Annotated in this window: 49 protein-coding genes (2 of these 49 only partly in view); 20 read left to right on the top strand and 29 right to left on the bottom strand. The window is 60.9% G+C overall.

All coding sequences use genetic code 11. The features are described 5' to 3' along the window. The 4 genes in view from RE418_RS08875 to RE418_RS08860 are tightly spaced (at most 36 nt apart) and all read right to left on the bottom strand, a layout consistent with a single transcriptional unit that may run on beyond the window. Window positions 1-82: the 5' end (the start) of a DUF4311 domain-containing protein gene (locus RE418_RS08875; protein WP_004937006.1), read on the bottom strand. 695 nt of this gene lie to the left of the window's left edge; only the first 82 of its 777 coding nucleotides appear in the window; its start codon is at window positions 80-82; the stop codon falls past the left edge of the window. Between the two features lie 30 nt (window positions 83-112). Further along, a complete protein-coding gene (locus RE418_RS08870) occupies window positions 113-409 on the bottom strand; it encodes a DUF4312 family protein (RefSeq protein WP_004937003.1) in 297 nt (98 codons plus the stop codon). Then, entirely contained in the window at window positions 409-774 is a 366-nt protein-coding gene (locus RE418_RS08865; RefSeq protein ID WP_004937000.1) for a glycine-rich SFCGS family protein, read from the bottom strand. Before RE418_RS08865 ends, RE418_RS08870 begins: the two co-directional genes overlap by 1 nt. Before the next feature lie 36 nt (window positions 775-810). After that, window positions 811-1,137: a glycine dehydrogenase gene (locus RE418_RS08860; RefSeq protein ID WP_086013604.1), complete on the bottom strand. Its 327-nt coding sequence runs from the start codon at window positions 1,135-1,137 to the stop codon at window positions 811-813. Window positions 1,138-1,581: 444 nt separating this feature from the next. Here RE418_RS08860 and rnk point away from each other — a divergent pair, with 444 nt between their 5' ends. Beyond that, window positions 1,582-1,992, top strand: a complete 411-nt coding sequence (gene rnk, locus RE418_RS08855; RefSeq protein ID WP_004936993.1) for a nucleoside diphosphate kinase regulator — start codon at window positions 1,582-1,584, stop codon at window positions 1,990-1,992. Between the two features lie 37 nt (window positions 1,993-2,029). Here rnk and RE418_RS08850 read toward each other — a convergent pair whose 3' ends face one another. From RE418_RS08850 to RE418_RS08840, 3 genes are read right to left on the bottom strand one after another with little or no spacing between them, the layout of a single operon-like run. Further along, window positions 2,030-2,818 (bottom strand): sulfite exporter TauE/SafE family protein, encoded by a 789-nt coding sequence (locus tag RE418_RS08850; protein WP_025304385.1) that lies wholly within the window; start codon window positions 2,816-2,818, stop codon window positions 2,030-2,032. Next, window positions 2,811-3,692: a formyltransferase family protein gene (locus tag RE418_RS08845; protein WP_060448025.1), complete on the bottom strand. Its 882-nt coding sequence runs from the start codon at window positions 3,690-3,692 to the stop codon at window positions 2,811-2,813. Before RE418_RS08845 ends, RE418_RS08850 begins: the two co-directional genes overlap by 8 nt. Then, entirely contained in the window at window positions 3,689-5,143 is a 1,455-nt protein-coding gene (locus tag RE418_RS08840) for an FAD/NAD(P)-binding protein (protein WP_025304387.1), read from the bottom strand. The genes RE418_RS08845 and RE418_RS08840 overlap by 4 nt, the downstream gene beginning before the upstream one ends. A gap of 283 nt (window positions 5,144-5,426) precedes the next feature. On the opposite strand from RE418_RS08840, the gene RE418_RS08835 reads away from it, so the two are divergent. Beyond that, entirely contained in the window at window positions 5,427-6,209 is a 783-nt protein-coding gene (locus RE418_RS08835) for a helix-turn-helix domain-containing protein (protein WP_164099813.1), read from the top strand. Window positions 6,210-6,213: 4 nt separating this feature from the next. Here RE418_RS08835 and cybC read toward each other — a convergent pair whose 3' ends face one another. Both cybC and pmbA read right to left on the bottom strand, forming a co-directional pair. Further along, the gene (gene cybC / locus RE418_RS08830) at window positions 6,214-6,600 is read right to left on the bottom strand and encodes a cytochrome b562 (RefSeq protein WP_016930224.1); all 387 of its coding nucleotides are present in this window, start codon (window positions 6,598-6,600) and stop codon (window positions 6,214-6,216) included. 138 nt (window positions 6,601-6,738) lie between these two features. Then, a complete protein-coding gene (pmbA, locus tag RE418_RS08825) occupies window positions 6,739-8,079 on the bottom strand; it encodes a metalloprotease PmbA (RefSeq protein WP_025304390.1) in 1,341 nt (446 codons plus the stop codon). A 179-nt stretch (window positions 8,080-8,258) separates the two neighbouring features. On the opposite strand from pmbA, the gene yjgA reads away from it, so the two are divergent. After that, window positions 8,259-8,807 (top strand): ribosome biogenesis factor YjgA, encoded by a 549-nt coding sequence (gene yjgA, locus RE418_RS08820; RefSeq protein ID WP_004936968.1) that lies wholly within the window; start codon window positions 8,259-8,261, stop codon window positions 8,805-8,807. A 30-nt stretch (window positions 8,808-8,837) separates the two neighbouring features. On the opposite strand, the gene RE418_RS08815 is transcribed toward yjgA, so the two are convergent. The 5 genes from RE418_RS08815 to aaeX form a co-directional block, all read right to left on the bottom strand. Continuing rightward, entirely contained in the window at window positions 8,838-9,137 is a 300-nt protein-coding gene (locus RE418_RS08815) for a barstar family protein (protein ID WP_004936963.1), read from the bottom strand. Between the two features lie 5 nt (window positions 9,138-9,142). Continuing rightward, window positions 9,143-9,610, bottom strand: coding sequence for a ribonuclease (locus RE418_RS08810; protein WP_025304391.1), 468 nt, complete (start codon window positions 9,608-9,610; stop codon window positions 9,143-9,145). Between the two features lie 280 nt (window positions 9,611-9,890). After that, the gene (gene aaeB / locus RE418_RS08805; protein ID WP_025304392.1) at window positions 9,891-11,858 is read right to left on the bottom strand and encodes a p-hydroxybenzoic acid efflux pump subunit AaeB; all 1,968 of its coding nucleotides are present in this window, start codon (window positions 11,856-11,858) and stop codon (window positions 9,891-9,893) included. Further along, a complete protein-coding gene (gene aaeA / locus RE418_RS08800) occupies window positions 11,858-12,793 on the bottom strand; it encodes a p-hydroxybenzoic acid efflux pump subunit AaeA (RefSeq protein ID WP_033644462.1) in 936 nt (311 codons plus the stop codon). Before aaeA ends, aaeB begins: the two co-directional genes overlap by 1 nt. A gap of 7 nt (window positions 12,794-12,800) precedes the next feature. Next, window positions 12,801-13,004 carry a p-hydroxybenzoic acid efflux pump operon protein AaeX gene (gene aaeX, locus RE418_RS08795; RefSeq protein ID WP_004936952.1) on the bottom strand — a complete coding sequence of 68 codons (204 nt, stop codon included), beginning with the start codon at window positions 13,002-13,004 and terminating at the stop codon, window positions 12,801-12,803. A gap of 313 nt (window positions 13,005-13,317) precedes the next feature. On the opposite strand from aaeX, the gene aaeR reads away from it, so the two are divergent. Then, window positions 13,318-14,229, top strand: coding sequence for an HTH-type transcriptional activator AaeR (gene aaeR, locus RE418_RS08790; protein WP_025304394.1), 912 nt, complete (start codon window positions 13,318-13,320; stop codon window positions 14,227-14,229). Here the strand turns inward: aaeR and RE418_RS08785 are convergent. Together RE418_RS08785 and RE418_RS08780 are read right to left on the bottom strand one after the other, a co-directional pair. Then, complete coding sequence (locus tag RE418_RS08785; protein WP_089181377.1) at window positions 14,220-14,564, bottom strand: hypothetical protein; 345 nt, start codon at window positions 14,562-14,564, stop codon at window positions 14,220-14,222. The genes aaeR and RE418_RS08785 overlap by 10 nt on opposite strands. Next, window positions 14,561-14,836, bottom strand: coding sequence for a zinc ribbon domain-containing protein (locus tag RE418_RS08780; RefSeq protein WP_025304396.1), 276 nt, complete (start codon window positions 14,834-14,836; stop codon window positions 14,561-14,563). Before RE418_RS08780 ends, RE418_RS08785 begins: the two co-directional genes overlap by 4 nt. A 207-nt stretch (window positions 14,837-15,043) precedes the next feature. On the opposite strand from RE418_RS08780, the gene RE418_RS08775 reads away from it, so the two are divergent. Further along, a complete protein-coding gene (locus RE418_RS08775) occupies window positions 15,044-15,985 on the top strand; it encodes a nucleoside hydrolase (protein ID WP_025304397.1) in 942 nt (313 codons plus the stop codon). Window positions 15,986-16,679: 694 nt separating this feature from the next. Continuing rightward, window positions 16,680-18,362, top strand: a complete 1,683-nt coding sequence (locus RE418_RS08770; RefSeq protein ID WP_089181378.1) for a PglL family O-oligosaccharyltransferase — start codon at window positions 16,680-16,682, stop codon at window positions 18,360-18,362. A 60-nt stretch (window positions 18,363-18,422) separates the two neighbouring features. Here RE418_RS08770 and RE418_RS08765 read toward each other — a convergent pair whose 3' ends face one another. From RE418_RS08765 to csrD, 10 genes are all read right to left on the bottom strand, one after another. Then, entirely contained in the window at window positions 18,423-19,187 is a 765-nt protein-coding gene (locus RE418_RS08765) for a CDP-diacylglycerol diphosphatase (protein ID WP_089181703.1), read from the bottom strand. 105 nt (window positions 19,188-19,292) lie between these two features. Next, on the bottom strand, window positions 19,293-20,738 hold the full coding sequence (gene tldD, locus RE418_RS08760; protein WP_025304416.1) for a metalloprotease TldD: 1,446 nt from the start codon (window positions 20,736-20,738) through the stop codon (window positions 19,293-19,295). 25 nt (window positions 20,739-20,763) lie between these two features. Continuing rightward, window positions 20,764-21,606 carry a deaminated glutathione amidase gene (nit1, locus tag RE418_RS08755; protein ID WP_038629939.1) on the bottom strand — a complete coding sequence of 281 codons (843 nt, stop codon included), beginning with the start codon at window positions 21,604-21,606 and terminating at the stop codon, window positions 20,764-20,766. Continuing rightward, window positions 21,603-25,406: an AsmA2 domain-containing protein YhdP gene (gene yhdP / locus RE418_RS08750; RefSeq protein WP_049204335.1), complete on the bottom strand. Its 3,804-nt coding sequence runs from the start codon at window positions 25,404-25,406 to the stop codon at window positions 21,603-21,605. The genes nit1 and yhdP overlap by 4 nt, the downstream gene beginning before the upstream one ends. Window positions 25,407-25,494: 88 nt before the next feature. Beyond that, a complete protein-coding gene (gene rng / locus RE418_RS08745; protein WP_025304418.1) occupies window positions 25,495-26,964 on the bottom strand; it encodes a ribonuclease G in 1,470 nt (489 codons plus the stop codon). A gap of 38 nt (window positions 26,965-27,002) precedes the next feature. Then, window positions 27,003-27,587, bottom strand: a complete 585-nt coding sequence (locus RE418_RS08740) for a nucleoside triphosphate pyrophosphatase (RefSeq protein ID WP_004936921.1) — start codon at window positions 27,585-27,587, stop codon at window positions 27,003-27,005. Window positions 27,588-27,597: 10 nt separating this feature from the next. Continuing rightward, window positions 27,598-28,086: a rod shape-determining protein MreD gene (mreD, locus tag RE418_RS08735; protein ID WP_004936918.1), complete on the bottom strand. Its 489-nt coding sequence runs from the start codon at window positions 28,084-28,086 to the stop codon at window positions 27,598-27,600. Further along, window positions 28,083-29,099 carry a rod shape-determining protein MreC gene (gene mreC / locus RE418_RS08730; protein ID WP_025304420.1) on the bottom strand — a complete coding sequence of 339 codons (1,017 nt, stop codon included), beginning with the start codon at window positions 29,097-29,099 and terminating at the stop codon, window positions 28,083-28,085. Before mreC ends, mreD begins: the two co-directional genes overlap by 4 nt. Window positions 29,100-29,193: 94 nt before the next feature. Next, window positions 29,194-30,237 (bottom strand): rod shape-determining protein MreB, encoded by a 1,044-nt coding sequence (mreB, locus tag RE418_RS08725; protein ID WP_003855260.1) that lies wholly within the window; start codon window positions 30,235-30,237, stop codon window positions 29,194-29,196. A 413-nt stretch (window positions 30,238-30,650) separates the two neighbouring features. Further along, window positions 30,651-32,585, bottom strand: coding sequence for an RNase E specificity factor CsrD (csrD, locus tag RE418_RS08720; protein WP_025304421.1), 1,935 nt, complete (start codon window positions 32,583-32,585; stop codon window positions 30,651-30,653). A 204-nt stretch (window positions 32,586-32,789) separates the two neighbouring features. On the opposite strand from csrD, the gene RE418_RS08715 reads away from it, so the two are divergent. The 11 genes from RE418_RS08715 (at window position 32,790) to fis (ending at window position 42,526) form a co-directional block, all read left to right on the top strand. Then, entirely contained in the window at window positions 32,790-33,767 is a 978-nt protein-coding gene (locus RE418_RS08715) for an MDR family oxidoreductase (protein WP_021505125.1), read from the top strand. 156 nt (window positions 33,768-33,923) lie between these two features. Continuing rightward, complete coding sequence (gene msrP, locus RE418_RS08710) at window positions 33,924-34,925, top strand: protein-methionine-sulfoxide reductase catalytic subunit MsrP (protein ID WP_025304423.1); 1,002 nt, start codon at window positions 33,924-33,926, stop codon at window positions 34,923-34,925. Beyond that, on the top strand, window positions 34,926-35,525 hold the full coding sequence (gene msrQ, locus RE418_RS08705; RefSeq protein WP_016930241.1) for a protein-methionine-sulfoxide reductase heme-binding subunit MsrQ: 600 nt from the start codon (window positions 34,926-34,928) through the stop codon (window positions 35,523-35,525). It abuts the gene before it with no gap. A 287-nt stretch (window positions 35,526-35,812) separates the two neighbouring features. Next, window positions 35,813-36,265, top strand: a complete 453-nt coding sequence (aroQ, locus tag RE418_RS08700) for a type II 3-dehydroquinate dehydratase (RefSeq protein WP_004936891.1) — start codon at window positions 35,813-35,815, stop codon at window positions 36,263-36,265. A gap of 32 nt (window positions 36,266-36,297) precedes the next feature. Then, the gene (accB, locus tag RE418_RS08695; protein ID WP_060445050.1) at window positions 36,298-36,765 is read left to right on the top strand and encodes an acetyl-CoA carboxylase biotin carboxyl carrier protein; all 468 of its coding nucleotides are present in this window, start codon (window positions 36,298-36,300) and stop codon (window positions 36,763-36,765) included. Window positions 36,766-36,777: 12 nt separating this feature from the next. Further along, complete coding sequence (gene accC, locus RE418_RS08690; RefSeq protein ID WP_019453177.1) at window positions 36,778-38,127, top strand: acetyl-CoA carboxylase biotin carboxylase subunit; 1,350 nt, start codon at window positions 36,778-36,780, stop codon at window positions 38,125-38,127. A 152-nt stretch (window positions 38,128-38,279) separates the two neighbouring features. Continuing rightward, window positions 38,280-38,522 carry a YhdT family protein gene (locus tag RE418_RS08685; protein ID WP_043141891.1) on the top strand — a complete coding sequence of 81 codons (243 nt, stop codon included), beginning with the start codon at window positions 38,280-38,282 and terminating at the stop codon, window positions 38,520-38,522. Then, on the top strand, window positions 38,512-39,957 hold the full coding sequence (panF, locus tag RE418_RS08680; RefSeq protein ID WP_089181379.1) for a sodium/pantothenate symporter: 1,446 nt from the start codon (window positions 38,512-38,514) through the stop codon (window positions 39,955-39,957). Before RE418_RS08685 ends, panF begins: the two co-directional genes overlap by 11 nt. Before the next feature lie 11 nt (window positions 39,958-39,968). Continuing rightward, entirely contained in the window at window positions 39,969-40,850 is an 882-nt protein-coding gene (prmA, locus tag RE418_RS08675) for a 50S ribosomal protein L11 methyltransferase (protein WP_016930246.1), read from the top strand. A 393-nt stretch (window positions 40,851-41,243) separates the two neighbouring features. Then, complete coding sequence (gene dusB, locus RE418_RS08670; RefSeq protein WP_025304426.1) at window positions 41,244-42,248, top strand: tRNA dihydrouridine synthase DusB; 1,005 nt, start codon at window positions 41,244-41,246, stop codon at window positions 42,246-42,248. Next, the gene (gene fis / locus RE418_RS08665; protein ID WP_000462905.1) at window positions 42,230-42,526 is read left to right on the top strand and encodes a DNA-binding transcriptional regulator Fis; all 297 of its coding nucleotides are present in this window, start codon (window positions 42,230-42,232) and stop codon (window positions 42,524-42,526) included. The genes dusB and fis overlap by 19 nt, the downstream gene beginning before the upstream one ends. A gap of 74 nt (window positions 42,527-42,600) precedes the next feature. Here fis and RE418_RS08660 read toward each other — a convergent pair whose 3' ends face one another. After that, window positions 42,601-42,831 (bottom strand): hypothetical protein, encoded by a 231-nt coding sequence (locus RE418_RS08660; protein ID WP_399676071.1) that lies wholly within the window; start codon window positions 42,829-42,831, stop codon window positions 42,601-42,603. A gap of 146 nt (window positions 42,832-42,977) precedes the next feature. Further along, the gene (locus tag RE418_RS08655) at window positions 42,978-43,319 is read right to left on the bottom strand and encodes a hypothetical protein (RefSeq protein ID WP_016930249.1); all 342 of its coding nucleotides are present in this window, start codon (window positions 43,317-43,319) and stop codon (window positions 42,978-42,980) included. Between the two features lie 248 nt (window positions 43,320-43,567). Here RE418_RS08655 and lpxO point away from each other — a divergent pair, with 248 nt between their 5' ends. The 3 genes from lpxO to RE418_RS08640 all read left to right on the top strand — a co-directional run bounded on the left by lpxO (window position 43,568) and on the right by RE418_RS08640 (window position 46,509). Further along, window positions 43,568-44,473, top strand: a complete 906-nt coding sequence (gene lpxO / locus RE418_RS08650) for a lipid A hydroxylase LpxO (protein ID WP_025304427.1) — start codon at window positions 43,568-43,570, stop codon at window positions 44,471-44,473. Window positions 44,474-44,776: 303 nt separating this feature from the next. Beyond that, a complete protein-coding gene (gene lpxP / locus RE418_RS08645; RefSeq protein ID WP_016930250.1) occupies window positions 44,777-45,697 on the top strand; it encodes a kdo(2)-lipid IV(A) palmitoleoyltransferase in 921 nt (306 codons plus the stop codon). A 113-nt stretch (window positions 45,698-45,810) separates the two neighbouring features. Then, entirely contained in the window at window positions 45,811-46,509 is a 699-nt protein-coding gene (locus tag RE418_RS08640) for a CTP synthase (protein WP_169540440.1), read from the top strand. 43 nt (window positions 46,510-46,552) lie between these two features. Here the strand turns inward: RE418_RS08640 and RE418_RS08635 are convergent, their stop codons facing one another. Continuing rightward, a protein-coding gene (locus tag RE418_RS08635) for an amino acid adenylation domain-containing protein (protein ID WP_399676068.1) crosses the window boundary here: on the bottom strand, window positions 46,553-57,671 show its 3' portion. Its footprint extends 6,662 nt past the window's final position; only the last 11,119 of its 17,781 coding nucleotides appear in the window; the start codon falls outside the window, past its right edge — the gene reads right to left on this strand; the stop codon is at window positions 46,553-46,555.

Here is a 57,671-nt window from a genome sequence, read left to right as displayed (position 1 = left end):
ACATGCGTGCGGCGCCGGCCCCTACGCCGACCCCCACCAGCCCACCGATAATAATCGATTTAAATAAGATGATTAAAAACATCAGTATACCCTTTCATTTATGCTAACGTTTTTATTTCGTGACGAAGACAACCTTCTCGGTATTGATAATGGTTACGTTCACGGTTATTTCCAGAGAAACGGCATAGCTCTTTCTTTCACGCGGCAAAAAGAAGAAAAGAAATTTCTCTTTAGTTATTTTCTCTTCCGCTTTCACTACGCTGACGTCCTGCGGCTCGATGCGCAGCAGAATATTGTTGGTGGACTTTAATACCGCGCCCTGCACATTAGCCAAGGCGGAAGCAAAAGCTTTCGCTTTGCTGTCGCCTTTACCCTCCACCTTTACCGATGTGGTATATTGCTCTTTCATTATGGGTTGCCATGTTTTTTGACGTAGGCTTCCACCAGTTTCTGGCCCAGCTCTTCTTTATCCATAAAGCCGAAACCCAGCACGTTGCAGCCTTCGTTAATTGCCGTCACGCCCTCTTCCACCGAACGCATGCCGTATTTGGCCTTGTAGCCGTATTTGGTTTGCGCGGTAATCGCGCCTGCGCCGCCGCTGCCGCAAAAAGAGATGCCCAGCTGCGCGTTTTCCGCTTTCATGACGTCGCCCAGCTTCATATCCGCCGCCACGCCGGGGATGACCACCGCTTTTCCGCCTGCGTTTTCAACGCCCTGGCCGACTTTTTGCCCTTTGCCCAAACGATCGCCGATCACTACGGTAATTTGACCCATGGTATATTCTCCTGATTGAAATCGATGCGTTAACCGCTATGCGTTATTATCTTTCGCCACTTCGAAGTGCACGGACAGCAAATAGGCTTCTTCGATAGGCAATGTGCCAAACTGATTCACCACGCGTTCCGCCATTTGCATGGACTCGGCGGAAATTTCGTCGAAAAGCGATTTATCCACCTCCGGCAACGGCTCACCGGTTATTGAACGCAGCACCATGGCGCGAATATGCGATTCCAGCATCTGTTGCTGCACCGCATTGGTATAAATATTCTCAGCATTCAGCATCGCGGTAATATCCGCCAGCACCCGAGCGGTGATCTCACCGGCTTCGCTGACATCGGATTGTTCAATTTCTTTTATCGAAGCAGATCCATCATTCACTTTTCAGTACCCCTAGATCCCACATTAATCAGTAAACCGTAAAGCGCATCACCTGAATAACCCGCTTTCTGTGATGTCTTTACCCTACCCCCGACAAGATTTTCTGTGTAGACCGGTTTTTTCCAGTTCGAAGTGGAAATTGAATGACGCGCGGGGATCCATTTCGCAAAACGGCGCTGCGGCGAAAAAGTGAATGAGATAACAATTACATAACCCGGCTAACGGTTTTTTTTGCCTCGATTGACGATAAAAGCCTTCGTGATCGGGATCTCTTTCTTTTCTCGCCCCAACCGCCTACTATCAATGGGACAAATCGACATTACCCACACCCCCGCTCCTCTGGCGCGGGGGTGTTGCTTTGTGTTGTTTTTCCGAATTTATGGGCGCACAGACTGGCGCCCTTTGATTTGACTGGAGAGTGGAATGACCAAACCCATCATTACTATTAATGAGCTGGATGCGGAACGCCTGGATGCGCTATTGGAACAACCGGCCTTTGCCAATACCGACGTCGCCGCCGCGCTGAACGACGAATTGGATCGCGCGGAAATCCTGCCGCCGGAGAAAATGCCGGCCAACGTGGTGACCATGAACAGCCGCGTGCGTTTTCGCGATCTGCACACCGATGAAGAGCACGTGCGCACGCTGGTTTACCCGGCATCGCTGAAAGACAGCCACGATCAGCTGTCGGTGATGGCGCCGCTGGGCGCAGCGCTGCTTGGCATGCACGTCGGCAAGCAGATCTCCTGGCAATTGCCGAACGGTGAAGAAGCGCGGATTGAAGTGCTGGAGTTGTTGTACCAGCCGGAAGCGGCGGGCGAATACCACCGTTAAGCGGTTTTCAGGGCGGCATCCGGCCGCCCTTTCTGTCTCAGAGGCAGATAGCGATCAGCACGGCGATCAGCAGCAGCACGTAGATTTTGGCATGCAGCGCATCGCTCACCTTCGGCAAACAGCGCCTGGCAAACACGATCCCCGCAATCCCCGCCACCACCAGCAGCCCCAGAATGTTCAGATTGACGTAGCCCAGATACTGCGGCCCGCTCATCTCGTGCCACCCCAACACGATATACATCAGCGCCCCGATCACCGCCACCGGGATCGACAGCGGGTTGGCGGCGCTGACGCAATATTTCATGTCGTAGCCGTGGCGGCGCAGCAGCGGCACCGTCATGACGCTGCCGCCCACCCCCAGCAGCGTGGCGATACCGCCTATCAGCGGGCCGCCGCCCCACAACGTGGCGGGGGACAGGTCGGCGCGCGCCGGTTTGACCAGAAAACCTCGGCGGAACAGACAGTCGGCGATGGTCACCGCCATATAGACCACAAACAGCCCGCGGATCACGCCGTCCGCCAGCAGTGAGGAGGCGAACGCGCCCAGCGCAGCGCCGATGCCGATGAAAAAGATCAGCGGCACGATGGTTTCGCGCAGCAGGTTGCCGCTGCGCCAGTTGGTCAGCGTCGCGTAACTCGCGTTGAGGATCATCACCGCCGTCGAGGTTGCCACCGCGATATGCATCGCCTGGCCGGGCTGCTCGCCCGACACAGAGATCAAGTGATAGACGAAAGGCACCACTACAAAGCCGCCGCCGAAGCCGAACAGAATGGTGGTGATGCCGGTCAGAAAACCGGCCCCCAGTACAATCAACGTTTCAATCATGGCCGTGCGCCCGCACGAAGTCGTCGAACCCGGCGCAGAACTGCCCCGCCAGCGGGTGGAAGCGATCGCCGACGAACAGCCCCAGATACTGCTCACGCACGGCGTCATGGTCCACCAGCTCAATGCCCGCCTGTTCCGCCTGCGCCAGCGTCTGCGCATCCGGGAAACCCCAGTAGCGCGAATCGCCCTGCTTTTCCGCCGTTATCGCTTCGCTGTGCTCCGCCCGCATCAGCTGGCGCGCCAAAAAGGTGCCGCTTTGTACGCCCAGCAACATCATGTTTTCCAGGAACGACAGATCGTGGCGCAGCTCGGCGGGCAGACGGGCGATCACCGGGCCGGCGTCCCAGTGCTCATCCATTTCATGCAGCGTTACCGCACAGTCCCTGTCACCGTTCATCATCGCGCGGAACAGCGTCATCACCCCGCGATAGCGTGGCAAATCTCCCGGATGCAGGTTCCACAGCAGCTTGCCGTGTCGGCTGAAGGCGCGCACATAGTCGGCGGAAAATTTCTGATAACAGCGTAAAGAGATCACCCCGTCCATATGGCCCAGGCTGCTGATAAACGCGGCGTCATTGATGTCGAGAACGCGATGCGCTTTGACCCCGGCGGCGGCCAGGAACAGAGCCGGCGGCTGATAGGCGCCCTCACAGGCGGCGGCGTTGCGGCCAACGAACGGGAACACGAAATCATTCAGCACCTCGCGCTCATACAGCCCCAGGCGGCGAACCGCCGGCTCCTGCGTGCGCCCGGCGCTTTTCGCCAGGGGAAAATACACCGTAAAAGTACACTCGTCCCTCAGGGCGGCGATCAAATCCTGACACACCAGCCAGGAGAAAATGTCGTTGCCGACAAAGAGCGCTACGTTTTTCATACTTCAGCCTTCTTTGCATTGAAAATAGGGTTGTTGAACACGATCTTGCTGATATCCCGCGTGATGGATTCCATCGCCGAGGTGTAAAACAGATCGCCCTTGGCGGGCGCGCCAAGCGAGTAGAGATGCTGCTCACGGCCGCGTCGGTCGGCGATTTTCAGCGTGTGCGGGTTGCACTTCACGCCGCCGAACAGGTTCTCTTGCACCAGCCCGTCTTGCAGCAGCTGATGGCTCAGGCGGTTGGGCGGCAGTTGATAAGAAGGCGTGGTGCAGTTGAACAGATACTGCGCATGCACCCGCGTCTCATGGCAACGAAGGATAAACCCGTCCGCCCCCTTACTGATATCCACCAGGCCGCCGCAGGCACGCAAACGTTGGCTCTCCAGCGCCGCCACGATCTTGCTGGCGTTCTTTAGCGGCATGGCATGTCGATTGCGCATCCAGGAGGAGTTGTAAAAGCGCATGAAGACCTGCCGGTTGTTGGCATCCATCTTGACCCAGGCGGCGCACACCGCCGGGTGGATCGCCGCCAGATAGCTGCAGATATGCTCCCGGGCAAAACGCGCGCGATCGAGACTGTCTGCCAGATCGCGATAGCAATCGCGCCTTTCCCCCAGCGCCGAGAGCACCGTCAGCCGCTCCGGCCCCGGATAGTGGCGCGCCAGCGCGGCATTGATCGCATGTACCAGCTGATGCGCGTCAATAAAATCGCGGCCGGCGACAAAGCGCCGCAGCGCCTCAACAAACGCTTCCGGCGGCGGACGCATCAGCGCCGGCTGCACGCTGGGGAACAGGCCCGAACGCGACAGGGCACAGATGTCGGTCGCCCCCAGGCGCTCCATCAGCTCAACGATGGCGTCAATCGCCGTCAGGCTGCAGCCGATCACGCCAATGCTCGAATAAGGGTTGATCGGCGGCAGATCCTGGTGGGCCTGATAAGCGATCACGCCATCCACCGGATAGAGACATTCCGGCGGGTTGTGCCCCGAACACAGCACCAGCGCATTCATCTGTTCGGCGCTGCCACAGGTGGTGGTCAGCCGGTAGCCGGCTTCGAGCGGCGCGATGGCATTTACTTCGGCGGTCACGAAATTCAGCGCGACGTTACTGTCCGCCGCCATATAAATCGTCATGTCGCGAATAAAATCGAGATATTCCCGATACAGCCAGCGCGGCGGATAACGATCCTGGCAAAACTGCGGGAAATGCATGGCGATCCAATCAACGAAGTGCGTGTCGTCGAAAATATCCGCCGACATATTTTCCGGCGTCATATTTAATATATGGCTGTCAAAATCGCTGCTGTATGCCATTCCGCCCTTGAAGCCCTGCTTGTCGAACACCGTCAGGGAAAGCGGCCTTTTGCAATGATTAACCGACTTATTTTTTATAAAGTTATACGCAAAAGCGATCCCGGCGGCTCCGCCGCCAACCACACCGAACTTATACATGAAATATCACCTTATAGTCATTGAACTGCGCTAAGAACTATTGCTTCAGGTGTTGGAATAAAATGACGCTTTATTCCTTATTAACTTCTTGTATTGCGAGAACGAAAACCTTCGTCCCACCCCGGTGTGAAATCTTGCACGGGCTTTATGGCCGATAAAATAACGGCACCGCGAACAAGCATTATTTTTCTGCCCCGATAGTAGGGCGGCGGCCGCTGGCTTGCTTTATATGAAAGGCCAACTATCATTGCGTTTCGGCCAATCTGCCCGCCAAAGGAAACACATGCGCAACGTCCGCATTGATGACATCGACCAGGTAACGCGCGCGGTGATCGCCATCGGCACCGATTATCCGCCGGGACACCTGCTGCCGATGCACAGCCACCGGCGCGCGCAGTTGCTGTACGGCGCCACCGGCGTCATGCACGTTTTCACGCAGCAAGGCAATTGGGTCGTCCCGCCGCAGCACGCGGTATGGCTGCCGCCGCAGATGCCGCACGCGGTGAGGATGGTCGGCGTCACCACCCGCAGCCTGTACCTCGAACCCGGCGCGTTGCCCGCCGAACGGCCGCAGGTATGCCAGGTGGTCAGCGTCACTCCGCTGATGCGCCAGCTGTTGATGGCGGCGGTGGATATGCCACTGGAGTATGAACAAGAGGGGCGCGACGGAGCGCTGGCAACACTGCTGCTGCATGAGCTGGCCAGGCTGCAGCCCTTGCCGTTGCACATCCCGCTACCCGCCGATCCTCGGTTAGGCGAGCTGTGCCGCGCCTTTTTGCAGCACCCCGACGCCCACGACTCCGCGCAGCGGTGGGCGCCTCGTCTGTACATGAGCATTCGCACCTTCAGCCGCTTCTTTCGCGCGCAGACCGGCCTGCCGTTTTCGCAATGGCGCCAGCGCGCCTGCGTGGTACTGGCGTTGGCGCTGCTGGCCGAAGGGCGCAGCGTAACGCAGGTGGCGATGGAAATGGGATATGACAGCAGCGCGGCGTTTTCAACCATGTTTCGCCGCGTGCTCGGGCAGGCGCCCTCCTCCTATTTGACGGAAGACGGGCGCGACGGTTGACGGATTAGCGGAATTTCTTGTGGTTGGCGTCGCGGGTTTGCTTGAAGCCCTGCGCCAGCTGCTTCGCTTCGGCGACTTTGCCCTGATTGGCCAGGGCCAGCGCCTGATCGATCTGGCCGATCAGGGTATCCAACCCGCTGCGGAAATCTTTCATCTCCGGGCTGTCGGCGGCTTTGTCTTCCAGCTTCGGCGGAGTGCCCTGTTTGGCATCCTGCGCGGCGGCGCGCATGTTTTGCAGGCTCTGTGTGAGGGTAGCGGCGGAATCGGTATTCAGCACCGTTTTATAGTTTTCCGCCAGGGTGTCCATATCGTCGCCCAGATCGGCGGCGACCGCCAGCGAACTGGCTGCCAGCAGCGTCAACGCCGCCAGCGCTTTCAGGGTATTCTGCATGTTTGCTCACCTTCCAGTTATTGTTTTAATTAACCCACCGTTACCATAGGCAAGGCCGGGCAAAACCGAAACCGGAGATTTGTAAGCAAGGTTGAGACGGGATAACGCGCGACCGGCGGGCGCCGGCCGCGCAGAGGATCACTGACCGGCGATCTTCATTTCCGGCAGCAGCACCGAACCGCACTGGATATTGCTGCGGGTTTCGATATCGCTGCCGACGCTGACGATGTTGCGCAGCATGTCTTTCAGGTTGCCGGCAATGGTGATCTCGCTAACCGGGTACTGGATCTCGCCATTTTCCACCCAGAAACCGGCGGCGCCGCGCGAGTAATCGCCGGTGACGCCGCTGACGCCCTGGCCCATCAACTCGGTGACCACCAGGCCGGTGCCAAGCTGTTTCAACATGCCGGCGAAGTCCGCGCCCTGCCCGGCAATGCGCCAGTTATGGATGCCGCCGGCATGGCCGGTGCTGTGCAGGCCCAGCTTGCGCGCCGAGTAGCTGGTCATCAACCAGGTCTGCAGCACGCCGTCCTTGATGATATCGCGCCGCTGGGTGCGCACGCCCTCGCTGTCGAACGGCGTTGACGCCAGCCCTTTCAGCAGGTGCGGATGCTCCTCGACGGTCAACCATTCCGGCAGGATCTGTTTGCCGAGCGAGTCCAGCAGGAAAGTGGATTTACGGTAGACGCTGCTGCCACTGATGGCGCCCACCAGATGGCCGAAAAGCCCGGTGGCCACTTCGGAGGCGAACAGCACCGGCGCCTTCATGGTCGACAGCTTACGCGGCGCGAGACGCGCCAGCGTGCGGCGAGCGCACTCCTGCCCCACCCACTCGGGGCTGTGCAGATCGCCCATCGCACGGCCGATGGTGTAAGCGTAATCCCGCTCCATATCGCCGTCCTGCTCCGCAATGACGCAGCTGGACAGCGAGTGGCGGCTGGAACAGTAGCTTTGCAGCATGCCGTGGCTGTTGCCGAACACCTTGATGCCGTAGTGGCTGTTGAAGCTGCCGCCTTCGGTATTGGTAATGCGTTTGTCCGCCGCCAGCGAAGCCTGCTCGGCGCGCGCCGCCAGCTCGATGCCGCGCTCGGCGTCCAGCTCGGTCGGGTGGAACAGATCGAGATCCGGCGCCTCGAACGCCAGCAGATCTTTCTCCGCCGGGCCGGCGCAGGGATCTTCAGAGGTGTAGCGCGCGATGTCCAGCGCCGCCTGTACGGTGCGGGCGATGGCGTCCGGACTGAGATCGGTGGAAGAGGCGCTGCCTTTGCGTTGGCGGTGATACACGGTGATGCCCAGCGCGCCATCGCTGTTGAACTCGACGTTTTCCACCTCGCCGAAGCGGGTGCTGACGCTGATGCCGGTCGATTTGGTGACCGCCACTTCCGCCGCGTCGGAACCGGCGCGGGCCAGCTCCAGCGCCTGAGAAACGGCCTGTTCCAGCGCCTTGCGCTGTTCTGCAACTTGAGTGACTACTTTCATCAATCTGCCATAATTAATCAGAAAATCGTTGAGAAAAGTGCCGGAGCGGCGTAGTTGTGCACGCGGAGCGGCGCGCAAAAATCCTGAGATCTCTGCCGTTGAGTCTAACAGGAACCGCGTTGAATTTCGCATAAAGCCGGCAACCTGTTAGGATTAGCCTCTTTTTAACGGAGCCTACCATGAACAAACAGCCTGAAGACTGGCTCGACGATGTCCCGGAGAATGAAAACGAGGACGATGACGAGATTATCTGGGTCAGTAAAAGTGAAATTAAACGTGATGCCGAAGCGCTGAAAGACCTGGGGGCCGAAATGGTCGATCTGGGCAAAAACGCGCTGGATCGCATTCCGTTGGATGAAGATTTGCGCGCCGCCATCGAACTGGCGCAGAAGATCAAGAAAGAGGGCCGTCGCCGTCAGCTGCAGCTGATCGGCAAGATGCTGCGCGCCCGCGATATCGAGCCGATTCAGACCGCGCTCGACAAGCTGAAAAACCGCCACAACCAGCAGGTTTCGCTGTTCCATAAGCTGGAAGCGCTGCGCGACCGCCTGGTGGAAGAAGGCGATGACGTCATTCCGTCGATCCTGGATCTGTATCCAGCAGCCGATCGTCAACAGCTGCGTTCACTGGTGCGCAACGCGCAGAAAGAGAAGGCCGCCAACAAGCCGCCTAAGGCTTACCGCCAGATCTTCCAATACCTGCGCGAGCTGGCCGAAGCGGCTGACTAAGCGCCGCCGCCATCCCGGGATGAACCCGTTTCATCCCCGGTGATGCGCCGGTTCGCCGCTGCTTTCGCGGATATTAAAGCGCAGGCTGCCTTCCAGCTCTTCTTCCGCTTCTTCAAACAGCAGAATGATTGCGCCGAAACGACGCTTGCTGCGGGCATTGAGGTGGGTGAACTCGATTTCCACCGGCAGACCGATATCGCCGGTCACCACGTCCCACAGCGCGTCGAGGTTGGCGCCAAACCCCTCGTCCAGCGCAAACTTGTGCGCGAAATCGCGGTAGAAGGTTGGCACGTCCTGGATCTGCTCAAAATCAAACTCTACTTTTGCCATCAAACTCACTCCACACGAATGAAGTTTTTGTAATGGTCGCGCGTGACGAAGATCAGACCGTCGCTCGAATACAACAGGCGATCGGCGCCGCGCCGGCCACACTGGTAATTGATGTCCGCTTCGCGCCAGACCCGGCCGCCGGCGCTCGGCAGTTGCCCTTCACGGTTAGAGAATCGATCGCCGCCAATCGCCTTGCCCGGCAATACTGCACAGAGGTTGCCTGAACGCGGATCCCAGCCCTGCTCGCGCGCCTGCTTCTTGGTGACGTAATAGTCCGGCAGCCGCTGATGCTGCTGCAGGTAGCTCACCACCGTTTGCTGCTGCGTGAGCCGGTCGATGCTCTGCTGCTGGCCCGCCGGTGCCGGCACCCTCGCCGGATTGCCGTCGATCGCACGGTGCTCGTTGCCGCGCAGCGCGCTGAAGACGGCGATGACCACGGCGATGACAATCGCCAACAGAATCCGCTTGTTCATGACATTCCCTGAAATTATGCCGCCGAAGGCGCCGCAGCTCCCCCAGGCTAGTTAGGTATATAGTCGACCTGGATGAAACTAAGATGACCGGCACGTCACGTTTTCGCGGCGGTAAGCGTTTCATCCATTCATGACAATGATGCCACTTTCCAGCCGTTCTGGCACTCGGAGTCTCTCTGAAAACGGGCCGCCTCTTATGAGACGGCCCGCCAGATCGGGCACTGCTTTCAGTATAGTCAGGGAAGGCGCCGCACAACGCGGCGCAACAGGAGGGAACGCATCAATCGATCAAGGCGTGACGATAGCGATGCAGCATATCGGCCAGGCGTTTCACGGGCCCGGTGACGCTGAGCGGCGCCTGATTGTCCACCAGCTTCTGCTGGTACTCATTCATCTCACCCAGCAAGCGATCGTAGTAATAGGCGCGCTTGACGTCGTTCTTGGCGGAGACCACCCGATCGGCGGTGCTGCGGATCTGGCGGTGGAAGGCCGACAGCTCTTCGCTGGCCGGAATTTCCGCTCGCTGCATGCGCTGGTGGGCGATGATCAGGTTCAGCGCCAGACGATACTTGGCGATGTCGTTCGGGAACATCATCAGCAGCTGATTAAGCTGCTGATACAGCGCAGGCAGGTGGTTTTGCCGACGGCGCGCCGCCTTGGTGGTCAGCGCCGACACCGCGCTGCTGACGAACTGGTTGAGCAACGTGCGGCCGGTGCGTTCGCGCGAATTATCGCGGATCAGCAGCAGCACCATCAGCCCAACGCAGCTGCCGAGGAACTGGCCCAGCGCCCCATCGAGAAACTGGGTCACGTTGAACTCCATCGGGTTGCTCAGCACCAGAATGTTGATGGTCCCCGCCAGCAGCCCCAGCGAACCGAGCCGCCGCTTCTGAACCTCGATGCCGATGAAAAACGCCAGCAGGCCGAGGCTGAGACACAGCAGCAAAATGCTCTGCTGGGTCGCCGGCAGGATCACCATGAAGAACAGGGAACCGACCGGGATCGCCGCCAGCATGCCCAGCACGAAATCCATCGCCACCATGCGCGGCGCCGGGGTGCGCATCGCCAGCGAGGTGATCACCGCGATGATCACCATAAAACCGCTGCCGGACGTCCAGCCGGTCCACAGCCACAGCAGGCTGCCGAAGGCCGTCGCCACAAAGGTACGCAAGCCGTTGATCATCGCGTGATGCCCTTCCGCCGAGGTCGGTTTGACCACGGTTTCGTTGCTCAGCACCCCTTCTTCCACCGCGCTGATGCTGCAGTTGGCGTGCACGCCTTTCGACAGCAACAGGTAGCGCGTCGCCGCGCCGACCCAGCCGGTGATGGTCGGCAGCGTTTCCTCGGAACGATGCGTGGTCAGCACCTGGCGCAACAGCTTCATGCGCTTGTGGATCTCCTGCGGGGTTTCCGCCGGGACCATCAGTTGCTCCCGCAGGCTGTCTTTCAGTGCCTCCGGGTGATTCAACAAGATCAGATAGGTTTCGCAGGCCTGGGTGATCAGCGTCAGCGACAGTGTATGCAGCGCCTTCACCCGTCGATTGACCTTCTGCCAGCGCGAGGACTCCATCATCAGGTTGTTGCGCATGCCGTCCAGGGCCGTGGTGCTCTTGACCAGATTGCTCCAGGCGCGATCGATGTCTTCTTTGTCGGCGTTGCTGATGCACATCTGCATCAGGCGGTATTGAGCCACCAGCAGCTGATCCACCGCCCGATCGATGTCCTGTTTGATCGAACGCGGCGAGAACAGCAGATCCGCCAACACGGCGCTGACGATCCCCAGCACGATCTCGCTGCAACGCTCGATGGCGAACTGCGGCGCTTCCAGCAGATGAGACTCGCTGGTAGCGACCGTCACGATGATGATCAGCGCGGTATATCCGGCCAGCCCCCAGGCATAGGAGTTCTCCACCTTGATGAGTGAAGAAAGCCAGGTGCAGAAACCGGCCCAGATGCAGCACAGCAGCAGCATCACCACCGGCGCGCGGGCGGTGGTGATGATAATGATCAGGCCGACGAAGCAGCCGATAAAGGTGCCGATGATACGCAGCCAGCCGCGGTGGCGGATGGCGCCGGAGAAGGGTTCACCGCCGGCGGCAAAGGCCGGGCCGGCGGCGACGATGGCGGCGGTCATCGCCGACCAGCGCGGGGTTTCCAGATTGAGATGGAAGCCGACGAACAGCGCAAACACAATCGCGAAGCTGAGTTTGAAGGCGAATCTCAGCCGGATAAAGGTTGGGCTGCTCATTAGCCGAACTCACGCAGCCGGTGCATCAGGCGCACAAAAGGTGAGCCGCTGTCGGCATTGCGATCGTTTTTGCCAACGATCACCACGGTGGCAGTGGTGCCGGCCGGGTACGGATGCTGTTGATCCTTGGCGTCCAGCAGGATTTTCACCGGCACGCGCTGCGCCAGGCGTACCCACTCCAGGTTGCTGTCGATCGAGGCCAACCCTTTGTTGTTCACCGTGCTGCTGCTGTTGTTCACCGCCGCCGCCACGCTGTCGACGGTGCCGTGCATGATGCGGTTACTGCCGAGCGGAGTGATCTCCGCGCGATCGCCCTTATTCAGGCCGTTCAGCTTGGTCTCTTCCAGGTACGCCAGGATGTAGAAGGAATCTTTCTTCACCAGCGCCACCGCCACCGACCCACGGGTGATGTATTCACCGGCGTGTACGTTGAGGTTGGTGATCCAGCCATCGGCCGGGGCGCGCACCGTGGTGCGCTCCAGATCCAGCTGCGCCAGCTCGCGCGCCGCAATGGCCTTCGCCAGCTGGTGCTGCACGGTCTGCAGCGAGTTGTTCGACTGGTCAATCTCTTCCTGCGACATCGCCTGCACGCCCAACTTCACGCGGCGGCCGGCCTCACGCCGTTTCTCCGCCGCCAACGTCTGATAGTAGGCGACGTCGGCGCCGGCTTCCGCCAAGGCCTGCTCATAACGCGGCCGATCGACCACGAACAGCACCTGACCTTTTTTCACCAGCTGGTTGTCCACCACCGGCACGTCGGTCAGCAGGCCGCTGACGTCCGGCGCGATCGCCACCACGTCGGCGGTGAACTTGGCATCACGCGTCCACGGCGACTCGGTGTAGAACACCCAGGCCTTGAATACCGCGGCAATGCCCAGCAGCACAAGAATCAAAGTGATCGCGATTCGGGTTATTTTTATCGAAAAATTTTTCACAGCGACCTCAAACAAAAAGACACGAAATCAGATAAAACAAGCAGCAATACAGCGCGGTATTAAACAGCGCCGGATGCCAGACAAAATCGTAAATCCCCGTCGGCTGCAGCAGGCGGCGCAAGAGAAAAAACAGCGCCAGCGACACCAGCAGCTCGAAAAACACCGGCGGAAACGACAGTCCGAAGATGACCATAACCGGAAGCAAACTCATCACTTTTTCCTTATTGTTCACTGCGCCGGGGAAGACACATCTCGCCATTCACATTCTCTTTACATTTTAGCGTGCGCGCGCCACAAATCTTGACCAGACAGCTTGTCCAGGTCACGAACCTGAAAAAAGGTTAAACTTTGGGGCAGACGTCCACGACAGGGATTGCGAGGGTGCCGGAGGAGCGGCAAGATTACGTCGCCGATCGCTCTCGCACGTTGGTAAGGTCTATTCACCCGACCACGTTATATTAGCCTGCTTACTATCAAGGCATCAACAATCTGTGATCTAAATCACTTTTAAGCCAGAGTGAATAATGGAAAGATTAAAACGGATGTCGGTATTCGCCAAAGTGGTTGAGTTCGGGTCGTTTACCGCGGCCGCGCGCCAACTCGGCATGAGCGTTTCATCGATCAGCCAAACCGTCTCGAAACTGGAAAATGAGCTGCAGGTCAAGCTGTTGAACCGCAGCACGCGCAGCATCGGCCTGACTGAGGCCGGCAAAATCTACTATCAGGGCTGCCGACGCATGCTGCAGGAAGTCAGCGAAGTGCATGAGCAGCTGTACGCGTTTAACAATACGCCCGCCGGTACGCTGCGCATCGGCAGCTCATCCACCATGGCGCAAAACGTGCTGGCGAACATGACCGCCGAGATGATGAAAGAGTACCCGGGTCTGACGGTCAACCTGGTGACCGGCATTCCGGCGCCGGATCTGATCACCGACGGGCTGGATCTGGTGATCCGCACCGGGGCGCTGCAGGACTCCAGCCTGTTCTCCCGCCGCCTGGGGCAGATGCCGATGGTGGTGTGCGCCGCCAAAAGCTACCTGAGCCAACACGGCACGCCGCAGAAGCCGAGCGACATGGTCAACTTCTCCTGGCTGGAGTACAGCGTGCGGCCCGACAGCGAATTCGAACTGATGTCGCCGGAAGGCATCACCACGCGCATTTCCCCGCAGGGGCGCTTCGTCACCAACGACTCTTCCACCATGATCCGTTGGCTGAAAAACGGCGCCGGCATCGCCTACGCTCCGCTGATGTGGGTGATCGAAGAGATCAAACGCGGCGAAATTGAGATCCTGTTCAAAAGCTACCATTCGGATCCGCGGCCGATCTACGCGCTCTATACCGAGAAGGACAAACTGCCGCTGAAGGTGCAGGTGTGCATCAATTATTTAACCGACTATTTCGAACGCGTAGCGGCAGTCTATCAGGGCTATCGCTGAGCCGTGCTCAAATAACGGTGCGCCAGCGCACCCAGCAGCGTCAGCGCCAACATACCGAGGCCCCACAACAGCCAGACGGCGTAGCCCGCCCAGGTCAGCAGCAGAGGAAAATAGCTCGCCAGCCCGCTGGCCAGCTGTTTCAGCCACGGTAGCCAGACGTCCAACACCGCCTGCGGCACCAGGTTCAGCGCACCGTTCACCGGCAACGATACTTTCCCGGCTGCCTCCGCCAACGACGGGAGCCAGGCCAGCACCCCGGCGACGCCCCAGGCCAGCAGCGTCCACAGCACCATGGCACCCAGCAGCAGCGCGAGTGTCCAACCGCCCCGGTTCACGGCACACCGCCGCCGCACTGCGGACAAAAGCGGCTCCCCGGCGGCAGCGGCGCGGCGCACTGTCCGCAGGTGGCGCTCGCCGCGGCAAACGGCTGACCGCAGCGGTGGCAATAACGGGCGCCCGATTTATTCACGGCCCGGCATTCCGGACACTGCGGCCCCGGCTCGCCATGCTGGTTATAGCGGTTGCCATGATGCCCACCGCCGTGGCTCGCACGCAGATGACCGCCGTTAATACCGCCTTGCCCCAACAACCGTTTCAGTAAGCTCATCCCGCCTCTCCTCTGTGCATTGACGCTGAACCTCACTGTAAACCCTGGAGTAAACTCCAGGGTAAAGCCCGACGAGAAGGATTTACGTTTCATTACATCGTAAAAGTGGCAAGGCTTTGATGCCGTTAACAAAAGCACCATCGGCATTATCCCACGCCACCGCGCTGCGTTATGCTGCGGAAACCTCTCCCTGCATCAGGAATAACCATGAAAAAAATCATACTGGACTGTGACCCGGGGCATGACGACGCCATCGCCCTGTTGCTGGCCTGGGGCAATCCGCAGATCGACCTACTGGCGGTCACGACCGTGGTGGGTAACCAAACGCTGGACAAAGTGACGCGCAACGCGCTGGCGGTGGCCCGCATCGCCAATATCACCGGCGTACCCTTCGCCGCCGGCTGCCCGCGCCCGCTGGTGCGCAATATCGAAGTGGCGCCCGACATTCACGGCGATTCCGGCCTCGATGGCCCGGTGCTGCCGGAACCCCACCTGCAGCTGGACTCGCGCCACGCGGTGGATCTGATCATCGAGACCGTGATGGCCCACCCGCCCGGCAGCGTGACGCTGGTGCCTACCGGCGGCCTGACCAATATCGCCATGGCGGTGCGTAAAGAGCCGCGCATTGCCGAGCGGGTCAAGGAAGTGGTGCTGATGGGCGGCGGCTATCATGTGGGCAACTGGAGCGCGGTGGCGGAGTTCAATATCAAAATCGATCCCGAAGCGGCGCACATTGTATTTAACGAAAAATGGCCGCTGACCATGGTCGGGCTGGATCTCACTCACCAGGCTTTGGCCACGCCGGCAGTCTGCGAACGCATCGCCGCCCTCGGCACCCGGCCGGCCGCCTTCGTCGGCGAACTGCTGGCATTCTTTGGCCGTATGTACCGGCAGGCGCAGGGCTTCAGTGCCCCGCCGGTGCACGATCCTTGCGCGGTGGCCTATGTGATCGATCCGAGCGTCATGTCGGTGCGCAAAGCGCCGGTGGATATCGAGTTGACCGGCACCCTGACGTTGGGCATGACGGTCGCGGACTTCCGCGCGCCGCCGCCGCCGGACTGCCACACCCAGGTCGCGGTCAAACTGGATCAGGATAAATTCTGGGATCTGGTGGTGGATGCGCTGGAACGGATCGGCGACGTGGAGTAAGCGCACAAGAGACGAGACTAACGCGCTTGGGCAAGCGCGTTAGTCTGTATTCTGCCGCGGCAACGGGGAGGCTCAAGTCATAACTGCTTTTATTTCCAATGCAGCAGAACAATCCTAATAATAAATCATTTCATGAAAATTTAAAAAAACAGATAAAGACAAGAAGAATCCTAATAAAAATAATAAAATGAAAATCACATTGAATTTAAAAATCAGCAATGAGAAACGATGAGATAAATTTCCGCCATCGCGCCGACACTGACGACGTCAATTAAAAAAGCAGATACCTCTTCTATTCTTCACAGGGCCTGCCAATATAGGCCATTGCCGGGATACTCCACGATATTCGCGCACGTAGAAATCACAACCAACCATTTGATTTAAATTGATAAAAACAAGAATTAGATAATGAATTGACTGAATCACAATAGATTTGAGAAAATGGCGCGTCTGTTTTTGCAAACAACAAACATACCTTTTGCGGGTGAAAAATACGGCTTAAACTTTCTTTGGGTACACAGCCTCTCGCATTCTCAGGGCAAACATTATTTATCGCTTCACCATAAAGACGGTTTAAATTTCCCGTGAGACATTTGCGAATTGAACATTACACGCATTTCAATATCAGGACAAAGGAAAGGGAATAATAAAAACATGCATTCAATAAACGCTATCAGGCCATGGCAGGTTAACCATGGCCGATAAATCTCCCGCTAACACAGCGACCATCGCCGTGCTGCCCCTGCTGCTGATCTGGATGACGGTGATCCTGCCGATTTATTACCCCAATATGGGCGGCGACGGTCTGGCGCTGCCGCAAAACATTCTGGCCTGGGCCGTCATGGCGCTCACCACGCTGATAGTGACGTTCACCGTTTGCCTTGGCCGCACCCGTCTTTCGCTGACCCCCACCGCACGCCTGTTGCTGCTCGGCATCGCCGTGCTGGCGCTGCCGCTGCTGTATACTCGCTCCGAGTGGCGCGAAGACGCCCTGTGGCGCTGCGCCGGTCTGCTCGGTGGTTGGCTTTTCTATGTCGCCTGCCTGCAACTGCGCCTAACCCCCAGGCAGCGCAACCTGTTGCTGTACGGTCTGCTGTTCGCCGTCGGCGTTCAGACACTGCTGGCGGCTCTGCAACTGTTCGCCCCCGCGCTGGCTTGGGTATCCCCTAACGGCAGCCGGGTCTACGGCGTCTTTCAGCAACCGAACGTGCTGGGCAGCTTTATCGCCACCGGGTTGGCTTTGGCGCTCTGGCAGCTGCTGGCTCCCCTCTCTGCGCCAACGCGGCGGCGGCAAATCCCGCTGCTCGCGCTGCTGGCCGCTTTCTCAGCCCTGCTGGTGCTGATCCAGTCGCGCGCCGCCTGGTTGGGGGCCGCATTGGCGGCGCTGCTACTGCTGTGGCGCTTTGCCCGCCACCGCACGCTCGAAAGCCGCTGGGCGGGTGGCGCGCTGCTGCTGGGCGCCGCGATCGGTCTGACGGTGCTGTTCACCGGCTTTGGCCTGGATGGCCGCGCAGGTCTCATCGCACGCGAAGGCTCTAATTATTCACGTCTGACCATGCTGCAAGACACCGTCGCCATGATTTTCGCCAAACCGCTGCTGGGCTGGGGCTATGGCGGCTTTGAATACAGCTTCGCGCACTTCCGCCTGCAGACAATGCCCTGGCGAGAAGTGCTGGAAGTCGCCGGGCATCCGCACAATGAAATCCTGCTGTGGTGGGTTGAGGGCGGCCTGCCGGCGCTGGCAGGTATCGCTATCGTCATCGTCGCCGGCGCGCTGCTGCTGAAACGCGCCTGGCAACGGGATCGCGAAGCGCCGGCCGGTGCGCGCGTCGGGCTGTTTCTGGTGCTGCTGCCAATGTTGATACACACCCAACTGGAATACCCTTTCTATCTGTCTGCGCCGCATTGGCTGGCGTTTCTGCTGCTGCTGGCACTGTTGGACGGCCAAACCGGCGCCCCACGCCCGCTGCCGTTAGCCAAAGCCCTGAGTCTGCCTGTAGCAATGGCGGCGCTCGGCGTGTTAGTGATGGCGGTCTTCGCCTGGCAAGGGCGCATGGCGCTCACCCAATCGGAGCGCACGATGCTGGCCACCATCGACAGCATCGAGCAGATGCCGCCGCCGGCCGCCTGGATCTACCGGGAGCGCAAAACGTTCGACGAGCAATCTCACGCGCTGCTGGTCTATAACCAAACGCGCGATGATGCCCTGTTGACCGGCTATCGGCAGTGGGCCAATGCCTATCTGCAGCGCCGTATCGACGCCAACGTCTACGCCACGCTGATCATGATCTTGCGCTATCAGGGGGATCAGGCACAAGCCGAGGCTCGCCTGCGGGAGGCCGCTTTTCTGTTTTCTCGGGATGCGCGGTTCAGGTAGGGACAACAAGGTGAGAGCGAGACCTCGTCGCTCTCACCTGTGTCATTTTATGTAGCAAAATCAACGCGGCAATATCGCGCACTCTTTATCCAGCAGCGACTCTACCGAAGCGCGGTTGCCAACGTCCCAGCCGCGCTTCGAGGCCAGCAAGATAAAACCCCGTTGGCCGGCAAACGTGGTGGGCACTAACGCCACGCCATATTCCGCCAGCTGCTGCGGCGACAGATGGAAATAACCCGCCAGATCCTTAATCGGGTAGATGCCCATCGCGGTCGGCTTCATCACGCGGCGAGCATAATAGGTGTGGCGCAACAGCTTATCCGGCAAAGGCCGCCATTGTTCCTGTATATAGGGGCGTTCCGCCTGCAGCTGGCGCCGTACATCTTCGCGCAGACAGGTCAGGTGAATATGCAATTGGTTCTGGCTACGGCCGTAAGCGGAGTTGATCGCCATGCCCAACATATCATCCGGCACCGGCCCGCCATACTCGGCGGCCAACCGGTAACGCATCAGCCATGCATAGCCAAAATAGTCCGTCCGTTCCCCGGCCAGCAGCTGCGGGCTTTCAATACCGGAGAGCGGCGCCGTCGGCACCAGGATGAAGTGATAGGGATAACGCGGGTTTTGCAGCACGCTGAAGCCTTGCGCTTTCCCCTGCGGCATATAAATCTGCTCACACGGGGCCGGATCGCGCTTTTGCTGATAGTTGGCCATGCAGAGCTTATCGACCACGCCCCACAGCGCATCGGAACGGGCGCACCCCGTCAAGGAGAGAACCCCCAGCACCAGCAGCCAACGCCGGGTAGACACACCAAAGCACGCCATCGTCATCTTTCTCGGCATCATCGCCGCACAGCACTCTTTGCGCGGGCGAGAGAAAACTCAAAATGGGGAATGAACAAGGGGCCAATGCGGCCCCTTGAGGAAAAATTACGCCGTGCCGCCGACGGTCAGCGTGTCCAGTTTCAGCGTCGGTTGGCCGACGCCCACCGGCACACTCTGGCCTTCCTTGCCGCACACACCCACGCCTTTATCAAGCGCCAGATCGTTGCCGACCATCGAAATCTGCTGCATCGCCTCGATGCCGGAGCCGATCAGCGTCGCCCCCTTCACCGGCTTGGTGATACGCCCTTTCTCGATCAGATAGGCTTCGGTGGTGGAGAACACGAACTTGCCGGAGGTGATGTCCACCTGGCCGCCGCCAAAGTTCGGCGCGTACAGGCCGTACTCGACGCTGGCGATGATCTCTTCCGGCGTCGATTGGCCCGCCAGCATGTAGGTGTTGGTCATACGCGGCATCGGCAGATGCGCGTAGGACTCGCGGCGGCCGTTGCCGGTCGGGGCGACGCCCATCAGCCGCGCGTTGAGCTTGTCCTGCATGTAGCCTTTCAGCACGCCGTTTTCGATCAGTACGTTGTACTGGCCCGGCACGCCTTCGTCGTCGATCGCCAGCGAGCCGCGGCGCCCTTGCAGGGTGCCGTCATCCACCACGGTGCACAGCTCGGACGCCACCAGCTCGCCCATATGGCCGCTGAACACCGAGGTGCCGCGCCGGTTGAAGTCGCCTTCCAGGCCGTGGCCCACCGCCTCGTGCAGCAGCACGCCTGGCCAGCCGGCCCCCAGCACCACCGGCATATTGCCGGCCGGCGCCGCCACTGCGCCAAGATTGACCAGCGCCATGCGCACCGCCTCTTGGGCATAGATATCGGCGCGCACCTCGCCGTCGACGGCTTCCAGGAAGTAGTCATAGCCGAAACGGCCGCCGCCGCCGCTGGAGCCGCGCTCACGCTTGCCGTCCTGCTCCACCAGCACGCTGACGGAAAGGCGCACCAGCGGGCGAACGTCCGCTGCCAGCGTGCCGTCGGTGGCGGCCACCAGCACCTGCTCGTAAACGCCGGTGATGCTGGCGTTCACTTCCTGCACCCGCGCATCGGCGGCGCGCGCCACCTTGTCGACGCGGTGCAGCAGGGCGATTTTCTCTTCGCGCGGCAGGCTTTGCAACGGATCGAGCAGCGGGTACAGCGCCTGATAACCGATTTCGCCCAGAGTATGCGCCCGCCCGTCGCCCTGCTCGCGCACGATGCTGCGCGCCGCCTGGGCGCTTTGCTGCAGCGCATTCAGGGTGATCTGATCGGCATAGGCGAAGCCGGTCTTCTCACCGCTGACGGCGCGCACGCCGACGCCCTGATCGATATTGTAAGAGCCATCCTTGATGATGCCGTCCTCGATCACCCAGGCTTCGTGATAGCTGGACTGGAAATAGAGATCGGCGTAGTCGATACGGCGTTCTGCCAGTTGACCCAATACCCTGTACAGGTCTTGATGACTCAGCTTGTTGGTAGCGAGTAACTGCTCACTGACAAACGTCAGGCTCATAATGGTTTCACTCTTGATTGGAGGATTACTTGTCAGACGGCGCCGTCAGCGACGTCTGGAATCGGTTGTGCTGCAGCACCGGCATCTGCGCACGAATATTTTTCAGGCTTGCGGCGTCCACACGCACCTTCAGTGCCGCCACGGCGTCCGCGTTCTCGGCCAACACCTTGCCCCAGCCGTCGACAGCCATCGAGTGGCCCCAGGTGCGGCGGGTCGGCCCGTGGCGCCCCACCTGCGCCGGCGCCAGGATCATGCACTGGTTTTCGATCGCCCGGGCGCGCAGCAGGATTTCCCAATGCGCCTCGCCGGTCACCCGGGTAAAGGCAGCCGGCACCGAAATCAGTTCGGCGCCCTGCGCCCGCAACGCCTGGAACAGCGCAGGGAAGCGCAGATCGTAACATATGGTCATGCCCAAACGCCCGACCGGCGTATCCACCACCGTCAGGTGCTGCCCGTGCTGGTAGGTATCCGACTCGCGGTAATGGCCGTGCGCGTCGTTGATGTCCACATCGAACATGTGCAGCTTGTCGTAGCGGGCGCGGATCTCGCCCTGCTCGTCGAACAACAGGCTGCTGGTGGTGATAAGCTCCGGGTTCTCACGGCTGACGAGCGGCATCGAGCCCACCAGCAACCACACGCCATAACGGCGCGCCAGTTCGCGCACCGCGTTCTGCAGCGGACCATCGCCCTGTTTTTCCGCCTGTTGGCGATAGGCCGCGGAGTTGGCGAACAACAACGCGTTCTCCGGCGTCATGACCAGTTTTACCCCGGCATTGAGCTGCTTGATCTGCTGTTCAATCTGGGCCAGGTTATCGCGCACCTGATCGCCACTGCACAACTGCAACAACGCAACGTTAGCATTCCTCATGACGCCTTATCCTCCTTTGCCTTACGAAGTACCTCATTGATCTTCGGCTGGTCGAGATCGCCGCTGATATGGTAGCGAATCAGCGAAATCTTGCTCCACAGCGGCCCCAGCACCTGCGAGGCGGCAAATACCGCCGCGCCGACGATCGGGTTGACGACAAACGCCGTGGCTACGCCGACCGTCGCCGAAATCGCCGGCGCCACCACCGCCTCCATATCGATGCGACGGCGCGCCAGATCGATCTGGCCGCTCATGGCGATATCCGCCGCCAGGCCGTCGATCAATAGATTATCTGTATGCATTATGCCATCTTTCAGCCAGGCGGTACTGCGGATGGAATCAAAGTAGAAGCCTTTGCCGAAGGTATCGCTGAAATCGAACTGCAGCTTGCGCAGCAGGGCATCGAAACTGACCAGCCGCAGCAGCTGACCGGCACGGCCACCGCCCATACTGTCGATTTCACCCTTGCCCATCTTGACCTGCAGCGCACCGCTCAGCGTATCGACCCGTGGCTGCCACGGCGTGCCATGCCAGTACAGATCGAAATCCACGTCATAAGGCGCGCCCTTAAGCGGAATGGTGATGCCGAAGAAGGCGGCGGTTTCATCGATCTTGCCGCCAAGCAGCTTGCCTTTCAGCGAGCTGCGCTCTTCCTGCGCATTTTGTTTCCACAGGCCGGTGGCGGTCATGCGCCCTTTGCCGGTATCGACCAGGCCGTGATCCAGCGTCAGGGTATCGCCCCGATTGGTCAGATCCGCCTCGACCCTGCCGAGGTTCTGCCCCAGCACCCAGCACGATTTGCAGCGCAGCATCAACGAAGGCCAGTCGCGGAAGGAAACGTTCTCGGTCGACGGCGGCGGCGTGCCCGCCGCGTTTTTCGTCTCTGCGAACTGCGGGTTGTAATACAGGTAGTTGATATCGGCGCGCCACGGCCCGCGATCGGCCACCCGCAGGCTACCATCCACTTCGTCGCTCTTGGCGCTCACCAGGGTAGCGCCAAGCTGTTTCTCGGCCGACAGCGTCAGCTTATGCCAGGCCTGGCCGCCCAACAGCAGCTGCGGCGTGGTCAGCGCCACGGTGGTGGGGAAGCTGAAACCGCCCACCTGACCGCTGCCGCCGCCCTGTTTCAGCGCCGGTGCCAGCAGCGCCAGCCACTGCTCGCCGTCCAGCGCCGGCAGGTTCAACGTCATCGACTTGCCGGCCGGAAGAGGCGGGGTGCCGCCCCCGTTGGTTTGCCAGGCGGCGCGCGCCAGGTTCACCTGTTTTTTATCGAAGTTCCATTCGCTGTTGAAGCGGTTCTGTTTGCCCGCGCTGCCGGTCAACATAAAGCCGTTCAAACCGCCTTTGACCTTGACGTTCACCGGCAGCGCCTCTCCCGACGCCTTGTCCAGTGGCGAAGGTAAGTGACTGCTCACTTTCTTCAGGTCTGCGTCAAGGCCGATATCGTAGCTGGCCGAGCCCTGATGCGGCAGCGTGATGGCCACCTGGCTCTGCCAGGGCGCACTGCCGCTGAGCGCATCGGCGGCCTCTTTTGGCAGGCCGGGGAACTTGCCCGGCTGCCAGTCTCCTTTCAGACCGACGTTGACCTTGTAGTCACGCTCGCCTTCCTGCGTAGTGAAGTTGACCGCCACCGGTTGCCCGAACCAGTTGGCCGACAGGGTGTCGCTCTCCAGATTGCCATTGTCGAAGCGGAACTTGCCGCTGAGCTTCTGCAGCTCGCTTTCCAGCGGTTTTATCAGCAACGAATTGTTGTTCAGCGCCACTTCACCGGTGGCTCTGACCTGCTCGCCGTCCAGGGGGATATCGAGATGTAAGCGCCCACTGACATCACCGCCAATCTGCAGCTGATCCAGCGCCGCCCCCAGCGAATCATGCAACGGTGTCTGCATGAAGTAGTCATGTACGTCGCTGCCCGCACCCGCGACTTCGGCGTCGATCAGCAACCGTTCTTTCAGGTAATCCGGGATCACCGCGCTGATATTTTTACCCGCCACCTTGCCCAAGCGGGTTTGCGGCGCATGCATCCACAGCCCCTCGTTGGCGAAATCGAGATCGATCGCCAAATCGGTCAGCGCCGGCCAGCCCGGTTGGAACTGGAAGGTGGCGTGACGCAGCGGTACGAAGACTTCGAACTGCCCTTCGTTTTTGCGGTACGGGAAATGCTGCGGATCGCCGGAATAAATCAGCGTGGCGTTATCCACCTGGCCGCCCTGAATGGCGCCGCCCAGGTAGTCCACCAGATGCTTGCCCATCAGCGGTTCCGGGAAATAGCGCCAGGCGTCGGCGCCGTCATACAGGCGGATGCCCGCCAGGATATTCAGCCACGGATCGCCCTTGGCCGGCTGCTGATAACGGAAATCGCCGTTGACCCACAGCGACTTCGCCTTGACGTCCAGCCCCTGACTCGCCAGCTCCCAGCCTTGATCGTTGTAACGCCAGGTCAGCGCGCCACGCGCGCTGCTGATTTCAAGCGGGGCGCGGAACATGTCGCCGTAAGGCAGGGTGCTGTCGGTGAGCCCCAGCGTCAGGCGGCCGTTCTCCACCCCGCCACTCAACGCGCCGGAGAAGTGGTTGACGCCCGGCAGCAGTTCCCAACGCTGCCAGCTGACATCGCGCCACAGCGCCTGAAAACGGCTCTTTTCCGGCTGCTTGAGCGGGATGTCCAGCGCCAGCGCTTCCATCTTCCCCTGCGGCTGCAGATCGTTCCAGCGATCGAGCACGTCCGGGCTGAGGAACGAGAAGGTCGGCAGCAACGCCGATAGACGCTCCAACTGAAGATGGGTCGCGCGCACCCGCAGCTCTTCATTCTGCGCCGGCCCCATAAATTCGGTGTTTTCCGGCAGCCACAGCGCAGAAAGCGCGCCCTGCGGCCAGGCCTGGCCGTCGGTGCTCAACCGCAGCTGCGGCACGTCGAGCTGCCAACCGGTGCCCTGGCGGCGCAGCGACAGCGCCAGATTGTCTACGTCCAGCCGGTGCTGCGCGGCGCCGGTATTCCAGTTGGCCGCCCCCTGCTTGAGCAACGCATGGCCGCCGGCGATCTCGCCGTTTTGCACCTGCAGCCAGGCTGCCAGGCTGAAGTCTGCGCTTTCCAGCCCGGTGTTGGCGCGCAGCCAGCGGGTAAACCAGGGTTTCATGTCGATGTTATCGGCCTGCAGATAGACCGTGCCGGTGTCCAGCAGGCCCTGATTATCGCGCAGGTCCATGCGCAGCTGCACCACACCGTGCTGGCCGTTCAGCGTCGACAGGCTGATCTGCCCCTCGGCGCGGTGGCGATCGCGGCCGTTGAGCCAGGTCAGCTGGGGAATGTCGAATTCGGCGCGCGCGCCGGCGGGCGTCAGGAACGAGATACGGCTGTCGCGCAGATCGAAATGGTCGAGCTGGCGCAGCATCAGATCGCTGATTTTACCGGGCTCAAGGCCGTCGCCCTCACGATCGCCGCCCAGCGTGGCGTTCAGATCGAGGCGGAATTGATAGAAGGTCAGATCGCGGAACTGCCAGCGCCAGTGCAGCAGCGATTGCCACACGTCCAGCGCCAGCGTCACGCGTTCGATATGCACATCGCTTTTGGGCAGCGTAACGCTCAGGTTGCGCACTTCAAGCTGTGGGCCGAACGTTTCCCAACTGCCCTGCAGGAAATCCATCTGCACAGGCACACCGGATAGCTTCTCCACCTGCGCCAGCAGTTGGGGACGATAGTCGTTCAGCTTCGGCAGCATCAGGCGCAGCCCGCTGATCAGCAGCGCCACAATCACGATTAGGGTGGCGCCTGTTGCTAACAGAATCCCAGGCAGTCGCCTCACGCAGTTCTCCTTGCTCCGCTGCCTGGCAACGGGAATATCTATGCACTGACGGGCCCGGCGTGCCGGGCCCCTACCGATGTCGGGCGGGCTACATCATGACGACGTCGAACTGCTCCTGGCTGTACAACGGTTCGATCTGCACCTTCACCTGTTTGCCGACGAAGATCTCCACTTCGGCCAGCGCATGCGACTCTTCGCTCTTCAGCGCTTCGCCAACCGCCGCGGAGGCGTACACCAGGAAGCGATCGGAATCGTAAGCATGGTGCACGCGTACAATCTCGCGCAGGATCTCGTAGCACACGGTTTCCACCGTTTTCACGGTGCCGCGCCCATTGCAAGTAGGACAATCGTGACAGAGCACATGTTCAATGCTTTCACGCGTGCGTTTACGCGTCATTTCAACTAAGCCTAGCTGAGAGAAGCCGTTGATCGTGGTTTTTACCCGATCTTTACTCAATGCCTGCTCCAGCGAGTGCAGCACCCGGCGGCGATGCTCTTCGTTGTTCATATCGATAAAGTCGATGATGATAATGCCGCCCAGGTTGCGCAGCCGCAGCTGGCGCGCGATGGCCTGCGTCGCCTCGATGTTGGTATTGAAGATGGTTTCGTCGAGGTTGCGGTGGCCGACGAAGGCGCCGGTATTGATATCGACGGTGGTCATCGCCTCGGTCTGATCGATGATCAGATAGCCACCGGACTTTAGCTCAACCTTGCGCTCCAGCGCGCGCTGGATTTCGTTTTCCACGTCGTACAGATCGAAAATTGGCTGGCTGCCGGTGTAGAGTTCGAGCTTGTTGGTAATGTCCGGGATGTACTCGCCGGTAAACTCCACCAACAGATCGTGCGTCAGCCGCGAATCGACGCGAATGCGATCCAGCGCCGCGCCGGCGAAATCGCGCAAGATGCGCTGCGCCAGCGCCAGCTCGCCGTACAGCTTGTATTTGGTCTGGTTGCGCTTCTTGCGCTCCATCACCTTGGTCCACAGGCGTTTGAGGAACGCGGCATCCTGCGCCAGCTCTTCCTCGCCGATGCCTTCCGCCGCGGTGCGGATAATAAAGCCGCCCAGCTCGTCGCAGTGCGGCGCAACGATGGACTTCAGGCGCTCGCGCTCGGCTTCGCTGTCGATGCGCTGCGAAACGCCGACGTGCGCCGCGCCCGGCATGAAGACCAGATAGCGCGAAGGCAGCGTGATATCCGTGGTCAGACGCGCGCCCTTGGTCCCGAGCGGATCTTTCACCACCTGCACCATCAGGTCTTGCCCCTGGCGCACCAGCTCGGCGATGTCGCGCACGTGGAAGTTTTTCCGCTCGTCGCCGGCGACGCATTCGGTATGCGGCATGATGTCGGAGGCGTGCAGGAAGGCGGCCTTGTCCAGGCCGATGTCGACGAACGCCGCCTGCATCCCCGGCAGGACGCGGCTGACGCGCCCTTTATAGATATTGCCGACGATGCCGCGTTTGGATTCGCGTTCGATATGAATCTCTTGCAGAATGCCGCCATCGATATAGGCGACCCGCGTTTCAGACGGTGTGATATTAACCAGTAGCTCAGCTGTCATGCCTTCTCCTCAGAGCCGGTCGATAATGGCAGCGCCCATCAACCGGTTCTTACATCACGTAATGCGACAAAATTACTGAGCAGCTCATGTGTTTCGACCAGCGGCAGACCGACCACCGCGTGATAACTCCCGGTTATCGTTCTGACGAAACAACCACCCTTTCCTTGAATTCCATAGGCGCCCGCTTTATCCATCGGTTCGCCCGTAGCAATATAGTCGCGGATATCCTGTTGTGACAGGCTGCGGAACGTCACGTCGGTCACCACCAGCTGGCAGCGCACGTCGTGGCGATCGGCGATCGCCACCGCCGTCATCACCTGATGCTGTTTGCCCGACAGAGCCGCCAGCATGTCCGCCGCATGGGCTTCGTCGCGCGGCTTCTCCAGCACCCGGCCGTTGAGCACCACGATGGTGTCTGCGCCCAGCACCGGCCGATCTTCCTGCGCCAGCGCCACGCCCGCCTTGGCCTTGTCCTGCGCCAGACGGCGCACATAGGCCTCTGCGGCTTCGCCTTCCCGGCGCTGCTCTTCGGTATGCGTCAGCAGAATGTCAAACGACACGCCCAACAGGGTCAACAGTTCACGTCGACGTGGGGAGCCGGAGGCCAGATAAAGCGAAGTCATTGATATACCCTTACTGTACGGCGAACTGACGGCGGATTTTGCGCATCAACAGGAATAACCACGGCCACAAAATGCCGTTTACCACACTACTCCAGAATACCTCTGGGCGGAAAGAGACGTTGATCACTAAAAACTCAGCCCAGAACACCACCACATCCATCGACAGCGACAGCAGCACGACGATCAGCGCCTGTTGCCACAGCGCCATATTGCGGAACAGTTGGAATTTGAACGCCACCAGATAGGCGATGATGCCCAGCGCCAGCGCGCGTACGCCCAGCGTAGAGCCGAGGATCAGATCCATAATCAACCCCAGCACGAAGCCGGTACCGACGTTGACACGATGCGGCAAGGCCATTACCCAGTAGATCAGGATCAGCACCAGCCAGGAAGGCCGGAACATGTAGATCTGCTCCGGCCACGGCATGATTTGCAGCACCAACGCCACCAGGAACGACAGCCAGATGATCCAGCGCCCGTGGCTGCGGTAACTGTTCATTGCACCACTCCCGCCGCGGCAGGCTGAGCCGATGGCGTAGCGCCGGCGGGTTGCGGCGCCACGCCGGTGGCCGGTGCGGGCAGCTGCGGCCCAACAGAACCGGCAGGCGGCAACACCTGCGGCATCATCTGCATCAGGCGCTCATTGGCGACGCGGTGCACTTCGTCCGGCGGCAGCGGCATGTCGCCGTTGCGATCGGCGCCCCACAGCAGCAGCAGGTAGCGCAAGCGCTGCAGACCGGCGGTCGGCCGCGCCTGAATCACGGTGTAAGCGCGCTGATTGTCGACCTTGACCGAGGAAACGACCGCCACCGGATAGCCTTCCGGGAAGCGGCCGCCGAGGCCGGAGGTCACCAGCACGTCGCCAACGCGGATATCGGTGTTGTTCGGCAGATGCTCCAGTTGCAGATCGTCGGCGCAGCCGCTGCCCGCGGCGATCACTCGAATATCGTTACGCAGCACCTGAATCGGCAGCGCGTGCGAGGCGTCGCAGATCAGCAGCACGCGGCTGGTGACTTTCGCCACCGCCACCACCTGGCCAACCACGCCCTTGTCGCTGATCACCGGCTGGCCTTCATAGACGCCGTTGTCCGACCCTTTGTCGATAACGACCTGATCGCTGTAAGGATCGGAGCCGGTGGAGATCACCTGGGTGACCATCTTGTGTTCGTCCTGGCGCAGCGGAGAACCCAGCAGCTCGCGCAAGCGGGCGTTTTCCTGCTTGAATTGGCCAAGAAGAAGAATATCGCTGTTTTTCAGCAGCAGTTCCTGCCGCAGAGCGCGGTTTTCCAGCTCCAGCTGTTGGCGGGTGGCCAGCGTCTCTGACACGCTGTCCAAAACTTTACGTGGCCCGTTGGCCAGAAAATAGAAAGGGCTGACTGCGGTGTCCATGTAGTTGCGTATCTTCACGAACGTGCCGAGCCGGCTGTCGGCAACGATCAGGCCAATGGCCGCAATCACCGCCAAAAAAAGTCGCAGTTGCAGGGAAGGCCCCCTGCTAAAAATCGGCTTCATAAATTATGCGAGTTCCTCGACAACAGAAAGAGGAACCGTACCCGATTTTCGCTGTGCGCATTCATCCGATACGATTCCTCCTTCCTGGGGCTGACTATTCTTCGCTGAACAAATCGCCGCCGTGCATGTCGATCATTTCCAACGCCTTGCCGCCACCGCGCGCCACGCAGGTCAGCGGATCTTCCGCCACCACGACCGGAATGCCGGTTTCTTCCATCAGCAGGCGATCGAGGTTGCGCAGCAGCGCGCCGCCGCCGGTCAATACCATGCCGCGTTCGGAAATGTCGGAGGCCAATTCTGGCGGGCACTGCTCCAGCGCAACCATCACCGCGCTGACGATACCGGTCAGCGGCTCTTGCAGGGCTTCGAGGATTTCATTGGAGTTCAGGGTAAAGCCGCGCGGTACGCCTTCAGCCAGGTTACGGCCGCGCACTTCGATTTCGCGCACTTCGTCGCCCGGGTAGGCAGAACCGATTTCGTGCTTGATGCGCTCTGCGGTGGCTTCGCCGATCAGCGAGCCGTAGTTGCGGCGCACATAATTGATGATGGCTTCATCGAAGCGGTCACCGCCGATGCGCACGGAAGAAGAGTACACCACGCCGTTCAGCGAGATCACCGCCACTTCAGTGGTACCGCCACCGATATCCACCACCATGGAGCCAGTCGCTTCGGAGACCGGCAGACCTGCGCCGATCGCCGCCGCCATCGGCTCTTCAATCAGGAACACTTCACGCGCGCCGGCCCCTTGGGCGGACTCGCGGATAGCGCGGCGTTCAACCTGGGTCGCGCCGACCGGCACACAGACCAGCACGCGCGGGCTTGGGCGCATAAAGCTGTTGCTGTGAACCTGTTTGATAAAGTGCTGCAGCATTTTTTCAGTCACGAAGAAATCGGCGATCACGCCGTCTTTCATCGGGCGAATAGCCGCGATGTTGCCGGGGGTGCGGCCCAGCATCTGTTTGGCGTCATGACCGACGGCCGCGACGCTCTTTGGGGAGCCGGCACGATCCTGACGAATGGCAACCACCGAAGGTTCATTCAGTACGATGCCTTGCCCTTTAACATAAATCAGGGTATTGGCGGTACCCAAGTCGATGGACAAGTCGTTGGAAAACATGCCACGAAATTTCTTAAACATAACGAAAGGATAATCCTGCAAGCTGGGGGCGGAAAATAAAATCCGCCTACTTTACCAACCACACGAAGCAGCGACAAGGCGCAAAAACGTTCTACTTCGGTGAAAAATAGTCTGTATTGTTTCTGCTCGAATGCACGGAAATTGGATGAGGCCTGAATTCCCTGAACAAAGGCTCAGTTTACCACCCTGTCAACGCACGAAACGGCGTAACACAGCTCATAAAATCTAACATATTCCCTGATTGCCGCCGATGGTAAGCACCTACCAACGCCAACCAGATAAAAGCTGACAAGAGCCTATCTCAAATAGGCGTCGTTGTCGCAGGCAGATTGGAGAAAACTCCAAAATGACGGGTGACATGGCCCAGATGGATCCGGCGCTCATTCTACGTCAATTTTTGTCCGGCAATCAGCTTAAACACGATAACGACGTGAATATTTTTTACGCCCCGCGTCGATAGGTTCCGGCGATGCGAAAAAGTCGCCCTGCCCGCCGTGGATCCCCCGCTCTTTCAGCGTCTGCCATTCGTTGCGCGTACGTACGCTGGCGGCGAACACCTGAGCACGCGTGCCCGCGCAGGCGCCGGTCAGGCTCTGCACGAACAGCTGGTTTTCGTCCCGCTTATCAATGCTCCGCACCAGCCCCGGGTGGAGCTTGACGATCTCCACCTGCAGCGACTTGATATAGGACGTACTGACCACGGTTAACCCCGCTTTGGACACCGCGAGACGGCAGCCCAGCCCTGACAACAGCCTCAGCACCGGACGCAAACGGTCGATATGTTGACACACATCTGCCTCCGCAAGTTCAATCAGAATTCGCCGACGTTGGCTTTTTTCGCATTGCAACAGCGTATCGCGCAGCCAGCGCTGGAAAGAGCGCTGCAAAATCGAGTCCACGCACAGCGGAAACGCCAGCGTTTCCTCGGGCCACTGCGCCAACAAGGGAATGATGCGGCTCACCTGTTGGCGATCGTAACTCTCCGCCAACCCCAACTGCTGCACCAGCGGCATATATTCCGCCGGCAGCAATTCCTGGGTGCCGTCATAGATCCGGCTCATGATCTCACGATGGTGCACCTCGCCTTCCACGGTCACCGCCGGTTTCTGATACAGCCGCGGGCCGCCGCGCGCCAGCACCTGTTCCAGCAGCGTGCGCCACTTGACGCTGCCGCGCCCCTTTTCCGGCACCTGGCTGTCGTACACATACCACCCGTTTTCGCCCTGCAGCGTAGCGTGGCGCGTCGCCTGCTCCGCATAGTCGATTACCTGCTCGGTGGTTTGACCGCTGCGGTACGCCACGATGCCGATGTGCAGGAAGGCCTCGCGATCGATCAGCGCCGTGGAAGGCAAGGCATCGATGGCGTTGACCAGCTGTGAAGCGATGCCGTCGGCTTCCTTCAGGGTTCGATGCGGCAACAGCACGGTAAAATCGCTGTGGAAGTAGCGCGCCAGCAGCGCCGACGGGTAGCGCATCACGAAGGTAGACAGCAGGTTGACCAGCGAATACATCAGCTCTTGCACCGCCATGCTGCCGTGCGTCTCGCGCAGGGTCTCGAAGTCGGGCAGCCGCACCATCATCACGATGCCGTGCGAGCCTTCATCTTCCAACTGAGTGGTCAATTGATTATCGAAAAACAGGCGATTATTCAGCCCGGTTTTGGCATCCTGCGCGGCGAAGGCGCGGATCAGCGTATCGACCCGGCTGCGCTCTTCCCGCGCTTCCGCCAGATCGGCCAGCAGGCGGTCGAGCGCGCCGCTGACGTTGGCTGGCCACTCACGCACGTCGCCCTGCATGACGTTTTCACGCTCGCCGTTCAGAATGCGCCGCGCACGGCGTTCCAGACGATCTTCGCCGTCGGCCTGCTCACGCAGCCAGCGCAGGCTGAACAGCAAAACCACCACCATGACGACGATCGACAGCGTGACGGCGGCGGTGGATTGCAGCGTGCGCACGTCGCTGGCGAAGGGATCGAGGTAGGTGATGTGCAGCGTACTGCCCGGGTGCTGCAACAGAGTTCGCGAGACCTGACGATAGCCGTTCAGCGCATCCCAGGGCTCTTTTTTCAGCGTCGGCAATTTATAGTCGAGGAGCTTGCTGGTACCGGCCTCTACGCGGATCGACACAATGCCGAGCGGACGCATGACAATCGGCAACCATTTCTCCTGATCGCGCGGCGATTCCTGCAACATGGCTTGATCGAGAGAGGTGACCAGCGAATCAAAGCGGCGCTCCTGGCGATCCTGGGTAACGTAAAAGAAGCTGTATGAGCATCCCATCAGCATCAAAAACATCGCCAGCGCGACCAACAGAGTGATCAATGCAGAGAGTTTGGTGGTAAATCGCATCCCTGTGCCTTGTCCGCTATGGTTAAGTGAGTGTTCACCCTTTAGCTAAAAGGGGCCGTCCAACCCTAACAAGCCTTGCCGAGGAATTAAACCTGCAAGCGCCGTTTTTGTCCTTTATCAGGACTTGGGCCGCTTATTATGCATATAGTCAAATAAATGTGATTCAGCCATTGATAGAAAAGTGTAAACGAGAGGAAGAGTGACATGCGTGCACTGTTATTGGAACAACAAGACGACCAAACTCTGGCTCATATCAAAGATATCGGCAGCGATCGGTTGCCGGAAGGCGATGTCACCGTCGACATCAACTGGTCAAGCCTGAACTATAAAGATGCGCTGGCGATCACCGGCAAAGGCAAGATCGTGCGCAACTTCCCGATGGTGCCGGGCATCGACTTCGCCGGCACCGTGCGCCACAGCCGCGACGATCGCTTCAAAGAGGGGCAAAGCGTGGTGCTCACCGGTTGGGGCGTGGGCGAACACCATTGGGGCGGCCTGGCCGAGCAGGCGCGCGTCTCCGGTGAGTGGCTGGTGCCGCTGCCGAACGGCCTGGATGAGCGCAAGGCGATGATCATCGGCACCGCCGGCTTTACCGCCATGCTGTGCGTGATGGCGCTGGAAGAAGGCGGCGTACACCCGGACGACGGCGATATCCTGGTCACCGGCGCCAGCGGCGGCGTGGGCAGCACCGCCATCGCCCTGCTGGCGGCGCTGGGTTACCGGGTGACCGCCATCAGCGGCCGCGACAGCAATACCGAGTACCTGAAAGCGCTCGGCGCCAAAGAGGTCATGTCGCGCGATGGCTATATCGACACGCCGCGTCCGCTGGAGAAACAGCTGTGGGCCGGCGCAGTGGACACCGTCGGCGACAAACTGCTGGCGCGGGTGCTGGCGCAGATGAACTATAACGGCACCGTCGCCGCCTGCGGCCTGGCCGGCGGCTATCAGTTGCCGACCACCGTGATGCCGTTCATTCTGCGCAACGTGCGCCTGCAGGGCGTGGATTCGGTGCATACGCCGCTGCACCGCCGCCAAACCGCCTGGGAACGGCTGGCCGGTATTCTGCCGGACAGTTTCTATCAGCAAGCCACGCACGAAATCACCCTCGAACAGGCGCCGGCCACCGCCGCCGCGCTGCTGAACAACCAAATCACCGGCCGCACCCTGGTGAAAATCCGCTGACCTTCTCCCCCCGGCAACGGGGGGTTCGCCCGCATCTGCGAAATTTCATATTTTCCCGCGCCCCCTCGCTTCCGGCCGGCTTTAACGCCATGCTTATTTCATGAAGACCCGTCAGCCGCTCGCGGACGGCGGGCATCAGTCGCGGAGAGCATAAGCATGAACAAACACCCGAAATTAACCGAGGCCGACGTCACGCCGGAGAGCGTATTCCATCAGCGGCGCAAAGTGCTGCAGGCGCTCGGCATCACCGCCGCCACGCTGGCGCTGCCTACCGGCGCACAGGCGGACCTGCTGTCGTGGTTCAAGGGCAACGATCGCCCCAAGGCGCCGCCGGGCAAAGCGCTGGAATTCAGCAAACCGGCCGCCTGGCAGGCGCAGCTGGCGATGACGCCGGAAGACAAGGTCACCGGCTACAACAACTTCTATGAGTTCGGCCTCGACAAAGCCGATCCGGCCGCCAACGCCGGCGGGCTAAAGACCGAAGGCTGGAAAGTGCGCATCGACGGCGAAGTGGCGAAGCCGATCACGCTGGATATCGACGATCTGATGAAGCGTTTCCCGCTGGAACAGCGCATTTACCGCATGCGCTGCGTCGAGGCCTGGTCGATGGTGGTGCCGTGGATCGGTTTCGAACTGGGCAAGCTTCTCAAGCTGGCCGAACCGAACAGCAACGCGCGCTACGTGGCCTTCCAGACGCTGTACGATCCGGAGCAGATGCCCGGCCAGAAAGATCGCTTTATCGGCGGTGGCCTGAAATATCCCTACGTCGAAGGGCTGCGGCTGGACGAGGCGATGCATCCGCTGGCGCTGCTGACCGTCGGCGTGTACGGCAAAACCCTGCCGCCGCAAAACGGCGCGCCGCTGCGGCTGATCACGCCGTGGAAATACGGCTTCAAAGGCATCAAATCGATCGTGCATATCCGTTTGGTGCGCGATCAACCGCCGACCACCTGGAACCAATCTGCGCCGAACGAGTACGGTTTTTACGCCAACGTGAATCCGCACGTCGATCATCCGCGCTGGTCGCAGGCCACCGAGCGTTTTATCGGCTCCGGCGGCATTCTCGACGTTAAACGCCAACCGACGTTGCTGTTCAACGGCTATGCCGACCAGGTAGCGTCGCTGTATCGCGGTATGGATCTGCGGGAGAATTTCTAAGTGCGCCTGACGCCTGTTCATATCAAATGGCTGAAAGCCGCCCTGCATCTGGCGGCGTTTTTGCCCTTTCTCTGGCTGGTGTTGGCGGTGGATCAAGGCTGGTTCAGCGCCGATCCGTCCAAGGACATCCAGCATTTTACCGGCAGGATGACGCTGAAACTGCTGCTGGCCACGCTGGCTATCGCCCCGCTGGCGCGCTATGCCCGTCAGCCGCTGCTGATCCGCTGTCGCCGTCTGGTGGGGCTGTGGTGCTTTGCCTGGGGCACGCTGCACCTGATAAGCTACTCCACGCTGGAGCTGGGGCTGAGCAATCTCGGCCTGCTGGGCAGCGAGCTGGTGAACCGCCCTTATCTGACGCTCGGCATCCTCACCTGGCTGATCCTGCTGGCGCTGGCGGCCACGTCAACGCTGTGGGCAATGCGCAAGCTGGGGGCCAAATGGCAAACGTTGCACAACTTCGTCTATCTGGCGGCGATCCTCGCCCCCATCCACTACCTGTGGTCGGTCAAAACATTCTCCCCCCAGCCGTTCATTTACGCGCTGTTGGCGGTGGCGCTGTTGGGCCTGCGTTACAAGAAATTCCGCGCCTGGTGGCGCTGAATCGCGCGGCGGTGCGCGTTATTGGCGCGGAAAAACGCGCGCCGCCGGCGGGAACTTTTTCTGTGTTCCAGCGCTCATATTCCTGTCACGGATCCCCCAGTTCCTCGATTTGGGGTTGAATATCTTCGCTGATAAGACCAGTATTTAGCTGCGAATTGCTACGATATCGTTATAATGCCCGACCTTGTTTCTGTTCTCAGGGTGAATTTGCCCCTTAACAGGTGACAAATCGGTAACATCGGGTTATTTTCTACGATGATGGTTTTATTGCCGGAGATACCAGCACAATGGCGGATAAGTTTCACATTTTGCTTCTGAACGGCCCCAATCTCAATCTGCTGGGGACGCGTGAGCCGGAGAAGTACGGCAGCACGACGCTGACAGAGATTGTTAACGGATTGGAAAACCAGGCATCCGCATTGGATATTACCCTGAGCCATCTGCAATCCAACGCCGAGCATCAGCTGATCGATCGCATTCATCAGGCGCGCGGCAACACCGATTTCATTCTGATAAACCCGGCGGCGTTCACGCATACCAGCGTGGCGCTGCGCGATGCGTTGCTGGCGGTGCAGATCCCGTTCATCGAGATCCACCTGTCCAACGTGCACGCCCGCGAACCTTTCCGCCATCACTCTTATCTCTCAGACGTAGCGGTAGGCGTGATTTGCGGCCTCGGCGCGGATGGCTACGCTTTCGCTTTACAGGCAGCGGTTAACCGTCTGTCGAAAACCCACTAATTGCTCCACAAAAAGAGTACGGAATCACACTCATGGATATTCGTAAAATCAAGAAACTGATCGAACTGGTTGAAGAATCAGGTATTTCTGAACTGGAAATCTCTGAAGGCGAAGAATCGGTTCGCATCAGCCGTGCCGCACCGGCGCAGGCTTATCCCGTCATGCAGCAGGCTTACGCGATGCCGGCACAGCAGCAGCCAGCCCTGGCTACCGCCGTTGCCACCGCGCCTGCGGCAGAACCCCCTGCAGCACCGGCGGCCGTGAGTGGCCATGTCGTTCGTTCCCCAATGGTAGGCACCTTCTACCGCACCCCAAGCCCGGACGCGAAAGCCTTCGTGGAAGTGGGCCAGAAAGTGAACGCCGGCGATACCCTGTGCATCGTTGAAGCCATGAAAATGATGAACCAGATCGAAGCGGACAAGTCCGGCGTCGTGAAAGCCATCCTGGTGGAAAACGGCCAGCCGGTCGAATATGACGAGCCGCTGGTCGTCATCGAATAACGAGGCGCCCCCATGCTTGATAAAATTGTTATCGCTAACCGCGGCGAGATCGCGCTTCGCATACTGCGTGCCTGTAAAGAATTGGGCATCAAGACCGTTGCGGTTCACTCCGCGGCCGACCGCGATCTGAAACACGTTCTGCTGGCCGACGAGACCGTCTGCATCGGTCCTGCGCCATCGGTAAAAAGCTACCTGAACATCCCGGCCATCATCTCGGCGGCGGAAATCACCGGCGCCGTGGCGATCCACCCGGGCTACGGCTTCCTGTCGGAGAACGCCGACTTCGCCGAGCAGGTTGAACGCTCCGGCTTCATCTTCATCGGCCCGAGAGCCGAAACCATCCGCCTGATGGGCGACAAGGTTTCCGCGATCAACGCCATGAAAAAAGCCGGCGTGCCCTGCGTACCGGGCTCCGACGGCCCGCTGACCGACGACATGGATAAAAACCGTGCCTTCGCCAAGCGCATCGGTTATCCGGTGATCATCAAGGCCTCCGGCGGCGGCGGCGGTCGCGGCATGCGCGTCGTGCGCAGCGACAAAGACCTTGAGCAGTCCATCAACATGACGAAAGCGGAAGCCAAAGCGGCTTTCAACAACGACATGGTGTACATGGAAAAATACCTGGAGAATCCGCGCCACATCGAGATTCAGGTATTGGCCGACGGCCAGGGCAACGCCATCTATCTGGCCGAGCGCGACTGCTCCATGCAGCGCCGCCACCAGAAAGTGGTCGAAGAGGCGCCGGCGCCGGGCATCACCAGCGAAATGCGCCGCTACATCGGCGAGCGCTGCTCGAAAGCCTGTGTGGAAATCGGCTACCGCGGTGCGGGCACCTTCGAGTTCCTGTATGAAAACGGCGAGTTCTATTTCATCGAAATGAACACCCGTATTCAGGTAGAACACCCGGTTACCGAAATGATCACCGGCGTGGATCTGATCAAAGAGCAGCTGCGCATCGCTGCCGGTCAGCCGCTGTCGATCAAACAGGAAGAAGTGAAGATCCACGGCCACGCGGTAGAATGCCGCATCAACGCCGAAGATCCGAACACCTTCCTGCCGAGCCCGGGCAAGATCACACGCTTCCACGCGCCAGGCGGTTTCGGCGTGCGTTGGGAATCTCATATCTACGCCGGTTATACCGTACCGCCGTACTATGACTCCATGATCGGCAAACTGATCACCTTCGGCGAAAACCGTGACGTGGCGATAGCCCGCATGAAAAACGCCTTGGCTGAACTGATCATCGACGGCATCAAAACCAACGTTGAGCTGCAGCAGAAGATCATGAACGACGAAAACTTCCAGCACGGTGGCACCAACATCCACTATCTGGAGAAGAAGCTGGGTCTGCAGGAAACCTAAGGCAGCCACGCAGCATCGTCTGACGAAAGGCCGGTTAATCACCGGCCTTTTTCTTTGGCGCTGCCGCCAGTAACGGCTTGGCAAAACGCCGTCATGCCGTAAAATTCCCTACCTTTGATGAATCCATCACCGTAAACCTATGGGAGACACGGATGGACAAACGCTTTATTCAGGCGCACCGCGAAGCGCGCTGGGCGCTGGGGCTGACGCTGCTCTACCTCCTGGCCTGGGGGCTGGCGGCCTACCTGCCGGACAGCGCCATCGGCGTCACCGGCCTGCCGCACTGGTTCGAAATGGCCTGCCTGCTGGTCCCGCTGCTGTTCACCGGCCTGTGCTGGCTGATGGTGCGCACGGTGTTCCGCGACATTTCGCTGGAGGATCGCGATGCAAACTGAAGTGATCCTGCCGCTGATCGCCTACCTGTTGCTGGTATTCGGCCTGTCGGTGTATGCCTACAGCCGCCGCCAGAGCGGGAATTTCCTCAGCGAATACTTTCTCGGCAACCGCTCGATGGGCGGCTTTGTGCTGGCGATGACCTTGACCGCCACCTACATCAGCGCCAGTTCGTTTATCGGCGGCCCCGGCGCCGCCTATAAATACGGCCTGGGCTGGGTGTTGCTGGCGATGATCCAGCTACCGGCGGTGTGGCTGTCGCTCGGCGTGCTGGGCAAGAAATTCGCCATCCTGGCGCGGCGCTACAACGCCATCACCCTCAATGACATGCTGTATGGCCGCTACCAAAGCCGCCTGCTGGTGTGGCTGGCCAGCCTCAGTCTGCTGGTGGCGTTCCTCGGCGCCATGACGGTGCAGTTTATCGGTGGCGCCCGCCTGCTGGAGACCGCCGCCGGCATTCCCTACGACACCGGCCTGCTGATCTTCGGCATCAGCATCGCGCTGTACACCGCCTTCGGCGGCTTCCGCGCCAGCGTGCTGAACGACGCCATGCAGGGGCTGGTGATGCTGCTCGGCACCGTACTGCTGCTGGTGGCGGTGATCCACGCCGCCGGTGGGTTGCACAGCGCGGTGGACAAGCTGCAGCAGATCGATCCGGCGCTGGTGTCGCCGCAGGGCGGCGATCAAATCCTCAGCCTGCCGTTTATGGCGTCGTTCTGGATCCTGGTGTGCTTCGGGGTGATCGGCCTGCCGCACACCGCCGTGCGCTGCATCTCTTACAAAGACAGCAAGGCGGTGCATCGCGGCATTCTGCTTGGCACCGTGGTGGTGGCGGTGCTGATGTTCGGCATGCACCTGGCCGGCGCGCTCGGCCGCGCGGTCTTGCCGGACCTCAAGATCCCCGATCAGGTGATCCCGACGCTGATGATCACCGTGCTGCCGCCGTACGCCGCCGGGATCTTTTTGGCGGCGCCGATGGCGGCGATCATGTCGACCATCAACGCCCAGCTGCTGCAATCCTCCGCCACCATCATCAAGGATCTCTACCTAGGCGTACGCCCACAGCAGATCCACAACGAGCGGTTGATCAAGCGCTTCTCCAGCCTGACCACGCTGATCCTCGGTCTGCTGGTGCTGCTGGCGGCCTGGCGGCCGCCTGAGATGATCATCTGGCTCAACCTGCTGGCTTTCGGCGGGCTGGAGGCGGTCTTCCTGTGGCCGTTGGTGCTGGGCCTGTATTGGGAACGCGCCAATGCTCAGGGAGCGCTTAGCTCAATGGTGTCGGGTGCGGTATGCTATACGCTATTGGCCAGCTTCAACCTGCAACCGGCGGGGCTGCATCCTATCGTGCCTTCGCTGTTGCTCAGCCTGTTGGCGTTTTATCTCGGTAACGTCGTCGGCGAAAAGCGCCGGGCGGCGTCATCATTACCCTCTTAAAGAGAATTGCTATGCCTTGGATCCAACTCAAACTGAACACCACCGGCAGCCAGGCGGAAGACCTGAGCGACGCGCTGGTGGAAAGCGGCGCCGTGTCGGTGACCTTCCAGGACACCCACGACAACCCGGTGTTCGAACCGCTGCCGGGTGAAACCCTGCTGTGGGGCGATACCGACGTGATCGGCCTGTACGACGCCGAAACCGATATGGCCGAGGTGGTGGCGATGCTGGAACAGCACCCGCTGCTGGGCGCCGGTTTCCGCCACAAGATAGAACAGCTGGAAGACAAGGACTGGGAGCGCGAGTGGATGGACAACTTCCACCCGATGCGCTTCGGTGAGCGCTTGTGGATCTGCCCGAGCTGGCGCGACGTTCCCGATCCCGACGCGGTTAACGTGATGCTCGATCCGGGCCTGGCGTTCGGCACCGGCACCCACCCGACCACCGCGCTGTGTCTGCAGTGGCTGGACGGCCTCGATCTGGCCGGCAAAACCGTCATCGACTTCGGCTGCGGTTCCGGCATCCTGGCAATCGCCGCGCTGAAGCTGGGTGCGGCGCGCGCTATCGGCATCGACATCGATCCCCAGGCCATTCAGGCCAGCCGCGACAACGCACAGCGTAACGGCGTTTCAGAGCGTCTGGAGCTGTATCTGCCGAAAGACCAGCCGGCGGACCTGCTGGCGGACGTGGTGGTCGCCAACATCCTCGCCGGCCCGCTGCGCGAGCTGGCGCCGCTGATTGGTTGCCTGCCGAAGGCCGGCGGCCATCTGGGGCTTTCCGGCGTGCTGGCCAGCCAGGCGAGCAGCGTAGCGGAAGCCTACGAAGAGAAGTTCACGCTCGATCCGGTCGCCGAGCGCGAAGAGTGGTGCCGTATCACCGGCCGCCGCAAGTAAGCGTCACGGTCTATTGCCCCCTCATCCACCGGCCCTGCGCCGGTGGATTTTTTTTGTCCGGCGATCGCCAGACGGACGAGACAAAATTTTATGCAATTTTTTGCCGTTCAACGACGGATCGCCCTGACAATGCGCCTTCCAGGCAGGCTATACCAGCAAAAATAGCGGGCGAATGCAGATAATATTCTGCACAAAGGCGAATATTTTGCCGCACACAAAATAAGCACTTTTCGTCAACTCATTGTAAAATATATATAATATTTTTATGAATCGCCGCGTAGCGCATTTTTCGCCCTAATACAGGGCCAATTGGTTAAAGTTTGGCCTTTCATCTCGACGCAAAAATGCGTAATATACGCGCCCTTGCGGACACAGTATGGTCACTCTTTGTCTATGCGCATTGGACACCACCAGCTTACTAATTGCCTGATTGCGGCCCCGATGGCCGGTATTACAGATCGCCCGTTCAGAACCCTCTGTCATGCAATGGGTGCTGGGATGGCTGTATCCGAAATGCTCTCCTCCAACCCGGAGGTGTGGCGGACGGATAAGTCGCGTCTGCGTATGGTGCATAGCGATGAACCAGGGATCCGCTCCGTGCAGATTGCCGGATGCGATCCTGATGATATGGCCGCCGCCGCGCGTATCAACGTGGCCAGCGGCGCGCAGATCATCGATATCAATATGGGATGCCCGGCCAAAAAAGTGAACCGGAAGCTTGCCGGGTCCGCTTTGTTGCAGTACCCGGATCTGGTTAAACGGATCCTCCACGCGGTGGTTGACGCAGTGGATGTGCCGGTAACGCTGAAGATTCGCACCGGCTGGGCGCCAGAGCATCGTAACTGTGTAGAGATTGCCCAACTGGCCGAAGACTGTGGTATTCAGGCCCTGACGATTCACGGCCGAACCCGCGCCTGTCTGTTTAACGGCAACGCGGAATACGACAGCATTCGGGCAGTTAAGCAGAGTGTTTCCATTCCGATTATCGCGAATGGGGATATTACTGACCCGCATAAAGCCAGAGCAGTGCTCGACTACACCGGGGCCGATGCCCTGATGATAGGCCGCGCTGCTCAGGGGAGACCCTGGATCTTCCGGGAAATCCAGCATTATCTGGACACTGGGGAGTTGCTGCCGCCGCTGCCGCTTGGCGAGGTGAAGCGCTTGTTGATTGGGCACATTCGGGAATTGCACGGCTTTTATGGCCAAGGCAAGGGATTCCGGATTGCTCGTAAGCACGTGTCCTGGTATCTCCAGGAACACGCTCCGAATGACCAGTTTCGGCGCACATTCAACGCCATAGAGGATGCCAGCGAACAGCTGGAGGCGTTGGAGGCATATTTCGAAAATCTTAGCGTAAAAAAAGAGCTGACAGAACTATGTTCGAACAACGCGTAAATTCTGACGTACTGACCGTTTCTACCGTTAACTCACAAGATCAGGTGACTCAAAAGCCTCTGCGTGACTCGGTTAAACAAGCACTGAAGAACTATTTTGCTCAACTGAACGGTCAAGACGTAAATGACCTGTATGAGCTGGTACTGGCTGAAGTTGAACAGCCACTGTTGGACATGGTGATGCAATACACCCGTGGCAACCAGACCCGCGCAGCCCTGATGATGGGCATCAACCGCGGCACGCTGCGTAAGAAGCTGAAAAAATACGGCATGAACTGATACTAGTCAGTTAACGTGTTGAAAAGGCGCTTTATCTCATTTGATAAGCGCCTTTTTCTTTGTCTGATTTATGCCTACATTGGCGGGGCTTTGCGCGGAATGCGCTTATCAATATATCCGGCAATGAAATAGCAAATATCCGCCACGGCCGCGACCATCACGGAGCGCTTCCACCCGTCCAACTCCACACCCAGGCTATCCAGCCCGCTCAACACCCCAAACACCAGCAGACCCAAGATAACCGATGCTCTGCCTGTCCAGGTTGGTGAGGGTGTCAATAAACGCCTTACCCAGTGGGATCTCATAGAGCTTCCTCCTTGCTTACGATTGAGTCGCCAATCGATGAAGAATACTCTCACGTTTTACTCGGGGCGACAAAGCGGGGGCATAGGCTCTGGTTTGCGGGCAATAAAAAAGGCCGCAGCGCGGCCCTTGGGGTAAAGCGGAGACCTTATTCGGTCGCTTTGTTCTTGAGGCTTTCCGCCCCTTGCTTGGTCTTGTCCCAAGCCTTCTCCGTACCCTGTTTGGTGGAGTGCCAGGCCTTTTGCGAGCCTTCGCTCACTTTGCTGCCGACGCTGTCGCTCTTGCCTTCGGCGGCGTGCTTGGCTTTCAGCTTCAGCTCTTCACCCTTGTCCTGAGACTGGTGCAGCTTTTCTTTGGCGGTATCCGCCCCTTTATGCGCCTCAGCGACGACCTCGTTGCTGGCGTGAGCGGCGGTGTCGGTCGCGGTTTCAGCAGCGAACACCGGGGAAGCGAGCAGCAGTGCAGACAAGGCAATGATTGATTTCTTCATAAGTCCCTCTTTTCTCAGATACGTGCCATTCGTCATGAAACAAGATGGCATGAAATGCCCCTTGAACGATTTAAGAATAGGACTAAAACCAAAAAAATCGATACAAAATTTTATTACCAACGGTTTTATTGATTTTTTATGCCACCAAGCAGTATGAGCGGGTAAAGCGCACGAAAAAGTTAAATTTTTCCTGTCACAAAACTATAATTTGTACGAATTTTTAACAAGCACCAACAGGGATGGATTCTATGGTTGCCGCGATCATCATCGGCATTTTTATCATCAGCTTCCTCTACGCACACTCCCGCGGCAAAGAGAAACAAAAGCTTACCCGCCAACTGTTCGATCACTCCACCTTTATGGGGCCGATCAACATGTTTATGACCGGCTTCTCCCGTTTGCCCGCCAAACAGCCCTATTTCGACGAAAAAGGCTTCCCGGAGCTGCAGACGCTGACCGACAACTGGCAGGTGATCCGCGAGGAAGCCGTGCGCTTGCAGGATCACATCAAAAAGGCGCAGTCGCACAACGACGCCGGATTCAACACCTTCTTCAAGCGCGGCTGGAAACGTTTTTATCTGAAGTGGTACAGCGACAGCCACCCTTCGGCGCAAACGCTGTGCCCGAAAACCGTCGAGCTGCTCAACCGCATCCCGTCGGTCAAGGCCGCGATGTTCGCCGAGCTGCCGCCCGGCAGCCATTTAGGTAAACACCGCGATCCTTACGCCGGCTCGGTGCGCTACCATCTGGGGCTGATGACGCCCAACGACGATCGCTGCTTCATCGAGGTCGATGGCGAGCAGCACAGTTGGCGTGACGGCGAGGCGGTGATCTTTGATGAAACCTACGTGCACTGGGCGCAGAACGCCACCGATCAGACGCGCATCATTCTGTTTTGCGACGTCGAACGGCCGATGAAATGGCGCTGGGCGCAGGCGGTCAACCACTGGGTCGGCGCCACGCTGATGTCGGCAGCCAGCTCGCCGAACGACGATCAGGACCGCACCGGCGGCATCAACCGCATCTTCAAGTACGTCAACGCAGTGCGCGATGCCGGCCAACGCCTGAAAGCGCGCAACCGCCGTGGTTACTACCTGCTGAAGTGGCTGGTGATCGTCGCTATTTTCGCCGCCATCATCCTCCCCAGCCTGTAAACCGTCGCCAATCGTCAACACAGGGGCAACGCGAATGAGAATATTCGCATGCCCCTCTTCCGCCACACCCCGTACCCTGTGTTAACATACACGTTCCTAGAGCCGCCTCCGCTGGCCAACAGCTATCCCTCCGAAGCCTGATAGCAGCGCAAACCGCCCTTCGAATGTAAATGTTTAGTCAATTATGGAATTCCGACTAAACCCTGGCCGTACCTGGGTGTCTGAGTAGTCGTATCGCTATCGAGTGGAACCTTTATATGCGTTACAGCTTGCTGCCCCTTTTAACGTATAAAAAGAGTTTCTATGAAATCAGCCAAAGCATTTCAACTGGCCTTGCTGCACCCGCGCTACTGGTTAACCTGGTTCGGCCTCGCCCTGCTGTTCCTGCTGGTCCAGCTCCCCTACCCGTTGCTCAATCGGCTGGGAGTGTGGATGGGGCGTACCTCGATGCGATTTCTCAAACGCCGCGTCACCATCACTCGTCGCAACCTCGAGCTGTGTTTCCCCGAGATGGACGAAGCGCAGCGCGAGCGCAAGGTGGTGGGCAACTTCGAATCGCTCGGCATGGGCCTGTTGGAAACCGGCATGGCCTGGTTCTGGTCGGATAAACGCGTCAAACGCTGGTTCAACGTCTCCGGCATCAACCACCTCAAAATGGCGCAGCGCGACGATCGCGGCGTGCTGGTGATCGGCGTGCACTTCATGTCGCTGGAGCTGGGCGGCCGGGCAATGGGCCTGTGCCAGCCGATGATGGCGATGTACCGTCCGCACAACAATAAAGCGATGGAGTGGGCGCAGACCAAAGGCCGCATGCGTTCCAACAAGGCGATGATCGACCGCAAAGATCTGCGTGGCATGGTGCACGCGCTCAAGCGCGGCGAGGCGGTATGGTTCGCGCCGGATCAGGACTACGGCCCGCGCGGCAGCGTATTCGCCCCGCTGTTCGCCGTCGATCAGGCCGCTACCACCAGCGGCACCTTTATGCTGGCGCGCATGGCCAACCCGGCGCTGGTGCCGGTAGTGCTGATCCGCCGCGAAGGCGGCCGCGGCTACGACCTGCTGATCCAGCCGGCCCTGGAAGACTATCCACTCAGCGACGAACAGGCGGCGGCGGCTTACATGAACAAAGTGATCGAGAAAGAGATCATGCGAGCGCCGGAGCAATACATGTGGCTGCACCGCCGTTTCAAAACCCGACCGGCTGGTGCGCCCTCGCTGTACTGACCTTTTTTTTCAGCCCGGCCAATGCCGGGCTTTTTTGTGCGCCACCTTTAAAAAACGGCGGCTCGACACTCTACTTTCCTGTAATCTCCTTCTTTACCCGCACAGGAACGGAAATGATGAAAGCTCAAGTTCGCATTGCTCTGGTCGGTGATTACAACCCGCAAGCCGTGGCCCATCAGGCCATCCCCGTGGCGCTCCAGCTCACCGCCGCCCATCTCGATATTGACGTGCAGCCCCAGTGGCTACCGACCGAAACCTTGATCTCCCCCGAAACGCTGCAAAATTTCGACGCCATCTGGGTGGTGCCAGGCAGCCCGTATCGTTACGACGACGGCGCCTTTATGGCGATCCGTCATGCGCGGGAAAACGACGTGCCGTTCCTCGGCTCCTGCGGTGGTTTTCAATACGCCATCGTCGAATACGCCCGCAACGTGATGGGCTGGCACGACGCCGGCCATGCGGAAACCGACAGCGGTGGCCGGCTGGTGATCGCCCCGCTGAGTTGCTCGCTGGTGGAAAAAACCGGCGACATCGTTTTTCAGCCCGACACCCGCGTCGCACAGGCCTACGGCAGCCTGAACACCCATGAAGGCTACCACTGCAACTTTGGCGTGAATCCGGAATTCGTCGCCGATCTTGAGCGCTTCCCGCTGATCATCAGCGGCCACGACAGCGAAGGCGACGTGCGCGCCATCGAACTGCCGGGCCGGCGTTTTTACGTCGCCACGCTGTTCCAGTCGGAACGCGCCGCGCTGCGCGGCGAGCTTTCACCGCTGGTGGTGGAACTCGTCAAAACAGCCGCCAACGGGTAAAAAAAAAGCCCTCCTGCGAGGGCTTCATTGACAAGCAACGCGGTCAGCGTCGGACGAGCGAATTCAGCACGGCGCTGATGCGCTCCCCTAAGCCGCGCCGGTTCACGGCTTCCGACATCATGGTGACATGATCGCCATCAACCAGGTTGACCGTCACCGCCGACGCCGGCAAATGCCCCTCCCAGCCGAGTGCCGAGCCGTCGCGGCGGTTGTAACCCGCCGGCTTGATGCGCTGCCAGTAGGCTTCCAGATCGTCGTTCAGTAAGCCGGGCATCTCCTCCACCGCTTTAAACAGGTGCAGATTAAGGCCGAGCGGCCGGATGACGCTGGCGCCGACCAGGGTCGCATAGTGATAACGCTTGCGCCATAACGCGGCTTCCTTCAGCGGATCGTCGAGGAAAGTGCTGATGCCCTGGCCGTGCAGCACGGCCAACGCCTCCTCCACCGACAGCGGCTGCAGGCGGGAGAACAGCGGCGCCTCCAGCGTCGGATGTTCCACCTCCAGCCAACTGAGGAATAGCTGTGTCGCATCGCGCATCGCCTGCTGCGGCCGCAGGGTGTCGAGCAGGCCCACCAGCGCCACCTCTTCCCCCTCCGCCTGCAGCCGTTCCGCCACCATGTAGGTCAAGATCCCGCCCGAAGAGTAACCGAACAGGTGATACGGCCCGCTGGCTTGCACCTGCCGGATGACGCCGGCAACGATCTCCGCCATCGCCTCCATCGTTGCCGGCGGCGTGTCGGTCATCTCTGGCCACGGCACGGCATAAATCGGGAAGTCCGCATCGATCTCTTTGGCTATCTCATAAACATAGGAGTGATCGCCATAACCGGTCGGCATGAAGAAGACCGGCGGGCGCTGGCCGCTGCGGCGCGCCGGCAATGCCCTGAGCGGCTGTCCGCCCGTGCGCTGCTCGACATGCGCCGCCAGATCCGCCAGCACCGGGTGGTCAAAGATCGCCTGTACCTGCAGTGCGATCCCCCACTGCTGCGCCAGGCTGGCCTGACGGACCGCCAGCAGCGAATGGCCGCCCAGTTCGAAGAAGTTGTCGTGTCTGCCGATCTGCGGCAGCCCCAGCAACTCCGCCCACGCCTGCGCCAACAGCGTCTCGGTATCGCCGCGCGGCGCTTCGTAGGCTTCGCCTGCGGCGGCGGCCATCTCCGGCGCCGGCAGAGCCCGCCGATCAATCTTGCCGTTTGGCGTCAGCGGCATCGCCGCCAGCCAGACAAAGGCCGCAGGCAGCATATAGTCCGGCAGTTGCGCCGCCAGGTGCTGACGCAGCTCACCGGCCAACCCGTCGCTCGCCACGTTCTCACGCACGCTGATCCAGGCGATCAACCGCGTATCCGCACCGACGCAGCAGGCATCGACCACCGCTTCGTTCACCGCCGGGTGCGCCGCCAGGCGCGCCTCTATCTCTCCCATCTCGATACGGAAGCCGCGAATTTTCACCTGACGATCGTTGCGTCGCTGATACTCGAGGTTGCCGTCCGCCCGGTAACGCACCAGATCGCCGGTGCGATACATGCGCCCGCCCGGGTTAAACGGATCGTTCAGGAAACGTTCCGCGGTCAGTTCCGGCCGGTTGAGGTACCCCAGCGCCACGCCGACGCCGCCGATATACAGCTCGCCAATCACGCCCAGCGGCGCCGGTCGGCCGCGCGCATCCAGCACATAGGCGCGGGTGTTGCCGATCGGTTTACCGATCGGCAAACGCATGGCGCCTTGCACCTCGGCGATCGCCGCCGTCGTGGCGAAGGTCGTCGCTTCCGTCGGCCCATAGGCATGGATCAGCTGTACCGGCCCCGCTTCCTGCAGCAGGCGTTCGAAGGCGCTCGGCTCCTCCTTTTCCCCACCGCAGATCAGATAGCGCAGCTGGGCGAGCGTCGCGCCCATGCTGTACACATACTGATTGAACAACGCGGTCGTCAGGAACAGCGTCGTCACGCGATACTGCGTCAATGCGGCGCTCAAGCGCGCCGCATCCATCACGGTTTCCGCCGGGATCACCACCAGTTCGCCGCCGTTCAACAACGCCGCCCACACCTCCATCGTCGCGGCGTCGAAGGCCGGGTTAGCGGCATAAGCCACCCGTTCGGTCGCATCGAACGCCGCATAACGGTTGTTGATCACCAACCGAGTGATGCCCTGGTGCGGCGTCATCACGCCTTTAGGCAGCCCTGTGGAGCCGGACGTGTACATGATGTATGCCACCTCAGCGCTCGACAGCGACAGCGCCGGGTCGTTCTCGTCACCGCCGGAGATTGCCGGCCGCAGCAGCGGCAAGGTATCCCCGTCCGTCGCTTCACCGACGATAAGGCGCGCGCCGCTGTCCTCCAGGATCCACTGCTGACGCGCCGCTGGCAGCTGCGGGTCGATAGGTACATACACCGCGCCGGCCTTGAAGATCGCCAGCTGCGTCGCCACCAGATCGATGCTGCGCGTCAGACGCGTCGCCACGCGCTCGCCCGGTTGAATGCCGTGGGCGATCAGAGCATGCGCCAGCCGGTTAGCCTGGGCATTCAACGCCGCATAGCCGATCCGACGGTCGCCTTGCACGATCGCGACAGCCTGCGGCGCACGCTGCGCCTGGCGTTCAAACAGCTGATGCACGCAAAGCTCTGCCGGATAAGGCGCCGTCGTCTGATTCCATTCCTCCAGCAGCAGCCGGCGCTCAGACGGCGGCAGGATCTCCAGCTCGCTCGCCGGCAGGGTCGGCTGGCTTTCCAACGCCTGCGCCAATGAGGCCAGCGCCTGTTGCATATAGCCGCAGATCCTCGCCGCCGGCACCGGTTCGCTGACCTGCGCCGTCAGCCCCAGAGAGTCGCCGCCGTCTTCCACCGACAGGACGAACGGATAGTTGGTGCGCTCCTGCGCGCTCAACAGCGTCATGCCTTCCGGCAACACCAGCTCGCTGCCGTTGTTGTGGCGATAGTTGAGCAACGCGCTGAACAGCGGCATCCCCGCCGCCACGCCGCTGCAGCGCTGCGCCAGCGCCAGCGGCGCGTGCTCATGCTGCAGCAACCCGCTCAGCCGCGCGTGGGCCTGGCGCGCCGCCGTCGCCACATCGTCATCGCCGATGTCGAGGCGCAGCGGCAAGGTATTGATAAACAGCCCCATCGCTCGCTCGGCGCCTTCCCCCGCCTGCATGCGTCCCAGCAGCACGGTACCGAACACCACGCGGTCGTGGCCGCTGGTGCGGGCCAAGACCTGCGCCCAGGCCAAATGGCACAGGCTGGCTAGGCTCACGCCCAACCGTTTGGCCTGATGCCGCAGACGTTCGTTCAGCGCCTTGTCGATAGGCTGGTGCGCCGTGGTGACGCCCTTGCCATCGCCGCGCACGTTGCCGAGCCCGAACGGCAGCACCGGCTCTTCGATGTCCACCAGCATGGCGCGGAAGAAGGTTTCATGTTCTTGCGCGCTGACGCTCAAACGCGCCTGCGCCACCGCATTGCGGAACGGCGGCGCGGCGCCCAGCTCGGCGCCTTTGCCGGCGAGGATCGCGGCGATCTCTTCTTCGATCAATGCCGCCGTGGAATGATCCCCCACCAGATGATGCCATTGCTGCAGCATCCACCAGCCGCCATCGCTATCTTGCGCCACCACGACGTTCAGCAGCGGCGCACGGCTGAGATCCAGACGCGCATGCTGCGGATCGAAGCGCGCCAGCAGTTGATCGCCAATCGCCCCCTGCGCCGGATCGAGCGTCAGCTCAGTCCACGGCAGCGCGGCGGCGCGCCAAACGACCTGTACCGGCTCGCGGATCGCCTCACTGATGAACGCCGTGCGCAGAATATCGTGGCGATCGATCACCTGTTGCATCGCGGCCCGCCAACGATCCAGACGCTCGCGGTTCTCAAAGCGCAACAGCGTAGACAGCAGGTACGGATCGCCCCGTTCCGCCAACAGGTGGTGGAACAGAATCCCCTCCTGCAACGGCGACAACGCATAGATATCCTGCACGTTGGCCACCCCGCCCGGCACGCGCGCCACGATGCTGTCGATCTCAACCTGGTTCAGCGAGGCCAGCGGCAGCAACTCAGGCGTGATGCGCGCGCTATCCGGCCGCAGCAGGTTCTCGGGGATCTCGATTTCGCAGCGCGCCTCCAGCGCCTCCGCCAGCGAGGCCAGCGTCGGGGCGGTAAACAGCGTTTGCACGTTCGCCGTCAGGCCGCAGCGACGCAGCTCCGCGATCAGTTTCACCGCCAGCAGCGAATGCCCGCCCAACTCGAAGAAATTGTCATGTCGGGCGACATTCGGCAGACCGAGCAATTCGCCCCAGATCGCCGCCAACAGGGTTTCCGTGTCGCCCTGAGGCGCTTCATGGCCCACGCGCGCAAAATCGCCGGCCTGTGGCGTCGGCAACGCGCGGCGATCCACTTTACCATTCGGGGTCAACGGCAAGTCGGCAAGCATCAGACAGGCCGCCGGCACCATGTAGTCCGGCAGCTGCGCCGCCAAATGCCGCCGCAGCTCGTCGGTCAGATCGCGGCCCTCGGCCTCGGCTTGCGGCACGATCCAGGCGATCAACGCAGGATGCGCACCGCGCACGTCAACCACCGCTTCGCGCACCGCCGGGTGCGTTTCCAGCAGGACTTCAATCTCGCTGCACTCGATGCGGAAGCCGCGGATCTTCACCTGCTGATCGTTGCGTCCGCAGTAATCGAGGTTGCCGTCCGGCAGATAGCGCGCTAAATCGCCGGTGCGATACATGCGGCCTCCCTCGTTAAACGGATCCGCCAGGAAACGCTCGGCCGTGAGGTCTTCGCGATTCAGGTAACCCAGCGCCACGCCCACGCCGCCGATATACAGCTCGCCGATCGCGCCCAGCGGCACCGGCTGGCGATGTTCGTCCAGCAGATACACCCGCGTATTACCGATCGGCCGGCCAATCGGCAAACGGTGCCGCCCCGCCGCCACGGTGATGTGCGCCGAGGTAGCGGCAGTGGTGGCTTCCGTCGGGCCGTATCCGTTGATCAGCTGCACCCGGCCCCCCTCCTTCAGCACCCGGGTATAGGCATGAGGATCCGCCGCTTCGCCGCCGCTGATCAGGTATTTCAGCCCCGCTAACGTCGCGGGAATGCTGTGCGCATGCTGATTGAACAGCGAGGTCGGCAGCACCAGCACCGTAATCGCCTGGCGCGTCAGCAAATCGGCGAACGCCGAGGCGTCCAGCAAGACCGCCGGCGGTACTACCACCAGCGCGGCGCCGTTCAGCAAGGCTCCCCAAACTTCCAGCGTCGCCGGATCGAACGCCGGGTTGATGGCGAAAGCGATACGATCCGAGTCGCTGAACTCCGCATAACCGTTATTGATCACCAGTCGGTTGATCCCCTGATGCGGCACCATCACGCCTTTCGGCTTACCGGTTGAGCCGGAGGTGTACATGATGTAGGCCAGATCCAGACTGTTGCTCGCCAATATCGGCGCGCCGGACGGCAGGTCCGCGTCATCGCTTTGAGGCAGACGAGCGACGCCGACGCCGATCTGCGCGTCGTCCTCGCCGCCATTCAGCAACAGTACTGCACCGCTGTCGGCGATGATCCAGTTCTGGCGGCCGGCCGGCAGCTGCGGATCAACCGGCACATAGGCAGCACCGGCCTTAAGGATCGCCAATTGGGCGATCACCAGGGCAGCGCTGCGCTCAAACCGGACCGCCACGCGCTGGCCGGGCTCCACGCCCGCCTTAATCAGGCGCCAGGCCAGCCGATTGGCGTGCTCCGCCAACTGTGCGTAGCAGATAAGCTGCTCGCCATCGACCAACGCCGTCGCCTGCGGCGTGCGCCGCGCCTGCTCGTCGAACAGTTGATGCACGCACGCCTGCGCCGGATACGCCCGCTCGGTGCGGTTCCACTCGTGCAGCAGCAGCTGACGTTCGGCCGCAGGCAGCAGATCGACGCGCGCCGCCGGCTGGTCAAGATCCGCCGCCATCGCTCGCAGCGCCTGCTGCAGATACGCGCCGTAGCGCACCGCCGTGTCGCGATCGAACAAGGCGCTGGCGTAGTTCAACGAGCCGACAATGCCGCTGCCGCTTTCCGCCAACTCGAGCGTCATGTCGAATTTCGCGACGTCATAGCTCAGCCCGGCATCCGTCGTTTGCAGGCCCGGCAATGCGATATCGCGCACCGAGCCGTCCTGCCAGGCCAGCATCACCTGGAACAGCGGCGTCGCGTCCAGCTGGCGCGGCGGATTGACCACCTCCACCACCTGTTCAAACGGCAGATCGCCGTTTTCCCGCGCCGCCAATACCGTCTCGCGCACGCGTTCGAGCAAGATTTTCAGCGTCGGCTCACCGCGCAGATCGACATGCATCGCCAGCGTGCTAACGAAGAAGCCGGCCAGCGGTTCGATTTCCAGCCTGCTGCGGTTGGCCTCCGGGGTGCCAATCACCACCTGCGGTTGACCGGCCATGCGGGACAACACCAAACTCCAGGCGGCCAGCACCGTCATGAACAGCGTGCCGCCGTATTGGCGGCTCAACCGCCGCAGCGCGTCGGTGAGCGCCGCGTCGATAACCAGAGGCACCTCACCGCCGGCGAACGACTGCATCGCCGGACGCGGCCGATCGGTCGGCAGCGTCAGCAGCGCCGGCGCATCGCCCAGCGTCTGGCGCCAGAACGCCGCCTGCTCGGCCAACCGTTCCTGCGTCAGCCACTGGCGCTGCCAAACGGCATAATCGACATAGTGCACCGCCAGCGGCGGCAGCGGAGACGGTTCACCGCGTTGGAAGGCGCCATACAATGCGCTCAACTCCCGCATCAGGATCCCGGTAGACCAGCCGTCGGAAACGATATGGTGGCAGGTCAGCAGGAACAGATGCCGCCGCTCGCTCACTTGCAGTAAGCAAGCCCGCACCAGCGGCCCCCTTTCCAGATCGAACGGCGCTTTCATCGCCGTTTCGGCTAGCGCGTGCAAACGTTGCTCCGCATGACGCTCGCCGCGCAAGTCGTGATGCGCCAGCGGCATGGCCGCCTCCGGCAAGATCCGCACCTGAGGTTGCCCATCCTGGCAAACAAACACGCTGCGCAAGGCTTCGTGGCGGGCATACAGCGCGTCGAGGCTGCGTTGGAACGCCGGCGCATCCAGGTCGCCGTCAAGGCGCAACGCCAGAGGGATATGGTAAGTCTCGCCGATCCCGCCCATTTGGCTCAGGAACCACAGCCGCTGCTGGGCAAACGACAACGGCAATGCGTCGTGACGTGGGGTCGGCACGATGGCCGTCGGCTGCGCCGCCCCCTCCCGTTCCAGCCACTGCGCCAGCGCCTGCAACACCGGCGCAGCGAACAGCGCCGACAGCGGCAGCCGCCAGCCGGCCTGCTGTACCCGATTGGCCAACTGTACCGCCAGCAGCGAATGTCCGCCCAGAGCGAAGAAATCATCATGACGACCTACGCGTTCAACATTCAGCAACTGACGCCAGATGGACGCCAGCAGGCGTTCTCGTTCATTGGCCGGCGCTTCATAAACAGCGCGCGCGGCGGCCCCCAGCTCAGGCGCCGGCAGCGCGCGTTTGTCCAGTTTGCCGTTGGTGGTCAGCGGCAACGCGTCCAGCCACACAAAGGCCGTCGGCACCATATAGTCCGGCAGACGGCCGGCCAGATGCTGGCGCAGCCGCAGCGCCAGCGTTTCCCGATCTCCCTCTTCGCCCGGCACCGCCCAGGCCACCAAACGTTTGTCGCCGCCGTTGTCCTGCCAGGCGTCAACCGCCACGCTGCGGACCTCAGAATGGTCCAGCAGCGCCGCCTCCACCTCACCGCACTCAATGCGGAAACCGCGAATTTTCACCTGCTGGTCGTTGCGCCCCAGGTACTCCAGCTCACCGTTCGGCAGATAGCGCGCCAGATCGCCGGCGCGATACATCCGTTCTCCCGCCACGAAAGGATCGTCGAGGAAACGTTGCGCATTCAGCTCCGGCCGATTCAGGTAGCCGCGCGCCACACCCAGCCCGCCGACATACAGCTCACCCACTGCGCCCTGCGCCACCGGCTGACCGTGTTCGTCAAGCAGATACAGGCGCAAATCCGGGATGCGGCGGCCGATCGGGCTGCCGCTGCCGGTGATGTCCGCCGGAGACATTTCCCGGTAGGTGACGTGCACCGTCGTTTCCGTTATGCCGTACATATTGATTAACCGCGGCGCGTCCGGCCGATTACGGGCATACCACGGCGCCAGATCGGCCGGATTCAGCATTTCGCCGCCGAAGACGATGTAGCGCAGCCGATGCGGCGTGTTGTCCTGAGCTTGAATGAACGCTTTAAAGGCGCTTGGCGTCTGATTCAGTACCGTCACGCCCTGGTGACAAACCAGCTGATAAAACGCGGGGGCAGAGCGCGCCGTTTCCTGCGGCACGATCACCAACCGGCCGCCGTGGCGCCACGCGCCCCAGATTTCCCATACCGAGAAATCGAAGGCGAACGAGTGGAACAGACACCAGACATCCCCGGCGTCAAAGCCGAACCCGGCGTCGGTCGCGGTAAACAGGCGCTCAACCTGACGGTGTTCCACCATCACGCCTTTCGGCTTACCGGTCGATCCGGAGGTATAGATCACATAGGCCAGATTGGCCGCCGTCAGCCCCGCAACCTGCGGATTGGCGGCCTCGGTGCCCCAGCCTTCCTCCAGCGCCATCGTCGGCACATCAGCCCCACTCAGCGCCGAACGCCCTGCGGCGTCGGCCAGCAGCAACACCGGCCGGGCATCGTGTAAAATGTACTCCAGACGTTCGCCGGTATAAGCCGGATCGAGCGGCACATAGGCGCCGCCCGCTTTCAGGATCGCCAGCAACCCGACCAGCATCGGCGTGCTGCGCTCCGCACACAGCGCCACCAGACGATCGGGCCCGACGCCGCGCGCGATCAACACCTGCGCCAACGCGTTGGCTCGTTCATTGAGCGCCCGATAGCTGAGGCGTTCTTCTCCGCACACCGCGGCGATCGCCTCTGGCGTGCGCAGCGCCAGCCGCTCCAGGTGATGGTGCGGGCAGAGATCCGCCTGCGGTTCGTCCGGCGTCCGGTTCCAGCCATGCAACAACCGCTGCCGTTCGTTCTGCGGCAACAGCGCAAGCTGCGAAACCGGCTGCGGCGCCGCCAACGCGATGCTCTGCAACACCTGGCGCAGATAGATCCCGTAGCGCTCGGCGGTTTCACGATCGAACAGCGCCGTGGCGTAATACAGCGAACCGGCGATCTCTTCGCCGATCTCGGTCAGATCCAGCGTCATGTCATATTTCGCCGCGGCATAGCCGGCATCGATCGCTTCCGCCTGCAGCCCCGGCAGGCCGATGTCGTGCACCGAACCGTCCTGCCAGCTCAGCATCACCTGGAACAACGGAGTATGGCCACGATGACGCGGCGGGTTCACCTGTTCAACCACCTGCTCGAAAGGCAGATCGCCATGATCGCGCGCCGCCAGCAGCGTATCGCGCACGCGCAGCGCCAACGTCGACAAATCCGGATCGTCGGACAGATCGATGCGCAGCGCCAAGGTGCTGACGAAGAAGCCGATCATCGGTTCCGTTTCCAGCCGGCGACGGTTGGCCTCCGGCGTGCCGATCACCAGATCGCGCTGCCCCGACAAACGGGACAGCACGACGCTCCACGCCGTCAACAGCGTGATGAACAGCGTGCATCCCTGACGCAGGCTGAATTGCCTCAGCGCTGCAGTCAGTTCGGCATCGAGCGAGACGGCCACCCGATCCCCGGCGAATGACTGCACCGCCGGGCGCGGACGGTCGGTCGGCAGCGTCAACAGCGCTGGCGCATCGCCCAACGTCTGGCGCCAATAATCGGCCTGCTTCGACAAGCGCGCCGGCTGCAGCCATTGCCGCTGCCAGTGGGCGTAATCCGCGTATTGCAACGCCAGCGGCGGCAGCGGCGATGGTTCGCCGCGACACAACGCGCCATACAACGCACCCAGCTCCCGCAGCAATATGCCGTTCGACCAACCATCGGAAATGATGTGGTGGCAGGTCAACGCGAACAGCTGTTCCTCGTCGCTCAGCCGGATAAGGCTGGCGCGCAACAGCGGGCCCCCGGCCAGATCAAAGGGCGCCGCAGCCTCTTCCCGTATCAGCATGGCGGCGCGCGCCTGCGCATCCGCGACGCCGCGCAGATCGTGGATTGTCAGCGGCAAACCGGCGATCGGCAAAATGAGCGCCTGCGGCTGGCCGTCGCGGCTGATAAAGACGGTGCGCAACGCGTCGTGGCGCGCATAAAGCGCGTCGAGGCTGCTCTGCCAGGCGGCCAGATTCAGCGGCCCACGCAACCGCAGCGCCAGCGGCATGTGGTAAATTTCGCTCATGCCGTCCAGTTGGGTCAGGAACCACAGGCGCTGCTGAGCGAACGACAGCGGTAAGGCCGCATCGCGCGGCGCAGGCAGAATCGGCGGCAGGCTTTCCGCCTGCGTGATCTGGCGCGCCAGCGCCTGCAGGACCGGGTTGGCGAACAGCGCCTGCAGCGACAGCGGCAACCCGCTTTGCTGCAGGCGGTTGGCCAAACGCACCGCCAACAACGAATGGCCGCCCAGGGCGAAGAAGCTGTCGTTGCGGCCAACCTGATCCACGCCCAGCAGTTCTTCCCACAGCGCAGCCAGACGCTGCTCGACGTCCCCCAGCGGCGCCTCGTAGGCTTCACGACGATAGGCCTCGCCCGACGGGTCGGGCAATGCGCGGCGATCGAGCTTGCCGTTTGGTGACAGCGGCAGCGCCTCCAGCAGCACGCAAGCGGCTGGCACCATGTAATCCGGCAGTTTGTCGGCCAAATGCCGGCGCAGCACCTCCGCCAGCGACGCCTCATCGGCACCTGGCTGCGGCACCACCCAGGCGATCAGGCGTTTCTCACCGCCGTCGCCGCCGCGCGCATCCACCACGGCTTCGCGCACCTGCGGATGCGCGGCCAGCGCCGCCTCTATCTCGCCGCATTCGATACGGAAACCGCGGATCTTCACCTGCTGATCGTTGCGGCCCAGATACTCGATATTGCCGTCCGGCAGGTAGCGGGCCACGTCGCCGGTGCGGTACATGCGGCCGCCGTGGCCGGCATCGAACGGATCGGCCAGGAAGCGCTCCGCCGTCAGTTCAGGCCGGTTGAAATAGCCGCGCGCTACCTGGATGCCGCCGATATACAGCTCGCCAACCGCCCCCAGCGGCACCGGCTGCCCTTGTTCA

It is taken from the genome of Serratia sp. szju (assembly GCF_044594185.1).
GTDB classification, from domain to species: domain Bacteria; phylum Pseudomonadota; class Gammaproteobacteria; order Enterobacterales; family Enterobacteriaceae; genus Serratia; species Serratia bockelmannii.
The sequence above is the reverse complement of the archived record's forward strand: the minus strand, read 5'-3'. Positions and strand labels throughout refer to the sequence as shown.

Excerpts from the sequence above, each read along its gene's own strand:
- RE418_RS08810 (WP_025304391.1), bottom strand. The coding sequence starts at position 9,610 with ATGAACAAGCGGATTCTGTTGGCGATTGTCATCGCCGTGGTCATCGCC.
- RE418_RS08770 (WP_089181378.1), top strand. The coding sequence starts at position 16,680 with ATGGCCGATAAATCTCCCGCTAACACAGCGACCATCGCCGTGCTGCCC.
- RE418_RS08740 (WP_004936921.1), bottom strand. The coding sequence starts at position 27,587 with ATGACTTCGCTTTATCTGGCCTCCGGCTCCCCACGTCGACGTGAACTG.
- nit1 (WP_038629939.1), bottom strand. The coding sequence starts at position 21,606 with ATGAGGAATGCTAACGTTGCGTTGTTGCAGTTGTGCAGTGGCGATCAG.
- RE418_RS08780 (WP_025304396.1), bottom strand. The coding sequence starts at position 14,836 with ATGAGCTTACTGAAACGGTTGTTGGGGCAAGGCGGTATTAACGGCGGT.
- rng (WP_025304418.1), bottom strand. The coding sequence starts at position 26,964 with ATGACAGCTGAGCTACTGGTTAATATCACACCGTCTGAAACGCGGGTC.
- RE418_RS08840 (WP_025304387.1), bottom strand. The coding sequence starts at position 5,143 with ATGTATAAGTTCGGTGTGGTTGGCGGCGGAGCCGCCGGGATCGCTTTT.
- cybC (WP_016930224.1), bottom strand. The coding sequence starts at position 6,600 with ATGCAGAATACCCTGAAAGCGCTGGCGGCGTTGACGCTGCTGGCAGCC.
- aaeR (WP_025304394.1), top strand. The coding sequence starts at position 13,318 with ATGGAAAGATTAAAACGGATGTCGGTATTCGCCAAAGTGGTTGAGTTC.
- RE418_RS08715 (WP_021505125.1), top strand. The coding sequence starts at position 32,790 with ATGCGTGCACTGTTATTGGAACAACAAGACGACCAAACTCTGGCTCAT.
- lpxP (WP_016930250.1), top strand. The coding sequence starts at position 44,777 with ATGAAATCAGCCAAAGCATTTCAACTGGCCTTGCTGCACCCGCGCTAC.
- pmbA (WP_025304390.1), bottom strand. The coding sequence starts at position 8,079 with ATGAAAGTAGTCACTCAAGTTGCAGAACAGCGCAAGGCGCTGGAACAG.
- RE418_RS08850 (WP_025304385.1), bottom strand. The coding sequence starts at position 2,818 with ATGATTGAAACGTTGATTGTACTGGGGGCCGGTTTTCTGACCGGCATC.
- mreD (WP_004936918.1), bottom strand. The coding sequence starts at position 28,086 with ATGAACAGTTACCGCAGCCACGGGCGCTGGATCATCTGGCTGTCGTTC.
- csrD (WP_025304421.1), bottom strand. The coding sequence starts at position 32,585 with ATGCGATTTACCACCAAACTCTCTGCATTGATCACTCTGTTGGTCGCG.
- RE418_RS08865 (WP_004937000.1), bottom strand. The coding sequence starts at position 774 with ATGGGTCAAATTACCGTAGTGATCGGCGATCGTTTGGGCAAAGGGCAA.
- aroQ (WP_004936891.1), top strand. The coding sequence starts at position 35,813 with ATGGCGGATAAGTTTCACATTTTGCTTCTGAACGGCCCCAATCTCAAT.
- prmA (WP_016930246.1), top strand. The coding sequence starts at position 39,969 with ATGCCTTGGATCCAACTCAAACTGAACACCACCGGCAGCCAGGCGGAA.
- RE418_RS08640 (WP_169540440.1), top strand. The coding sequence starts at position 45,811 with ATGATGAAAGCTCAAGTTCGCATTGCTCTGGTCGGTGATTACAACCCG.
- panF (WP_089181379.1), top strand. The coding sequence starts at position 38,512 with ATGCAAACTGAAGTGATCCTGCCGCTGATCGCCTACCTGTTGCTGGTA.
- msrP (WP_025304423.1), top strand. The coding sequence starts at position 33,924 with ATGAACAAACACCCGAAATTAACCGAGGCCGACGTCACGCCGGAGAGC.
- RE418_RS08870 (WP_004937003.1), bottom strand. The coding sequence starts at position 409 with ATGAAAGAGCAATATACCACATCGGTAAAGGTGGAGGGTAAAGGCGAC.
- RE418_RS08815 (WP_004936963.1), bottom strand. The coding sequence starts at position 9,137 with ATGGCAAAAGTAGAGTTTGATTTTGAGCAGATCCAGGACGTGCCAACC.
- aaeB (WP_025304392.1), bottom strand. The coding sequence starts at position 11,858 with ATGAGCAGCCCAACCTTTATCCGGCTGAGATTCGCCTTCAAACTCAGC.
- fis (WP_000462905.1), top strand. The coding sequence starts at position 42,230 with ATGTTCGAACAACGCGTAAATTCTGACGTACTGACCGTTTCTACCGTT.
- RE418_RS08765 (WP_089181703.1), bottom strand. The coding sequence starts at position 19,187 with ATGGCGTGCTTTGGTGTGTCTACCCGGCGTTGGCTGCTGGTGCTGGGG.
- RE418_RS08655 (WP_016930249.1), bottom strand. The coding sequence starts at position 43,319 with ATGAAGAAATCAATCATTGCCTTGTCTGCACTGCTGCTCGCTTCCCCG.
- RE418_RS08775 (WP_025304397.1), top strand. The coding sequence starts at position 15,044 with ATGAAAAAAATCATACTGGACTGTGACCCGGGGCATGACGACGCCATC.
- accC (WP_019453177.1), top strand. The coding sequence starts at position 36,778 with ATGCTTGATAAAATTGTTATCGCTAACCGCGGCGAGATCGCGCTTCGC.
- RE418_RS08660 (WP_399676071.1), bottom strand. The coding sequence starts at position 42,831 with ATGAGATCCCACTGGGTAAGGCGTTTATTGACACCCTCACCAACCTGG.
- rnk (WP_004936993.1), top strand. The coding sequence starts at position 1,582 with ATGACCAAACCCATCATTACTATTAATGAGCTGGATGCGGAACGCCTG.
- RE418_RS08835 (WP_164099813.1), top strand. The coding sequence starts at position 5,427 with ATGCGCAACGTCCGCATTGATGACATCGACCAGGTAACGCGCGCGGTG.
- RE418_RS08685 (WP_043141891.1), top strand. The coding sequence starts at position 38,280 with ATGGACAAACGCTTTATTCAGGCGCACCGCGAAGCGCGCTGGGCGCTG.
- aaeX (WP_004936952.1), bottom strand. The coding sequence starts at position 13,004 with ATGAGTTTGCTTCCGGTTATGGTCATCTTCGGACTGTCGTTTCCGCCG.
- lpxO (WP_025304427.1), top strand. The coding sequence starts at position 43,568 with ATGGTTGCCGCGATCATCATCGGCATTTTTATCATCAGCTTCCTCTAC.
- RE418_RS08845 (WP_060448025.1), bottom strand. The coding sequence starts at position 3,692 with ATGAAAAACGTAGCGCTCTTTGTCGGCAACGACATTTTCTCCTGGCTG.
- dusB (WP_025304426.1), top strand. The coding sequence starts at position 41,244 with ATGCGCATTGGACACCACCAGCTTACTAATTGCCTGATTGCGGCCCCG.
- yjgA (WP_004936968.1), top strand. The coding sequence starts at position 8,259 with ATGAACAAACAGCCTGAAGACTGGCTCGACGATGTCCCGGAGAATGAA.
- accB (WP_060445050.1), top strand. The coding sequence starts at position 36,298 with ATGGATATTCGTAAAATCAAGAAACTGATCGAACTGGTTGAAGAATCA.
- mreB (WP_003855260.1), bottom strand. The coding sequence starts at position 30,237 with ATGTTTAAGAAATTTCGTGGCATGTTTTCCAACGACTTGTCCATCGAC.
- tldD (WP_025304416.1), bottom strand. The coding sequence starts at position 20,738 with ATGAGCCTGACGTTTGTCAGTGAGCAGTTACTCGCTACCAACAAGCTG.
- mreC (WP_025304420.1), bottom strand. The coding sequence starts at position 29,099 with ATGAAGCCGATTTTTAGCAGGGGGCCTTCCCTGCAACTGCGACTTTTT.